Source organism: Salmonella sp. SAL04213, from assembly GCF_046550535.1.
GTDB lineage: Bacteria > Pseudomonadota > Gammaproteobacteria > Enterobacterales > Enterobacteriaceae > Salmonella > Salmonella enterica.
Window position 1 is genome coordinate 1 of the sequence record NZ_JBGDXS010000013.1, and the last position, 56195, is coordinate 56195.

General features: G+C 51.5%; 57 protein-coding genes, 1 tRNA gene and 5 pseudogenes. 30 read left to right on the forward strand and 33 right to left on the reverse strand.

What is annotated here, in order from left to right:
* Positions 1-309: 309 nt before the first annotated feature.
* The 9 genes and pseudogenes from ACLJPQ_RS20575 to ACLJPQ_RS20615 form a co-directional block, all read right to left on the reverse strand.
* Complete coding sequence (locus ACLJPQ_RS20575; RefSeq protein WP_080184792.1) at positions 310-588, reverse strand: bacteriocin immunity protein; 279 nt, start codon at positions 586-588, stop codon at positions 310-312.
* Positions 589-602: 14 nt separating this feature from the next.
* Positions 603-809 (reverse strand): annotated as a pseudogene (locus ACLJPQ_RS20580) (type VI secretion system tube protein Hcp); the annotation flags it as partial.
* Positions 810-830: 21 nt separating this feature from the next.
* A complete protein-coding gene (locus ACLJPQ_RS20585; RefSeq protein ID WP_000768132.1) occupies positions 831-1097 on the reverse strand; it encodes a bacteriocin immunity protein in 267 nt (88 codons plus the stop codon).
* Positions 1094-1410 (reverse strand): annotated as a pseudogene (locus ACLJPQ_RS20590) (PAAR domain-containing protein). The gene ACLJPQ_RS20585 and the pseudogene ACLJPQ_RS20590 overlap by 4 nt, the downstream one beginning before the upstream one ends.
* Positions 1411-1818: 408 nt before the next feature.
* Complete coding sequence (locus tag ACLJPQ_RS20595) at positions 1819-1956, reverse strand: T6SS immunity protein Tdi1 domain-containing protein (RefSeq protein WP_241655635.1); 138 nt, start codon at positions 1954-1956, stop codon at positions 1819-1821.
* Between the two features lie 553 nt (positions 1957-2509).
* Positions 2510-2650: pseudogene (locus ACLJPQ_RS20600) on the reverse strand (type VI secretion system tube protein Hcp); the annotation flags it as partial.
* A gap of 36 nt (positions 2651-2686) precedes the next feature.
* Positions 2687-3345 (reverse strand): annotated as a pseudogene (locus tag ACLJPQ_RS20605) (tyrosine-type recombinase/integrase); the annotation flags it as partial.
* 160 nt (positions 3346-3505) lie between these two features.
* Positions 3506-3581, reverse strand: a tRNA-Phe gene (locus tag ACLJPQ_RS20610).
* Positions 3582-3686: 105 nt separating this feature from the next.
* Complete coding sequence (locus ACLJPQ_RS20615; protein WP_000234466.1) at positions 3687-4394, reverse strand: DUF554 domain-containing protein; 708 nt, start codon at positions 4392-4394, stop codon at positions 3687-3689.
* A gap of 423 nt (positions 4395-4817) precedes the next feature.
* Here ACLJPQ_RS20615 and ACLJPQ_RS20620 point away from each other — a divergent pair, with 423 nt between their 5' ends.
* Positions 4818-6953 (forward strand): ornithine decarboxylase, encoded by a 2136-nt coding sequence (locus ACLJPQ_RS20620; protein WP_080184790.1) that lies wholly within the window; start codon positions 4818-4820, stop codon positions 6951-6953.
* Between the two features lie 61 nt (positions 6954-7014).
* Here the strand turns inward: ACLJPQ_RS20620 and ACLJPQ_RS20625 are convergent, their stop codons facing one another.
* The 4 genes from ACLJPQ_RS20625 to mutY form a co-directional block, all read right to left on the reverse strand.
* Entirely contained in the window at positions 7015-8271 is a 1257-nt protein-coding gene (locus tag ACLJPQ_RS20625) for a nucleoside permease (protein ID WP_001049803.1), read from the reverse strand.
* 216 nt (positions 8272-8487) lie between these two features.
* On the reverse strand, positions 8488-9573 hold the full coding sequence (gene mltC / locus ACLJPQ_RS20630; protein ID WP_000976289.1) for a membrane-bound lytic murein transglycosylase MltC: 1086 nt from the start codon (positions 9571-9573) through the stop codon (positions 8488-8490).
* 112 nt (positions 9574-9685) lie between these two features.
* The gene (locus tag ACLJPQ_RS20635) at positions 9686-9961 is read right to left on the reverse strand and encodes an oxidative damage protection protein (RefSeq protein ID WP_000091706.1); all 276 of its coding nucleotides are present in this window, start codon (positions 9959-9961) and stop codon (positions 9686-9688) included.
* Between the two features lie 27 nt (positions 9962-9988).
* Entirely contained in the window at positions 9989-11041 is a 1053-nt protein-coding gene (gene mutY, locus ACLJPQ_RS20640; protein ID WP_001148957.1) for an A/G-specific adenine glycosylase, read from the reverse strand.
* Positions 11042-11195: 154 nt separating this feature from the next.
* On the opposite strand from mutY, the gene trmB reads away from it, so the two are divergent.
* The 5 genes from trmB (at position 11196) to ACLJPQ_RS20665 (ending at position 15385) form a co-directional block, all read left to right on the forward strand.
* A complete protein-coding gene (gene trmB / locus ACLJPQ_RS20645) occupies positions 11196-11915 on the forward strand; it encodes a tRNA (guanosine(46)-N7)-methyltransferase TrmB (RefSeq protein WP_000786897.1) in 720 nt (239 codons plus the stop codon).
* Positions 11915-12241 carry a YggL family protein gene (locus ACLJPQ_RS20650; protein ID WP_001107574.1) on the forward strand — a complete coding sequence of 109 codons (327 nt, stop codon included), beginning with the start codon at positions 11915-11917 and terminating at the stop codon, positions 12239-12241. The genes trmB and ACLJPQ_RS20650 overlap by 1 nt, the downstream gene beginning before the upstream one ends.
* Positions 12242-12290: 49 nt before the next feature.
* The gene (locus tag ACLJPQ_RS20655) at positions 12291-13010 is read left to right on the forward strand and encodes a DUF2884 domain-containing protein (RefSeq protein WP_000984827.1); all 720 of its coding nucleotides are present in this window, start codon (positions 12291-12293) and stop codon (positions 13008-13010) included.
* A 188-nt stretch (positions 13011-13198) separates the two neighbouring features.
* Entirely contained in the window at positions 13199-14245 is a 1047-nt protein-coding gene (gene ansB / locus ACLJPQ_RS20660; protein WP_000394189.1) for an L-asparaginase 2, read from the forward strand.
* Between the two features lie 132 nt (positions 14246-14377).
* On the forward strand, positions 14378-15385 hold the full coding sequence (locus ACLJPQ_RS20665; protein ID WP_000252200.1) for a DUF1202 domain-containing protein: 1008 nt from the start codon (positions 14378-14380) through the stop codon (positions 15383-15385).
* A 91-nt stretch (positions 15386-15476) separates the two neighbouring features.
* Here the strand turns inward: ACLJPQ_RS20665 and hemW are convergent, their stop codons facing one another.
* From hemW to ACLJPQ_RS20690, 5 genes are read right to left on the reverse strand one after another with little or no spacing between them, the layout of a single operon-like run.
* On the reverse strand, positions 15477-16613 hold the full coding sequence (gene hemW, locus ACLJPQ_RS20670; protein ID WP_023214414.1) for a radical SAM family heme chaperone HemW: 1137 nt from the start codon (positions 16611-16613) through the stop codon (positions 15477-15479).
* Positions 16606-17199, reverse strand: a complete 594-nt coding sequence (locus tag ACLJPQ_RS20675; protein WP_001174769.1) for an XTP/dITP diphosphatase — start codon at positions 17197-17199, stop codon at positions 16606-16608. The genes hemW and ACLJPQ_RS20675 overlap by 8 nt, the downstream gene beginning before the upstream one ends.
* Positions 17200-17206: 7 nt before the next feature.
* Positions 17207-17497 (reverse strand): DUF167 family protein YggU, encoded by a 291-nt coding sequence (gene yggU, locus ACLJPQ_RS20680; protein WP_001277203.1) that lies wholly within the window; start codon positions 17495-17497, stop codon positions 17207-17209.
* Positions 17494-18060 (reverse strand): YggT family protein, encoded by a 567-nt coding sequence (locus ACLJPQ_RS20685; RefSeq protein ID WP_001094848.1) that lies wholly within the window; start codon positions 18058-18060, stop codon positions 17494-17496. Before ACLJPQ_RS20685 ends, yggU begins: the two co-directional genes overlap by 4 nt.
* 18 nt (positions 18061-18078) lie before the next feature.
* Positions 18079-18783 carry a YggS family pyridoxal phosphate-dependent enzyme gene (locus ACLJPQ_RS20690; RefSeq protein ID WP_000997790.1) on the reverse strand — a complete coding sequence of 235 codons (705 nt, stop codon included), beginning with the start codon at positions 18781-18783 and terminating at the stop codon, positions 18079-18081.
* A gap of 17 nt (positions 18784-18800) precedes the next feature.
* Here ACLJPQ_RS20690 and ACLJPQ_RS20695 point away from each other — a divergent pair, with 17 nt between their 5' ends.
* Together ACLJPQ_RS20695 and ACLJPQ_RS20700 are read left to right on the forward strand one after the other, a co-directional pair.
* Positions 18801-19781, forward strand: coding sequence for a type IV pilus twitching motility protein PilT (locus tag ACLJPQ_RS20695; protein WP_001055642.1), 981 nt, complete (start codon positions 18801-18803; stop codon positions 19779-19781).
* Between the two features lie 132 nt (positions 19782-19913).
* A complete protein-coding gene (locus ACLJPQ_RS20700; protein WP_023260784.1) occupies positions 19914-20600 on the forward strand; it encodes an IclR family transcriptional regulator in 687 nt (228 codons plus the stop codon).
* A gap of 46 nt (positions 20601-20646) precedes the next feature.
* Here the strand turns inward: ACLJPQ_RS20700 and ruvX are convergent, their stop codons facing one another.
* The 8 genes from ruvX to metK form a co-directional block, all read right to left on the reverse strand.
* Positions 20647-21063: a Holliday junction resolvase RuvX gene (gene ruvX / locus ACLJPQ_RS20705; RefSeq protein ID WP_001285491.1), complete on the reverse strand. Its 417-nt coding sequence runs from the start codon at positions 21061-21063 to the stop codon at positions 20647-20649.
* Positions 21063-21626 (reverse strand): YqgE/AlgH family protein, encoded by a 564-nt coding sequence (locus ACLJPQ_RS20710; RefSeq protein ID WP_001053171.1) that lies wholly within the window; start codon positions 21624-21626, stop codon positions 21063-21065. Before ACLJPQ_RS20710 ends, ruvX begins: the two co-directional genes overlap by 1 nt.
* Before the next feature lie 215 nt (positions 21627-21841).
* Entirely contained in the window at positions 21842-22789 is a 948-nt protein-coding gene (gene gshB, locus ACLJPQ_RS20715) for a glutathione synthase (protein ID WP_000593243.1), read from the reverse strand.
* 19 nt (positions 22790-22808) lie between these two features.
* Positions 22809-23540, reverse strand: a complete 732-nt coding sequence (gene rsmE, locus ACLJPQ_RS20720) for a 16S rRNA (uracil(1498)-N(3))-methyltransferase (protein WP_001222489.1) — start codon at positions 23538-23540, stop codon at positions 22809-22811.
* Positions 23541-23616: 76 nt separating this feature from the next.
* Positions 23617-24324 carry a deoxyribonuclease I gene (gene endA / locus ACLJPQ_RS20725; protein ID WP_001650639.1) on the reverse strand — a complete coding sequence of 236 codons (708 nt, stop codon included), beginning with the start codon at positions 24322-24324 and terminating at the stop codon, positions 23617-23619.
* Positions 24325-24418: 94 nt separating this feature from the next.
* The gene (locus tag ACLJPQ_RS20730) at positions 24419-24916 is read right to left on the reverse strand and encodes a SprT family zinc-dependent metalloprotease (RefSeq protein ID WP_061423670.1); all 498 of its coding nucleotides are present in this window, start codon (positions 24914-24916) and stop codon (positions 24419-24421) included.
* 78 nt (positions 24917-24994) lie between these two features.
* A complete protein-coding gene (gene galP / locus ACLJPQ_RS20735) occupies positions 24995-26389 on the reverse strand; it encodes a galactose/proton symporter (RefSeq protein WP_001113171.1) in 1395 nt (464 codons plus the stop codon).
* A gap of 492 nt (positions 26390-26881) precedes the next feature.
* Complete coding sequence (metK, locus tag ACLJPQ_RS20740; RefSeq protein ID WP_001062140.1) at positions 26882-28036, reverse strand: methionine adenosyltransferase; 1155 nt, start codon at positions 28034-28036, stop codon at positions 26882-26884.
* A 55-nt stretch (positions 28037-28091) separates the two neighbouring features.
* On the opposite strand from metK, the gene ACLJPQ_RS20745 reads away from it, so the two are divergent.
* The 6 genes from ACLJPQ_RS20745 to ACLJPQ_RS20770 all read left to right on the forward strand — a co-directional run bounded on the left by ACLJPQ_RS20745 (position 28092) and on the right by ACLJPQ_RS20770 (position 32632).
* Positions 28092-28391: a hypothetical protein gene (locus ACLJPQ_RS20745; protein ID WP_001576358.1), complete on the forward strand. Its 300-nt coding sequence runs from the start codon at positions 28092-28094 to the stop codon at positions 28389-28391.
* Between the two features lie 59 nt (positions 28392-28450).
* Complete coding sequence (locus ACLJPQ_RS20750; RefSeq protein ID WP_001751809.1) at positions 28451-28600, forward strand: hypothetical protein; 150 nt, start codon at positions 28451-28453, stop codon at positions 28598-28600.
* Between the two features lie 85 nt (positions 28601-28685).
* Positions 28686-28817 carry an acid stress response protein YqgB gene (gene yqgB, locus ACLJPQ_RS20755; RefSeq protein ID WP_000729109.1) on the forward strand — a complete coding sequence of 44 codons (132 nt, stop codon included), beginning with the start codon at positions 28686-28688 and terminating at the stop codon, positions 28815-28817.
* Positions 28818-28825: 8 nt separating this feature from the next.
* Positions 28826-30802 (forward strand): biosynthetic arginine decarboxylase, encoded by a 1977-nt coding sequence (gene speA / locus ACLJPQ_RS20760; protein ID WP_001278580.1) that lies wholly within the window; start codon positions 28826-28828, stop codon positions 30800-30802.
* Positions 30803-30946: 144 nt separating this feature from the next.
* Entirely contained in the window at positions 30947-31678 is a 732-nt protein-coding gene (locus tag ACLJPQ_RS20765) for a hypothetical protein (protein ID WP_000032795.1), read from the forward strand.
* A 153-nt stretch (positions 31679-31831) separates the two neighbouring features.
* Positions 31832-32632 carry a FadR/GntR family transcriptional regulator gene (locus tag ACLJPQ_RS20770; protein ID WP_001576357.1) on the forward strand — a complete coding sequence of 267 codons (801 nt, stop codon included), beginning with the start codon at positions 31832-31834 and terminating at the stop codon, positions 32630-32632.
* 314 nt (positions 32633-32946) lie between these two features.
* Here ACLJPQ_RS20770 and ACLJPQ_RS20775 read toward each other — a convergent pair.
* Positions 32947-33237: pseudogene (locus tag ACLJPQ_RS20775) on the reverse strand (hypothetical protein).
* A gap of 628 nt (positions 33238-33865) precedes the next feature.
* Here ACLJPQ_RS20775 and ACLJPQ_RS20780 point away from each other — a divergent pair.
* The 6 genes from ACLJPQ_RS20780 (at position 33866) to speB (ending at position 40186) form a co-directional block, all read left to right on the forward strand.
* A complete protein-coding gene (locus tag ACLJPQ_RS20780) occupies positions 33866-35338 on the forward strand; it encodes a mannitol dehydrogenase family protein (RefSeq protein WP_061423669.1) in 1473 nt (490 codons plus the stop codon).
* 2 nt (positions 35339-35340) lie between these two features.
* Positions 35341-36357 carry a zinc-binding alcohol dehydrogenase family protein gene (locus ACLJPQ_RS20785; protein ID WP_000853913.1) on the forward strand — a complete coding sequence of 339 codons (1017 nt, stop codon included), beginning with the start codon at positions 35341-35343 and terminating at the stop codon, positions 36355-36357.
* 13 nt (positions 36358-36370) lie between these two features.
* The gene (locus tag ACLJPQ_RS20790; RefSeq protein ID WP_080184788.1) at positions 36371-37378 is read left to right on the forward strand and encodes an Ldh family oxidoreductase; all 1008 of its coding nucleotides are present in this window, start codon (positions 36371-36373) and stop codon (positions 37376-37378) included.
* 38 nt (positions 37379-37416) lie between these two features.
* Positions 37417-37911, forward strand: a complete 495-nt coding sequence (locus tag ACLJPQ_RS20795) for a YhcH/YjgK/YiaL family protein (RefSeq protein WP_000965537.1) — start codon at positions 37417-37419, stop codon at positions 37909-37911.
* Positions 37912-38134: 223 nt separating this feature from the next.
* Positions 38135-39061 (forward strand): alpha/beta fold hydrolase, encoded by a 927-nt coding sequence (locus ACLJPQ_RS20800; RefSeq protein ID WP_080184786.1) that lies wholly within the window; start codon positions 38135-38137, stop codon positions 39059-39061.
* Between the two features lie 204 nt (positions 39062-39265).
* Entirely contained in the window at positions 39266-40186 is a 921-nt protein-coding gene (gene speB / locus ACLJPQ_RS20805; protein WP_000105550.1) for an agmatinase, read from the forward strand.
* A gap of 100 nt (positions 40187-40286) precedes the next feature.
* On the opposite strand, the gene ACLJPQ_RS20810 is transcribed toward speB, so the two are convergent.
* The gene (locus tag ACLJPQ_RS20810) at positions 40287-41045 is read right to left on the reverse strand and encodes a M48 family metallopeptidase (protein WP_000701830.1); all 759 of its coding nucleotides are present in this window, start codon (positions 41043-41045) and stop codon (positions 40287-40289) included.
* A 275-nt stretch (positions 41046-41320) separates the two neighbouring features.
* Between ACLJPQ_RS20810 and tkt the strand changes: the two genes are divergently transcribed.
* From tkt to ACLJPQ_RS20845, 7 genes are all read left to right on the forward strand, one after another.
* Positions 41321-43312 carry a transketolase gene (gene tkt / locus ACLJPQ_RS20815; protein ID WP_000098652.1) on the forward strand — a complete coding sequence of 664 codons (1992 nt, stop codon included), beginning with the start codon at positions 41321-41323 and terminating at the stop codon, positions 43310-43312.
* A 314-nt stretch (positions 43313-43626) separates the two neighbouring features.
* Positions 43627-44070 (forward strand): PTS mannitol transporter subunit IIA, encoded by a 444-nt coding sequence (cmtB, locus tag ACLJPQ_RS20820; protein WP_001518319.1) that lies wholly within the window; start codon positions 43627-43629, stop codon positions 44068-44070.
* A gap of 27 nt (positions 44071-44097) precedes the next feature.
* Positions 44098-45477 (forward strand): PTS mannitol transporter subunit IICB, encoded by a 1380-nt coding sequence (locus ACLJPQ_RS20825; protein ID WP_000400410.1) that lies wholly within the window; start codon positions 44098-44100, stop codon positions 45475-45477.
* Positions 45478-45500: 23 nt separating this feature from the next.
* Positions 45501-46775, forward strand: coding sequence for a zinc-binding dehydrogenase (locus tag ACLJPQ_RS20830; RefSeq protein ID WP_000853174.1), 1275 nt, complete (start codon positions 45501-45503; stop codon positions 46773-46775).
* Positions 46772-47743, forward strand: a complete 972-nt coding sequence (gene glpX / locus ACLJPQ_RS20835) for a class II fructose-bisphosphatase (protein ID WP_001519647.1) — start codon at positions 46772-46774, stop codon at positions 47741-47743. Before ACLJPQ_RS20830 ends, glpX begins: the two co-directional genes overlap by 4 nt.
* Before the next feature lie 213 nt (positions 47744-47956).
* On the forward strand, positions 47957-48466 hold the full coding sequence (locus ACLJPQ_RS20840; RefSeq protein WP_000209974.1) for an MltR family transcriptional regulator: 510 nt from the start codon (positions 47957-47959) through the stop codon (positions 48464-48466).
* Positions 48463-49179, forward strand: coding sequence for a nucleoside/nucleotide kinase family protein (locus ACLJPQ_RS20845; protein ID WP_000684837.1), 717 nt, complete (start codon positions 48463-48465; stop codon positions 49177-49179). Before ACLJPQ_RS20840 ends, ACLJPQ_RS20845 begins: the two co-directional genes overlap by 4 nt.
* Here the strand turns inward: ACLJPQ_RS20845 and ACLJPQ_RS20850 are convergent.
* From ACLJPQ_RS20850 to ACLJPQ_RS20870, 5 genes are read right to left on the reverse strand one after another with little or no spacing between them, the layout of a single operon-like run.
* Positions 49148-49837, reverse strand: coding sequence for an energy-coupling factor ABC transporter ATP-binding protein (locus ACLJPQ_RS20850; protein ID WP_000956926.1), 690 nt, complete (start codon positions 49835-49837; stop codon positions 49148-49150). The genes ACLJPQ_RS20845 and ACLJPQ_RS20850 overlap by 32 nt on opposite strands.
* Entirely contained in the window at positions 49831-50508 is a 678-nt protein-coding gene (locus tag ACLJPQ_RS20855) for an ABC transporter ATP-binding protein (protein WP_161976239.1), read from the reverse strand. The genes ACLJPQ_RS20850 and ACLJPQ_RS20855 overlap by 7 nt, the downstream gene beginning before the upstream one ends.
* Entirely contained in the window at positions 50496-51203 is a 708-nt protein-coding gene (locus tag ACLJPQ_RS20860) for an energy-coupling factor transporter transmembrane component T (RefSeq protein ID WP_023195154.1), read from the reverse strand. Before ACLJPQ_RS20860 ends, ACLJPQ_RS20855 begins: the two co-directional genes overlap by 13 nt.
* Complete coding sequence (locus ACLJPQ_RS20865; protein ID WP_000124001.1) at positions 51204-51782, reverse strand: ECF transporter S component; 579 nt, start codon at positions 51780-51782, stop codon at positions 51204-51206.
* 25 nt (positions 51783-51807) lie between these two features.
* Positions 51808-52233: a PPC domain-containing DNA-binding protein gene (locus ACLJPQ_RS20870; RefSeq protein WP_080184784.1), complete on the reverse strand. Its 426-nt coding sequence runs from the start codon at positions 52231-52233 to the stop codon at positions 51808-51810.
* Positions 52234-52606: 373 nt separating this feature from the next.
* On the opposite strand from ACLJPQ_RS20870, the gene epd reads away from it, so the two are divergent.
* The 3 genes from epd to fbaA all read left to right on the forward strand — a co-directional run bounded on the left by epd (position 52607) and on the right by fbaA (position 56019).
* The gene (gene epd, locus ACLJPQ_RS20875; RefSeq protein WP_000218338.1) at positions 52607-53653 is read left to right on the forward strand and encodes an erythrose-4-phosphate dehydrogenase; all 1047 of its coding nucleotides are present in this window, start codon (positions 52607-52609) and stop codon (positions 53651-53653) included.
* A 21-nt stretch (positions 53654-53674) separates the two neighbouring features.
* The gene (gene pgk / locus ACLJPQ_RS20880; protein ID WP_000111274.1) at positions 53675-54838 is read left to right on the forward strand and encodes a phosphoglycerate kinase; all 1164 of its coding nucleotides are present in this window, start codon (positions 53675-53677) and stop codon (positions 54836-54838) included.
* Positions 54839-54939: 101 nt separating this feature from the next.
* Positions 54940-56019: a class II fructose-bisphosphate aldolase gene (gene fbaA, locus ACLJPQ_RS20885; protein ID WP_000034386.1), complete on the forward strand. Its 1080-nt coding sequence runs from the start codon at positions 54940-54942 to the stop codon at positions 56017-56019.
* Positions 56020-56195: the final 176 nt, after the last annotated feature.

Genomic DNA, 56195 nt, shown 5'->3' on the forward strand with positions numbered 1-56195 from the left:
GCTGATAGAAACAGAAGCCACTGGAGCACCTCAAAAACACCATCATACACTAAATCAGTAAGTTGGCAGCATCACCCTTAGTGAGTAGGCCGTAGGATCTTTCCCTACAGCCTCTCACAAACCGTACGTAAAGCTCTCACTTCATACGATTCGCGTCAGATAAATATATCCTCTGGCACTACGGTTCAGTGTAAAAACACTCAGAATTATGCCTTTGATGGTCGCTCCATTAACTGACATATTTTTGCCTTTTAACGGTCACTGCATTACCATCCCGGTTCCGGTTGACAGATTCCTCACCACTGATCGCTACTTATTTTCCTTAAAACAGGGGAGTCTCTGAGACTTCCGCCAGCGTTTTAGCTCTTCAATAACTCCTTCAGGACTATCTTCTCGTTCCTCTGATGGATAAAATATCAAATCACCGCTATCAGGGTGTTGAGTAATTTTATTAAAATGGCGTAGAAGATTATCAATAAACTTCGATAATTCATCTCCAGTCAACTCTTCAGGAGGCTCAAAAAAATTATTTAAAAACTCGATAAACTCATCTTCTGTATAATCTTCAAGGTTATTTTTTAGTTCCATTTTCACCTCAAACCTTACTTATGCAATCGTATATGATTTTTAGGAGTGTTTATCATAAGGTTATCAACATCAAACACCATTCCTCCATACCGGATCTTTCCAACGTGGTGAATTTCATAAGTCCACCTACCTCCGACTTGTTGCCTTATCAAGGAGTACGGCGCTCGACCTCTTTTTATCAAAGTTTGATTCGATTTACTAAACTGCGCCAGTAACTCTGGGCATTCCCCTACACCTGATTTTCATTTACTTTTCTTAAAACAAGGCAATCCTTGAGATGCTCTCCATTCTTTAATTATGTTCAGAATACCCTCAGGTGTTCCATCACTTTCCGTTTCAGGATAATAGATAAGATCTGTTCCATCTGGGTATTCAGTGATCTTCTCAAAATACTCAAGCAATGGATCTAATGTTTCATCTGTATCCGACTCGTTTTCAGAAAATATCACTCTCAAGAAATCAATGAACTCACTTTCCGTATAATCACTAATATTTTCTTTTAATTTCATAGATCGCCTGTGTATGTCAATATGGTGTTCACACGGAGATTGTCTACATTGTAAACATCGCCTCTATTTGCAACTTCATCTATATGATGAAGCTCGAACCTCCGTTTTCCGACTCTGTCAACTTTTCTAACCTTTGATGCCTTACCTGATTTCACTCGAGTCATATAACCACCCCGCCACAGTCCACCGCATCACTCATTCTGGCAACGGGCAGGCCGTCAATAAATACCGTGGGGGAACTCGCTATACTCACGGTCTCGTAATAATCGTCGTACTGGGTGCCTTTATCGTTGAGTCGGGCGGCTGTGGGCATTTTTCTCCATAGCTTCATTACTAAATAATAAGTTGTGAGATTATCCTGGAAAATAAGAATAATTATTTATTAGAAGTTAATAAGTGATAGGAACATTGAACTTACTGCAACTCCAATATAACTAATTAATTCTTTTAATAAAAATCTAAGGTCTGAATCTTTTTTATGCGAATTCAGGATATTAATTAATTTATTTTCTCTTCGATTTGATGGCGTAATTCCATCTGGGAATGTATGTATTAGTTTTCTCAACGCACTGCTGATTTTTTTAAAATTTGTTATTAAATAAAGCTTTTCTTTCTTTTTTTATGAATTTGGATATAACATGAGTATTCTGTTTGTGTACTAATTTTTTTTAGTGACCATGACACGGATTCATTATCAAAGATAATCTTACCATCAGAAAATTCAATTTTTTGAATAAAGAAAAATTTTTATTTCCCCGCCCAAAATGTATGCAGGTTCCAAACCAAACATTTCATTATCAGCTAATGCGCCTAATTTTTTAACCATGCGATCAAAAAGATAATTATTGTTATCATCCACTAAATCAAATCCTTCCGGACTTGAAGATACAAGAAAAGATGCAATTTCGCTGTCAAGAATATTTTTTGTTTTATTGATAAACCTATTTTCATTAAAAATGATCTTATTAAGTAAAGGTAAGATGGTAATATTTCCTCCTGTGAACCATGGCCTGATTTAATGCTATCATTGGATGCATCATCTGGTGTTTTTAGTCTTTCATTCTTATTCCAGCTTGCACCTGTTGAACTGTTGATACCTCTGGAGGGTGAAGCTGACGACAGTGGTTGCCGTCGGCGTTAATCCGTCCACATCCAGCGTAAAACGCAGGCCATTTTGTGACATAACCTTATTCTGGATTTATTGGCGAAAAAGGAACCACGGTCCGCCCGTGGCAGTGGCAATGGGGGGAGGACAGCCGCTTCAGGCACGCTACCGCCAAAGTTTCCGGCATCCACCATCTCCCATATATGAAACGTAACAGACGTAACTCATTGCTGGCACGGGCTTTTTGTCTCCGTTCCCGGACAAAAACAGCATCCCACCATTAAGGCGGAATGCTGTGGATTTACTCTTATGCTTCCAGCGGCGCACGCCAGTCATCAGCACCTGAAGTGCCTGTTGAAACGTGTTCCCACTCAATTTTGTGGTAAGCCAGAGAAACTCTAACCAGATGTGTGAACTCACGTTTGGTGTTGTCCTGGCAGTGCGGCATACCGGAAAGTGTCGATAGCCGGTATCCGGCCTTGTTGTAGGTGTCGATATAGCCCAGCAATTCAGGCAGGCGTTTCAGGGGAAGGGCGGGGTGATGCTGGGTTATAACAGGAGTTACAACACCATCCAGATCGAATGCCGGATTATATTTAATCGTTCCCTGCTGTACGGCGTGGCGCATAATTTTGGTCAGATGCTGGCGTATACGTCCGGCAACAACATGCACACCTTTATCATCAATGCCTCTGACCAGTCGCGTGAGATGTAGGATTTAAGTCGCCGAAATATCCATTGCGCCGATATCAGGGAAAACGTAGTGTTGGAGGCAGACAGGAATTTTATTGGCGTGACCTTCTGACCAGAGTTTCAGGCAGCCTGTATGCCACAATCTAGAGATGTACTGGAACATTAGTCATTCATTGATAACCTTTTTTCGTCCCGGCGCTGCTGAGAAGGGGTAAAGCCGGATTTTAGTACGCGCCGGGTGGCATCGCGTTTTTCGCGGACAAGGGCGAATGAGGTTTCGGGATAAGGACCGAATGATACCCCGGACTCTTTTCCCTCAAAACGATATTTGAAATACCAGATACGAAAACCGTTGGGTTTTACCAGAAGATACAGGCTGAGTGTATCAGCGAGTTTGTAGGGTTTATCAGAAGGCTTTGCACTACGGGCTTGTTTGTCGGTTAATGCCATTTGGGGTGTCACACCTTTATCGAACCGGACTGAGCACCGAGTTGACCACCAAAAGCCCCTGATTTGGGCGGATAAATAGAAATTCGCTGGGAAGAGTTTTTCCACTAACTCATTGAATTAAAAAATAAGGGGATTTATCAGGAAGCATAAAAAGGAAAGGTGGTGCCCGGACTCGGAATCGAACCAAGGACACGGGGATTTTCAATCCCCTGCTCTACCGACTGAGCTATCCGGGCAACGAGGCGCATTAAACCGTAATCGCCTCGCTTCGTCAACGAAATTTCTTCAAATCAACGTAGACTGCACAATCTATCACCACTTTGTTGTTATTGCACGCAGAATCAGGCAAAAAACATCGCCCATGCGGCGGAGATCGGCATCGCCAGCAACAGCGCCGGGAGCATATTCACTACCGGAAACATTTTGATTCCACATACACGCAAGCCGGTCGCCACCAGCAGCAGTCCGCCCACGGCGCTAAAGTCGCCCATCATTGCCGGCGTGGTCAGTGGAAGAATGAGGGTGGCGCAGGCGGCAAGCGTTAACTGGATAATCAACATCGGTGCGCAAATCGCCGAAACGGCGATGCCAAGCGAACAGGCGAAAATAATGGCAGTGAAAAAATCCAGAAAAGATTTAGCGATCAAAATGTTTGGATCGCCGGTCATCCCTTCATGCATCGCGCCGAAAATACCGGTGCCGCTGGCGCAAAAAAGTACAATGATAGCGACGTAACTTTGAATAAATGAGTCGTGTGTCGGCTTCTTACCCGATGCCATAAATAATTGTTGGATTTTCGCGACTGCGCCATTAATGCCTTTTTCCAGCAAACAAAACTCGCCGATAAGCGCGCCGACCAGCGTCGCCAGCACCATCACCGGAAGATTAGCGCATTTCATCACCAGCAGAATGCCAATTCCCAGAGAGCATAGACCAAAAATAGACGTCATTGAGACGCGAATCCGTTCTGGCAGACGCTGACTTAACAGCGCGCCAATAACGCCGCCGAATAAAATTGCGCCAGCGTTAATAAAAGGTCCAATTACCACAATGACTCCTGTTATTTGTCTTTCAAATTGCCTTATTATCACGCGATTAAGCTGTTAATAGCTTGATTATCTGTGACGTATAGAGCGCTGATTTTACCTTGCGCCGTCTGGTGAAAGGTGCCATGATTGCGCGAAATTTCTCCTGCCAGCATGGGGCTCGCCGGGATGAACATAGCGCCTTTATATTGTCTTCACTGTCGCCTGACTGCGCGAGGTTTGCCCCTTTCTTTCTTTTTTTTGTCATCCCCGCTATGCGGTGAGGGCAGCGCACGCTCACTGCAGGACAACAGTAAAATCAGAAACAGTCTGTTTTTACTGATGTCTGGCGGTCGGAGCTGGTATCCAGTTTGACCCGGCATCTCGTTGGGCAAGGCATCGGCCTTGTCCGGGGTTACTCTACTCCCGAAACGGGTATTTGCGCTTATGAAATCAATGAATATTGCCGCCAGCGGTGAACTCATCCCCCGTCTCTCCACCCACCGAAACGTAGTGGCGCTGGACAGTACCGACTTTACCGATGTGGCCGCAGTCGTCATTACCACTGCCGACAGCCGTAGCGGTATTCTGGCGTTGCTTAAACGCACCGGTTTTCACCTGCCGGTGTTTATGCTTGCGGATGAACCCGTCAGCGCGCCTGTCGGCGTTACGGCGGTAATAGGCGGGAACGAGCAGGAATGGCTGGAGCTGGAAAACGCTGCCTGTCGCTACGAAGCAGAACTTCTGCCGCCCTTTTATGGCACCCTGACCCAGTATGTCGACATGGGGAATAGTACCTTTGCTTGCCCGGGGCACCAGCATGGCGAGTTTTTTAGAAAACATCCCGCAGGCCGCCATTTTTATGACTTTTTTGGTGAAAACCTGTTTCGTGCGGATATGTGTAACGCCGATGTGAAACTTGGCGATCTGCTAATACATGAAGGTTCTGCCAAACACGCGCAGAAATTTGCGGCAAAAGTATTTAATGCGGATAAAACCTACTTTGTGCTGAATGGAACTTCGGCGGCGAATAAAGTGGTCACCAACGCCCTGCTGACGCGCGGCGATCTGGTGCTGTTTGATCGTAATAATCACAAATCCAACCACCACGGCGCCCTGATTCAGGCCGGGGCAACGCCGGTCTATCTTGAAGCGGCGCGTAACCCGTTTGGTTTTATCGGTGGTATTGATGCGCACTGTTTTGATGAAACGTACCTGCGCGACCAGATTCGTGACGTGATGCCGGAAAGCGCCGATGCGTCGCGTCCGTTCCGCCTGGCGATCATTCAGCTGGGTACCTATGACGGCACTATTTACAACGCCCGTCAGGTGGTGGATAAAATCGGGCATCTCTGCGATTACATTCTGTTTGACTCCGCGTGGGTAGGCTATGAGCAGTTTATCAATATGATGGCGGATACCTCGCCGTTGCGGCTGGAGCTTAATGAAAACGACCCAGGGATCTTTGTGACCCAATCGGTACATAAGCAACAGGCGGGGTTCTCACAAACCTCGCAGATCCACAAAAAAGATAACCATATTCGCGGCCAGGCGCGTTTTTGCCCGCACAAACGCCTGAACAACGCCTTCATGTTGCATGCTTCAACCAGTCCGTTCTACCCGCTGTTTGCGGCGTTGGATATCAATGCCAAAATCCACGAAGGGGAGAGCGGTCGCCGCTTGTGGGCGGAGTGCGTTGCGCTGGGCATTGACGCGCGTAAAGCCATTCTCGCCCGTTGCAAACTGCTTCAGCCCTTTATCCCACTGGTGGTTGACGACAAGCCGTGGCAGGCATATCCGACGGAGACCATTGCCAGCAATCGTCGTTTCTTCAGTTTTGAGCCCGGGGCGAAATGGCATGGCTTTGAGGGTTATGCGGATGACCAGTATTTTGTCGACCCCTGTAAACTGTTACTGACCACGCCAGGTATTGATGCCGATAGTGGGCGGTACACCGAATTCGGCATCCCGGCGACCATTCTCGCCCACTATCTGCGTGAGAACGGTATTGTGCCTGAGAAGTGCGATCTCAACTCGATTCTGTTCTTGCTGACACCCGCCGAGAGCGAAGAGAAACTGGCGCGGCTGGTCGCGATGCTGGCGCAATTTGAACGGCACATTGAAGACGATACGCCGCTTGCGGATGTATTGCCGACGGTTTTTCAGAAATACCCGGTGCGCTACCGCGATTACACCCTGCGTGAGCTATGTCAGGAGATGCACAACCTGTACGTTAGCTTTGACGTTAAGGATCTGCAAAAAGCGATGTTTCGCAAAGAAAGCCTGCCGCATGTGGCGATGAACCCACAGGACGCCAACAGCGCCTTTATTCGCGGCGATGTAGAGCTGGTGCGTATCAGCGAGGCGGGCGGGCGTATCGCTGCCGAGGGGGCATTGCCATACCCGCCGGGCGTACTGTGCGTGGTGCCGGGGGAGATTTGGGGCGGCGCGGCGCAGCGTTATTTTTTGGCGCTGGAAGAGGGCATCAATCTGTTGCCCGGTTTTTCGCCGGAATTGCAGGGAGTGTATAGCGAGACCGATGCCGATGGAATTCAACGCTTGTACGGATATGTTTTAAAGTAACGTTGCCTGCAGGCCGGATAAGGCATTTACGCCTTATCCGGCCTGCGAAACAGGGCAAGAATTAATGTGCAACGGGTTGCGAACCTGCCGGAACGCGAACGTGTTTGTATTTGAACAAGGCTACGAACGCGAAGGCCAGCACCAGCGAGTAGCCTGCGAAGATGAGCCACACGGTCTGCCAGTCGGTAATGCCGTTTTGAGTGTAATACTCCACCACTTTACCGCTCACAATGCCGCCCAGGATACAGCCGAAGCCATTGGTCATCATCAGGAACATCCCCTGCGCGCTGGCGCGGATTTCCGGGCGTACTTCTTTTTCGACAAACACCGAGCCAGAAATGTTGAAGAAGTCGAAGGCGCAGCCGTACACAATCATCGACAATACCAGCAGAACGGTACCGAACGGCGTCGGGTCGCCATAAGCGAACAGGCCGAAACGCAGCATCCACGCCACAATACTGATAAGCATAACGTTCTTAATACCATAACGGCTCAGGAAGAACGGAATGGTCAGGATGAATAACGTTTCAGAAATCTGCGAAATCGACATCATCACCGAGGCGTGCTGCACGATAAAGCTACTGGCGAATAGCGGATCTTTATCAAAGCTATGCAGGAAGGTGTTGCCAAACATGTTGGTGATCTGCAGTTCCGCGCCCAGCATCATGGAGAAGATGAAGAAAATCGCCATCCGCTTATTTTTAAACAGCGCAAAAGCGTCAAGGCCCAGCATTGATGTCCAGCTCTGGTTTTTCTGTTGGTTCGCCACCGGAATGTGCGGCAGGGTAAAGGTAAACAGTACCAGCAGAACGGAAAGCGTCGCGCCGATATAAAGCTGCATATGGCTCAGCTCGAAACCGGAGAAACTCACGCCCCACATCGCCAGAATAAAGCCAATGGTGCCCCAGATACGGATAGGCGGAAAGTCAGTCACAATATCCATGCCGGCAGACTGCAGGCGGTAATACGATATAGTATTGATCAAGCCCAACGTCGGCATATAGGCCAACGAGTTAAGCAGGATCACAAAGAACATCGCCCCAGGCGTAGTGACTTCCGCGGCCATGAATAGCGTGATGGCGCCGACGACATGACACAGGGCATAGACCCATTTCGCGCTCAGCCATTTGTCAGCCACAATGCCTAACAAGGTCGGCATAAAGACGGCGGCAATCCCCAGTGAACTATAAACTGCGCCAATAGATGCGCCGTCAAATTTTAAGGTGACGAACATATACGAGCCCAGGGTAGTGAGCCAGCTTCCCCACAGACAGAACTGCAGAAAAGAGAGTATTTTAAGCTGCAGCTTAAGATTCATGTTAATTTCCTCACACCTGAGAGCGGATGAATGTTTTAAAAGGCACATTTGCCGTTGTGATTTGGTGTGATTCTATCAATGAGAGGCGGGCTTTTTTTGTTACCTGTGACAAATATTTGCAAACAATTTCTGATTGCAAAGAAAAAGAGTGACGGAGTTAACACTTTTGCCTTTCCCGCCTCTGTCATTTGCCAGCCAGAGGCGGGATGCGATGGTTTATCGGCGGCGATACGATCGCTGGGCGGAATTCACCTTATACAGATAGCGGCGCGACTCGGCAGATGGATGTCGGGTGGTTAATATCTGGTACACATCCCCCGGCGACATGCGGTTAATCATATTCGCGGCCTGAATCTTATCGTTCGAGAATACGCGTAATACGCTGCCTGCGCCGCCATTATAGGCAGTAATGACCGCATAGCGCCGCGACGTCGGATTCTCAATACCGCTCAGATAGACATTATTCAACATCGCCAGATACGCTGTGCCGGTATCGATATTGCTGGCGGGGTCGAACAGGAAGTTACGGCTTGGCGTGCCGGACTTACCCTGAGAACGGAAAACATCTTTCCCGGCGCTGTGTTGCACCACCTGCATCAGGCCCAGCGCATCCGCGTGGCTGACCGCATACGGGTTGAACGAGGACTCCGTTTGCATAATCGCCAGAATCAGCGACTCGTCAACGCCGTATTTACGGGAGGCCTGGCGTACCATGCCAATGTATTTATGCGCGCGTTTATCAAGGTGGTTCGGCACCAGATTAATGGTGACGCTGTAAATAATACGCAGGCCGTTACTGCGGCTTTTGAGCCGCGTTTTCAGCAAGTAATCCGCGAATGTCGTGGCGCGGCCTTCCCAGCGAATAGGCTGGCCGGTATTGTCGAGGACCTGACCATACAGAAAGGGTTCTTTAGAAATTTTTATGTCATCGACATCGGAGTAAAGATCGACGGAGGTTGGGTCGTCACCCATGAGCAACGTTTTAATAATGGCCCGGCGCAGATGTGCGGTAGGTTCCGTCCCGGCGATGGTTTCAACGGTAATGGTCCCATCATCAAAGTTGATGTGGCTACGGGTCTGGAACTGATCGGTATATTTGACGTAGTCTTTCGGCCCGGCGATCAGGACTTCCTTATATCCCCACAGATTTTCAATATTGTTGGCAAATTGCCCCATCAAAATATCAAAGCCGTTGGTATCCTTGACCCAGGCTTCATTATACGTCTCGCCTTTTTTGGTCGAACTGGAGCAGGAGATGAGCAACGGCGCAATAACAGCAAGCGCGAGTAATTTTTTCATCATTCCGGGAGTGCATGTTGTGTTGTCGTTATGCCATGTTGCCGGGCAGCGGCGCTAAGGGCTTATCCGGCATAACTCACAGGCCGAATAAGCGCAGCTTCATTCAGCAACGGGCCTATTTTTTATCTTCTGGCGTATAACCTTCGATATGAACGTCTTTGCCTTCGAACAGGAAGCTCACCATCTCCTGTTCCAGCAGCTTACGGTGCTCGGCGTTCATCATGTTGAGCTTTTTCTCGTTAATCAACATGGTCTGCTTATGCTGCCACTGCGCCCACGCGTCCTTAGAGATCTCGTTATAGATACGTTTTCCCAGTTCGCCAGGGTAGAGCTGAAAATCTTGCCCTTCAGCGTCGCGTTGCAGGTAAGTACAAAAAATCGTTCTGCTCATAAGTCATCCTCTTCATCGACCGGGGCGTTAAACTGGCGCTCCGGTACGTAACTGCTGTAACAAGCGCTCCACGGGGGCCGCCAGTCCGACTGACGGCGGTTGCGCTAAGTTATACCAGAGCGCGCTGCCTTCATCCATGCAGGCGTCCAGTGACGACACGGGAAGCCACATAGGCACAATATCCAGGTGGAAATGGCTAAATGTGTGGCGAAACGCGTTAAGCTGGGTCAAATTATCAGCGTTAACATGCCGTTGCGCCAGCCATTCACGTAATTCAGCTTCGCTGGCGAACTGCGGAAAGCAGTAGAGTCCGCCCCATAAACCGCTGGGAGGGCGCTGCGCCAGGAAAATCTCCTGATTATGCTGTAACAATAAAAAGTAACCCGTCCGCTCCGGCAACGTCTGTTTCGGTTTCTTGCCCGGATAGCGTGACCAGCTTTCATGCGCAGCGGCGATACAACCGTTTTGCAGCGGACACAGGGTGCACTTTGGCTTTGAACGCGTACAAACCATCGCGCCCAGATCCATCATCGCCTGATTAAAACGCTCCACGCCGCGTGCGGGCGTCACTTGCTCGCTCAACGTCCACAGCGTATTCTCCACCTCTTTTTTTCCAGGCCAGCCGCTAACAGCATAACAGCGAGCCAGCACACGTTTAACGTTTCCATCAAGAATCGGATAATGTTTACCTAACGCGAGGGAGAGAATCGCGCCGGCGGTTGAACGCCCGACGCCGGGTAGCGCGGCGATTTCGGCAAAAGTTTGCGGGAATTCTCCACCGTGAAGCGTCGCCACCTGTTGCGCCGCTTTATGCAAATTACGCGCGCGGGCGTAATAGCCGAGCCCGGTCCATAAATGGAGCACTTCATCCAGCGGCGCATTCGCTAAATCCGTCACCGTGGGAAAGCGCGCCATAAATCGCTCAAAGTAAGGAATCACCGTTGTCACCTGCGTTTGTTGCAACATGACTTCCGAGAGCCATACTTTGTAAGGCGTCTTGTTAATTTGCCAGGGCAGCGTTTTCCGCCCGTATTTGTCGTACCAGTCCAGAACCTGGGCTGAAAATTGAGACGCTTGCATGGAAACTCATTCATTATTGCCGGGGGCAAGATTGCAGCACAGAGGCCGCAGGGTGTAAACCGGAACTTTCCGCAGTGCGCTTCATGCTTGCATCCGGCAACTAACTTTGGATAATGCCCGTTTTCAGAACTCAAACACAGCAGACTACACTTTTATGAAAAACGACGTCATTTCACCGGAATTTGATGAAAACGGTCGCCCGCTGCGCCGTATTCGTAGTTTTGTTCGTCGCCAGGGGCGACTGACAAAGGGGCAAGAACACGCGCTGGAAAACTACTGGCCGGTGATGGGCGTCGAGTTCAGCGAAGCGCCGGTAGATTTCGCCACGTTGTTTAGTCGCGAAGCGCCAGTGACGCTGGAGATTGGTTTTGGCATGGGGGCGTCTCTCGTGGCGATGGCGAAAGCGCGCCCGGAGCAGAATTTCCTCGGCATTGAAGTGCATTCACCCGGTGTCGGCGCGTGTCTGGCGTCCGCTCATGAAGAGGGCGTTGAAAACCTGCGTGTCATGTGCCACGACGCGGTAGAAGTGTTGCATAAAATGATTCCTGACAATTCTTTATCGATGGTTCAGCTCTTTTTCCCTGACCCGTGGCATAAAGCGCGTCATAATAAACGCCGTATCGTTCAGGTGCCGTTTGCTGAACTGGTATTGAGCAAGCTGAAATTGGGCGGCGTTTTCCATATGGCGACCGACTGGGAAGCGTATGCGGAACACATGCTTGAAGTCATGTCTTCTATCGACGGGTACAAAAATCTGTCAGAGAGCAATGATTATGTACCGCGCCCGGAATCGCGCCCGGTAACGAAATTTGAACAACGTGGCCATCGTCTTGGTCATGGCGTATGGGACTTAATGTTCGAGAGGGTGAAATAATGGCAAAGAACCGTAGTCGTCGTCTGCGTAAAAAAATGCACATTGACGAATTCCAGGAATTAGGATTTTCGGTGGCATGGCGTTTTCCGGAAGGTACATCTGAAGAGCAGGTCGATAAGACTGTCGATGACTTTATTAATGACGTTATTGAGCCTAATAAACTGGCGTTTGACGGCAGCGGCTACCTGGCCTGGGAAGGGCTGATTTGTATGCAGGAAATCGGTAAATGTACCGAAGAACATCAGGCGATTGTGCGTAAATGGCTGGAAGCGCGCAACCTTGAAGAAGTCCGAACCAGCGAACTTTTCGACGTTTGGTGGGACTAATAAGTACAGGGTCGGCAAATGCCGGCCCGCTTTGTCTTGAGGGAAAGTTATGATGCGCAAAACGCTGCTGGCGGCAGTGCTAACGTTTACGGCGATGGCCGCTCATGCAGATTACAAATGCAGCGTCACGCCGCGTGACGATGTGATCCTGAGTCCACAAACGGTGCAGGTGAAAGGTGAAAATGGCAACCTGGTGATCACGCCGGACGGCAATGTGATGTACAACGGTAAGCAGTACACCCTTAGCGCCGCGCAGCGCGAGCAAGCGAAAGATTACCAGGCGGAACTGCGAAGCGCGCTGCCGTGGATTGATGAGGGCGCCCGATCGCGCGTCGAAAAAGGCCGCGTGGCGCTGGATAAAATCATCGCTAAAGAGGTGGGCGAAAGCAGCAACATGCGTAGCCGTCTGACGAAGCTTGATGCGCAATTAAAAGCGCAAATGAACCGTATTATCGAACATCGTACGGACGGCCTGACGTTCCACTATAAGGCTATCGACCAGGTGCGTGCCGACGGTCAGCAGTTGGTGAATCAGGCGATGGGCGGTATTTTGCAGGACAGCATTAACGAAATGGGCGCCAAAGCGGTGCTTAAAGGCGGCGGCAATCCTTTACAGGGTGTGATGGGCAGTCTCGGTGGTTTGCAAACCGCTATCCAGAACGAATGGAAAAACCAGGAGAAAGATTTCCAGCAGTTTGGCAAAGATGTCTGTAGCCGCGTAGTGACCTTAGAAGATAGCCGCAAAGCGTTGGTTGGCAGCCTGAAGTAATCTTTCCTTTTTAAACAATGGCGCAGATCGTATCTGCGCCTTTTTATTCTGTTTTTTCCTGCATTTTGTTATCCATCTCTAAAAAATACTCTCTGTCGGATATATATCGCTGGTTAATCGTATGGCGTCACATTATTCGTCTGCAATATAGAGATAATGCGACCAGTTGACATAACTGGAGATATAACATGGAGTTTTTCAGGAAAACGGCATTAGCTGCTCTGGTAATGGGTTTCAGCGGCGCAGCGTTCGCTTTACCGAATATCACCATCTTAGCGACCGGCGGAACGATCGCTGGCGGCGGTGATTCAGCAACAAAATCAAATTATACGGCAGGTAAAGTTGGCGTCGAAAATCTGGTGGATGCCGTTCCTCAATTGAAGGACATTGCGGTAGTGAAAGGCGAGCAGGTCGTTAACATTGGCTCGCAGGATATGAACGATGAAGTCTGGCTCACGCTGGCGAAAAAAATCAATACCGAGTGCGACAGCACCGACGGTTTCGTGATCACCCACGGTACTGATACGATGGAAGAAACCGCTTATTTCCTCGATCTGACCGTGAAATGCAATAAACCGGTGGTACTGGTCGGCGCGATGCGTCCTTCCACGTCAATGAGCGCAGATGGCCCGTTCAACCTCTATAATGCGGTAGTAACAGCGGCTGATAAACAGTCTGCCAATCGCGGCGTGCTGGTGGTAATGAATGATACCGTTATGGACGGACGCGACGTCACTAAGACCAATACGACTGACGTGGCGACGTTTAAAGCGGTTAACTACGGCCCGCTGGGTTATATCCACAACGGTAAAATTGACTACCAGCGTACACCAGAGCGTAAACATACCACCTCCACCCCGTTCGACGTGTCGAAGCTGACCGCGTTGCCGAAAGTCGGTATCGTTTATAACTATGCGAATGCGTCCGATCTGCCGGCAAAAGCGCTGGTAGACGCGGGTTATGACGGGATCGTGAGCGCAGGCGTGGGTAACGGCAACCTGTATAAAACGGTCTTTGATACCCTGGCGACCGCCGCGCACAACGGTACGGTAGTGGTGCGTTCTTCACGTGTGCCGACTGGCGCAACCACGCAGGATGCGGAAGTTGACGATGCAAAATACGGCTTTGTCGCTTCCGGCACGCTGAACCCGCAAAAAGCGCGTGTCTTACTGCAACTGGCGTTAACCCAGACTAAAGATCCAAAACAGATCCAGACGATGTTCAATCAGTATTAAAGATAATGCCCCGGTCGGAAGGCCGGGGCTATCTTTGGAAGACCTCTCGCACAACCAACACTATTATCTTGCTAATTATCATCCTGGTTATGATAATCGTGGGCGTCATGTCTCTGGACGGGAGGTCCACAAGTGGTTCGACAATGGATTGCTGGCGCAGCGCTGTTTGCCCTGATTTCAGGCTATAGTTGGGCAGAGGTTGCTCAACCCTCCGATAACATCTTAAAAGAACAGTTTAGTAAGCAGTACCACGGCATACTTAAACTGGATTCCATTACCTTAAAAAATCTTGATTCGACGGGCAATCAGGCCACCTGGTCTGCCGAAGGGGATATTTCTTCCCGTGAAGATATGTATACCGGCGTTGGTATGGCGGCGGATTATTATTTTGTTGAAAAAACCTGGACCAAAGATCGTCCCGTTAAATTTTCTGCCATGTTAACCAGCAAAGGGACGCCAGCCTCTGGCTGGACGGTGAGCTATTACTCATTACAAATGGCAGCCAGCGATCAGGGCCGGGCTATTGACGACATTAAAACGAATGATAAATACCTGATCGTCAACAGTGATGACTTTAACTATCGGTTTGGCAACATTGAAGCCTCCTGGCGTGCGCAGAAAGCGTCGATCCCCGGTCTTGAAGAACAACTCTCTGCCCTGGATAAGAAAATAGCGGTAGCTAAAAAAGAAGCGGACGCATATTGGGGAAAAGGCGCTGATGGGAAACCGTTGACCCGCGCCGAGGCGTTTAAAAAGACGTTAAAAGAGCGCGATGATTATGTAAAAGCCAACGATAGCAGCGTATATGCCGAGAAATACGAAAAAGAGGTCTATCAACCGGCATTAGACGCGTGCCGTAAGCAGAGTGAGCCGTGCAATGAAGCGGCTATTCAGCAGAAAAGAGATTTAGACATACACGAGCAACGGCGGCAGGTATTTTTGAAATCGGAAGAGCTGCGTCGAAAAGCGCAGAATGACTGGATAACGTTAGAGAAAGGGCAATATCCGCTGAATATAGCGGTACAGAAACTTCAGATGCAACAGAGTGATATCCGTGTGAAAATTATGGATATTAATGACGGTTACGAGCGCTGGAAAAAAGATACGGACGATTTGCGTCGTAAAGGGGTTATTAAATAATGCGCTTGCCGGCGGCGCATTAACCGCCACAGGTCGGTAAGCGTCGCGCCATCAGGTATTTTACCCGCTGGCGCTACAGGCTTATTCCTTGTTATTCCGCGAGAAACAACTCAAGAAGAGAGTTTAAAAACAGTTTACCGTGACGGGTAATCTGCCAGTATTGCTCGCATTCGGTCAGGTAGCCCTGGGCAATAGCCTCGTCGATTGGCTGACGAATAACCGCTTCCGTAAGCCCGGTATAGGCGACAAATTCGGCGCGAGGCGCGCGCTCCAGCAACCGAAAACGATTCATAAAGAACTCAAAGGGTTTATCGTCATCACTCACGTCACGCTGGCTTTCCAGGTAACGTCCCTGCATATAACCGCGTGGGTGACGGGTTTTGGTGGTGCGCAGGATCCTGCCGCCCGGGAAGGTGACTTTACCGTGGGCACCGCAGCCAATACCCAGATAGTCGCCAAAGCGCCAGTAGTTCAGATTATGCTGGCACTGATAACCGGGTTTGGCATAGGCCGACGTTTCGTATTGCTGATAGCCCGCGGCGGTTAATAACTGGTGGCCCTGCTCAAAGATATCCCACAGAGCGTCATCGTCCGGTAAAACCGGCGGACGCGAACCGAACAGAGTGTTGGGTTCAATCGTCAATTGATACCATGAGAGATGCGGCGGATTAAGCGCAATTGCCTGTCGCAAATCGTTCAGCGCCTCTTCCAGCGTTTGGTCCGGCAATCCATGCATCAAGTCGAGGTTAAAGCTGCGTAGCCCAAGCCCATTTGCCAGTCTTGCTGCCCGCATCGCCTCTTGTGGACCGTGAATACGGCCAAGACGTTTCAGCTTAGGCTCACTAAAGCTCTGCACGCCAATGGAGATCCGGTTTACGCCGGCGCGCTGATAGTCGATGAAGCGGTCGGCTTCGACCGTGCCGGGGTTCGCTTCCATAGTAATTTCCGCATCCGCCGCCAGATTCAGGCGCGCACGCACGCCGTCCAGCAGCGTTTGCATCGCTGGCCCGGAAAGCAGGCTTGGCGTACCGCCGCCAATAAAGATGGTCTTTACTTCACGCCCTTGCGCCCAGGCGACGTCGGCATCCAGATCGCTTAACAGATGCTGGACGTAGTCGTCATGCGGCACCTCGCCCTTCAACGCATGGGAATTGAAGTCGCAATATGGACATTTTTGTACACACCAGGGAATATGAATATAAAGACTGAGCGGCGGTAGTTTAGCCATTGCGTAACGCATCCAGCAGCAGCTTGAGCGCTTGTCCTCGGTGGGAAATCGCGCTTTTTTCTTCACGGGTCAGTTCTGCGGCGGTTTTGCCTTCAGACGGTACGAAGAAAATAGGATCATAGCCAAATCCGCCATTTCCGGCCGCCTGGCGAGTAATGACGCCTGGCCAGCTACCGTGACAGACTATCGGTGTGGGATCTTCGGCATGACGCAAATAAACCAGTACACAATGGAATCGCGCCTGGCGTTTGTCGTCCGGAACATCCCGTAGAGTATGCAGCAGTTTTTCCAGGTTTTGCTGATCTGTCGCGTTTTCGCCAGAATAGCGCGCGGAATAGATACCCGGCGCGCCGCCTAAAACGTCAACGGCCAGACCGGAATCATCGGCAATGGCGGGCAGACCGGTCATTTTAGCGGCATGGCGCGCTTTGAGAATCGCGTTTTCAATAAACGTCAGGCCGGTTTCTTCCGCGGAGTCAACGCCCAGTTCCGTTTGCGCTACCACATCAAGCCCAAAATCGCTTAACAGCGACGCGAGCTCGCGCACTTTACCGGCGTTGCCGGTTGCGAGAACAACTTTTTGCATGGAATACCTACTCAGTTAACGCCGCAATTTCCGGCGGGATCTGTTGCGGGTGAATAATTTTTACCTGTTTGTGACGGCCCAGCTCGCCTTTTTCGATGACGATCTGACTTTTCGCCACGCGAAACTGTTTACCGAGAAACTTGATCAGATGGCTGTTTGCCTGACCGTCAACCGGCGGGGCGGTAATGGCGACTTTCACCTCGTCGCCATGTAAGCCCACAATACTGTCGCGGCTGGCTTTCGGCTGAATATAAAGCCGTAACACCAGACCGTCTTCGCAGCGAGTCACAGCACTCATAGCGCCATCCACAGCCCCGGCAGCAACATGTTGCCTGTCGCTTGTAAGACTTCAGCGATCCCCATATTAACGACATACAGTAGCAGCACCAGAACCATCGGCGAGAAGTCGATGCCGCCCATCGCAGGCAGTATACGGCGAATCGGGCTGAGCAGCGGCTCGGCAAGCTGAATCAATACATATTCAATCGGGCTACGACCCTGGCTCACCCAGCTCATGATAGCCATGACCAGCAGCACCCAGAAGATCAGCAGGCCGATTGTTTTAAGCAAGATAAGCACCGCGGCAATCCAGATAATCGCCTGAAACGTAATTACCTTAAACAGCACTATCGCCTTAATAACGCTAAGAATAAACGCCACCAGCAGGGAAGCGCTGTCAATCGGCCCCATTGGCGGGATAATACGACGCAGCGGTCCGATGATGGGCTGCGTAATTTTCACCACGAACTGGGAAAAAGGGTTGTAAAAGTCACAGCGGGCCCACTGCATCCACACGCGCAATAATAGCACCATGGTATACAGCTCAATTACCGTTGAGAGCAGGAAGGTCAACGTATTCATGGCGTTCCTCAGTTTTCCTTAATTTTTTGTGTAATCACGAGCACCAAAGATAGCGGTGCCGATGCGCACCATTGTGCTACCTGCCGCAATCGCGGCTTCCATATCGTCGCTCATACCCAGAGATAAGGTATCAACGTCAGGGTAGCGCGCTTTCAGCCCGGCAAATGCTACAGCCATTTGACGTGCGACTTCAAACTGCCTTACATAATCTGACTCTGGCGCCGGGATCGCCATCAGTCCGCGAAGCCGCAGACGCGGCAGTGTAGCCACCGCAGCGGCCAGCTCATCCAGTTCCGCCAGCGGAATGCCTGATTTGCTGTTTTCATCGCTGATATTAATTTGGATCAGAACATTTAGCGCCGGCAGATTATCCGGACGCTGTTCGCTCAGACGCGAGGCGATACGCAGGCGATCGATGGTATGACACCAGTCAAAATGCTCGGCCACCAGCCGACTTTTGTTGGACTGTAAAGGGCCAATAAAGTGCCAGTGCAGGCCTTCCACTTTCGCTTCCTGAAAGTGGCGGATTTTTTCCACCCCCTCTTGTACATAATTTTCACCAAATGCCCGTTGTCCGGCGGCAATGGCTTCTGCGATGTCGCTCGCAGGTTTGGTTTTACTCACTGCAAGCAACGTAACTTCTTCTGAAGAGCGGCCGCAACGCGTCGCCGCAGCGGAGATTTTGTCCCGGATGTGTGCCAGGTTATGCGCGATATCGTTCATTTTCCGAGGATGTTTATATGAATATGGAAGAAATTGTGACGCTTAGTGTAAAGCATAACGTCTCGGATCTACACCTGTGTAACGCCTGGCCTGCGCGATGGCGCAAACAAGGACGCATGGAGAACGCGCCTTTTACCGCGCCTGATGTCGACAGGCTTCTGCTTGATTGGCTTAATGATGCGCAACAATATCAGTGGCGAACGCACGGCCAGCTTGATTTCGCCGTCTCGCTGTCTGGCACGCGGCGCCTGCGCGCCAGTGCGTTCACACATCAACAGGGAACGTCGCTGGCGCTACGGCTATTGCCCGAGCGTTGTCCTGATCTGGCGGAAATCCAGACGCCGCCGATAGTACCCGCACTGCTTGCCAGCGAGAACGGACTGATTCTGGTCACTGGCGCTACTGGCTGCGGGAAATCCACCACGTTGGCGGCGATGGTGGGACATCTTAATCAACATGCCGATAAACATATCCTGACGCTGGAAGATCCTATTGAGTACCGTTACACCAGCAAGCGTTGCCTGATACAGCAGCGGGAAATCGGCCAGCATTGCGCCACTTTTGCCGCCGGGCTGCGCGCGGCGTTACGTGAAGATCCCGATGTCATTTTACTGGGAGAGCTGCGTGACAGCGAGACCATTCGCCTGGCGCTGACGGCGGCGGAAACGGGGCATCTGGTACTGGCAACCCTGCATACTCGCGGTGCGGCGCAGGCGGTGGAAAGATTAGTGGATAGTTTTCCGGCGCAGGAAAAAGAACCGGTACGCAGTCAACTGGCGGGTAGTCTGCGCGCTGTGCTATCGCAAAAACTGGAGGTCGACAGGCAGGATGGGCGCGTGGCGTTGTTTGAATTACTGATTAATACGCCAGCCACAGGGAATTTGATCCGTGAAGGCAAACTCCATCAGTTGGCCCACGTGATACAAACCGGGCAGCAGCAGGGGATGATGACATTCGCCCAGAGCGCGCAATGGCGTCAGGCGCAGGGACGACTGTAGCGAAGATGGCGGCGTAGAGGGGGGAGGAAAGTGTTGACTGGCGCGGTGGATTGAACGGCATGCAGGCTTGTATCCTGGCGAACCGGCGTTAAAATCGCAGCTTTGTTAAAACCACAGCGAAGCCATTTAACGATGTCATCACAACCGAATCAAAGCCTGATAGATGGCATTCGCTGTCTGCAATATCTGGTCTCCAGCGACCGTGCTATCGGATGTCGCGAGCTTGCCCGGCTGATGGATATTAATACCACGCGCGTTAATCGCCTGTTAATGACGATGGCCTCTATTGGACTCACGATGCAGGATGAGCACCGACGCTATTTACCCGGGCCAGGCATTCATGCTTTGGCGGTGCAGGCGATTCGTGGTTCAGCGCTGTTCTCCCATGCGTTGCCTATCCTTGAACGCCATGCGCCCAAAGACATCGTGGTGGCATTAGGCGTGCTATGGGAAGACCAGATTATCTATATTTATCACTCTACGCCGGGTTCGCAGGGAAGTCAGGCGCTGGCGGGGTTTCGCATGTGCCCGGCCTGGCAGTCGGTAACAGGAGTGGCGTTACTGGCGGCAGAAAGCGATGAGGCGCTAATGCAGCGTTTTACTCCGGAGCAGTGGCGTAATCTGGCGCCGCATGTGGCGCAGCAGCGCCAGCGGGGATACGTGCTGTGGCATCACGCTGATGGTGAAGTTTCTATGGCGCAACCGCTAGACAAGCACGCCGCAGCGCTGGCCTTTGCGGGAATGTGGCGGATTGATGAGGCGGAGGCGGCTGCGCGTTTACAGGCGTTGAAGGCATTAAACCAGCTTATTGCCCAGTAAGCCTGGCAACCGTGACCGCGTTATCCGCCTGCTGACAAAAACGGCTTTAATACCCCTGTTCAAAATAGCTTTCGAGGATAATCACGGCGGAGGCCGAGTCCACTTTGCCTTTGTTCAGCGCGCGATACCCACCTCGTTCAAACAGACCGGAGCGTGCTTCAACGGTGCTGAGCCGTTCATCGTGCAGCGTGACAGTTACCCCGAAACGCCCATGAATACGGTTGGCGAATTTACGTGCGCGCGCCGTCAGCGGTTGTTCAGTGCCATCCATATTGAGCGGTAGCCCGACAATAATTTCGTCCGGCTGCCACTCTTTCAGCAAACGTTCAATGAGCGTCCAGTCGGGCGTGCCGTCCTGTGCTTTGATTGCCGGAAGCGGACGGGCGGTGCCGGTAATGCGTTGTCCTATTGCAACGCCGATGCTTTTTGTGCCGAAGTCAAAGGCCAGTAAGGTGTCGCTCATCAGGCGTGCCCCGCAACGCCAGGCATGGTCAGAATATCAATGCCAATAAGTTTTGCCGCTTCGCGCCAGCGCTCGGCAATGGGCGTTTTGAACAAAATATTGAGATCGGCGGGCGCGGTAAGCCAGGCGTTATCAAGCAACTCTTGTTCAAGCTGGCCTTTATCCCAGGAGGCGTAGCCCAGCGCGACCAGTACATCGGAAGGCTGTTGTTGGGTACCTAACGTTTCCAGCACATCGCGGGAGGTGGTAATCACGGTATTGTCTGAGATACGAATGCTGGAGGCGAAACGTGACGGCGGAGTATGGAGAATAAATCCGCGATCTTCCGCCAGCGGGCCGCCGAGCATCACGGCTTTATCAAGACGAATTGCCGAATCGCGCGGTTCCGGCGTAATTTTTAGTTTTTCCAGAATCCCTTCAATTTGCAGATTTTCCAAAGGCTTATTAACAATAATCCCCATAGCGCCGTCCTGGTTGTGCTCGCAAATATACACCACGGAACGGCGGAAAATCGGGTCCTGGAGCGCAGGCATGGCAATAAGAAAGTGATGCTGTAAATTCATTGTCAGAGGTTCTGTTTCCTGGTTCAAAAAAACGACAGCGTTCAGTATGTGGGGAAAGCGGACGGTTGTCACTCATATAAGCCGTCTTTTGCCAAAGGACGGCGGCCTTATCGGGCAATAGACTGCCGGATGGCGATGCTGATGCGCCGCCTTATCCGACCGGGGCGGCGTGATTGCTCAGGCCCGGTAAGCGCACGCCACCGGGCAATAAACCTTTACTTCGCCAGACGCGCTTCGATGGCGTCCATCAACATCCCGGTGATAGAGATCGGGTATTCCGCTTCAATTTCACGCACGCAGGTTGGGCTGGTCACGTTAATTTCCGTTAAGCGGTCGCCGATAATATCCAGACCGACGAAAATAAGCCCTTTGGCTTTAAGCGTTGGCCCAACGCGGCGGGCGATTTCCCAGTCGCTTTCGCTCAACGGACGGGGTTCGCCGCGACCACCAGCCGCCAGGTTGCCGCGGGTTTCGCCGCCCTGCGGAATACGCGCCAGGCAGTAAGGCACCGGCTCGCCGTCGACGACCAGGACGCGCTTATCGCCATCTTTGATAGCGGGCAAATAGTTCTGTGCCATGCAGTAGCGGTTGCCCAGCTCGGTCAGCGTTTCGGCAATAACGCCTATGTTAGGATCGCCTTCCTTAACGCGGAAAATGGACGCGCCGCCCATACCGTCCAGCGGTTTCATAATGATATCGCCGTGTTTTTCCCAAAACGCTTTGAGCTGCGCTTTATTGCGCGTTACTAGCGTTTCCGGCGTCAGGTCGGCAAACCAGGCGGTATACAGTTTTTCATTACAGTCGCGCAGGCTTTGCGGTTTGTTGACGATCAGCGTCCCTTCCTCTTCAGCGCGTTCCAGAATATAGGTCGCATAAATAAACTCGGTATCAAACGGCGGATCTTTACGCATCAGGATAACGTCGAGGTCGGCAAGTTTAATCTCCTGCTCGCTGCCGAACTCGTACCATTTATCGTAATTTTGCTCCACGTTCAACGTTCGCGTGCGGGCGCGGGCTTCGCCGTTAATCAGATAAAGGTCGGCCATCTCCATATAATGAAGTTCATAACCACGACGTTGGGCTTCCAGCAGCATAGCGAAACTGGTGTCTTTCTTGATGTTGATGTGTGCGATGGGGTCCATCACGATGCCGAGCTTGATCATTATTTTCTCCGTTAACGCTTCATCCTAAGTCGCCAAAACGCACCTGTAGCGCGGTAATGGCGGTGAGCGCGGTTGTCTCAGTACGCAGAACGCGAGGTCCTAACAGAATATCAGTAAACTGATAGCGCGCGGTCATCGCGATTTCGTCCGCCGACAGCCCGCCTTCCGGGCCGATCAGCAGTCGGACGCGTTCAACCGGCAGCGGCAGAGTGTTGATGCTGGCATGGGCGCGCGGATGAAGATTGAGCTTCAGCCCGGAATCTTGCTCGGCGCACCAGGCTTCCAGCGCCATCGGCGGGCGAATTTCCGGCACCCGGTTACGCCCGCATTGTTCGCAGGCGGCGATGGCGATCTTTTGCCACTGCTGGCGCTTTTTGTTCAGACGTTCACTATCCAGTTTAACGCCGCAGCGCTCAGAGAACAGTGGCGTAATGAGGCTTACACCTAGTTCGATCGATTTCTGGATAGTAAATTCCATTTTTTCACCGCGCGACATCACCTGGCCCAGATGGATATGCAGCGGCGATTCACGATCGTCGATTTCGCCTTTCATCACTTGCACTTCAACACTTTTCTTACTGGCGCTAATGATTTCAGCATCGAATACCTGATTGCTGCCGTCAAACAGCTGTAACGCTTGTCCCGGTCCCATGCGCAGTACACGACCAATATGGTTGGCCGCATCTTCGCATAACGAAATCTGCGTACCGGACGTCAACAATTCAGGGTGATAAATGCGGGGAATACGCATAATAAAAAAATCCGCGTCATGGCCCCGGCGTTTGGCTATCCAGGGCATGGGTTAACAAGAATCCCGCTAGTGTAGGTTAGCTCTTTCGCGCCTGGCAAGCGCGTTGCACATAGGGATTATGATTACCCTGGACCTTCGCGATACGCGCATCGCGCTCGCACTCCCAGGCGGTAACGGGGTACTGCTTATCCCAGACGTTAAAAAGCTGCGTTTGTTGGCGGGAAAGTTTCAGTTGGTATTGGTCGCGCATATAAAAATAAGTGCGGGCGATTGCGCCACGGGCGCGGGCGGGCGGCTCGGCGAGCTTCGCTTTAAAATCCACTTTCATGGCGCATTGCCCGTACTGACCTTCGCCGCCGTTCCACTGGCTATACATAAAATTGCCGCGATCGCCATTCACTTCGCCAATCGCGGGTTGCAGGTTATGCATATCGCTTTCCATTTTGCGGTAGACAGGGTCTTTAGCGCAGTTTTTTCGCCCGCCGTCCTGCCAGCACTGGCGCTGATGACCGAATTGCCAGGCGGGGACAACGTGCTCCCACTCAATGCGTCTGGCGCGATTCTCGTTTTTACGCACCTTATAGCCGCAGGACTCCAGGTCTACGACGCCTTTTTTACCCTGCCAGCGGATTTGGCACCCGCAGTAAAAGCTGCCGGGCGCGTCGGCATTGACTTTGACGCTCGCCGCTTTGGCCTGAGAAAAATTGTTAATGCCGTCGGCCAATGCATGGCCTGAAAACGCTGCGGCCAGCAACGCAGCGGCAAAAGAAAAATTACGGTACATTGCACACTCCATAGCAAAACGAGCCCGCAACGTAACGAAAGTTGTGTCTGTATGCAATCAGTCCGCTCAGGAAAGTTCCCGGACGTTTCGGGAACTACCCGGCGACCAGTGGTTCGCCGCAGTGAACGCAACGATAAACCGCTTCGCCGCGTACTACCCGATTATGACGGCGGACGGTGAGTTGATGTTGCTGGCATTGGCAATGGTAGGGAAAGGTGTTGCGCCGTACGGATTGCAGCGCAAATTGATGAGTACGTCTGGCCGGAACGCCCAGCACGCTTTCCATCATCCACTTCCATTCCTTGCCATGCGGAGCCTTGCGTCCGAAGTGCTTCCACACCAACAGATGCGCCAGTTCATGCGGCACGACCTCTGCAATAAAGGTGTCGATGTTTTCCAGCAGTAACACCGGGTTGAGGCGGATTTCGTAGCTCTCCAGCCAGGCGGTGCCCGCCGAGGTGCCGCGTTGCGTATACACCAGTTTCGGCTCCGGATAATGTCTATTGAGCTTGAGGTTCGCCTGGGCGAGATTTTCCCGCAGACGGCGCATCACGGCCTGCTGGATAGCGATAGGGAGACGAGGGGTTTTCATAGCGGCAGAGAATAGTGCGACGGAAGAGGGACTGCAAGAAAAACGCTTCCTCCTGTGGCAGGAGGAAGCGTGGAGGGATTAGTCGTGGGCGCCGATTTCGCGCAGTTTACGACCTTTCATCAGGTTACGTTCAATGTGTTCCAGCGAAACGTGTTTGGTTTCCGGCACCAGCCACAGGGTCAGCAGGATAAACAGTACGTTCAGGCCAGCGTAGACCCAGAAGGTGTTGGCGTTACCCAGATTGTTCAGCATGGTCAGGAACGTTGCGCCGACGATCATATTGGCGATCCAGTTGGTCGCGGTGGAGCAGGTGATGCCGAAATCGCGGCCTTTCAGCGGCTGGATTTCGGAGCACAGTACCCAAATCAGCGGACCAGCGCTCATCGCAAATCCAATGATGAACATCAGCAGCATAGCGATAGCGAAGTATTGCGCAGACGGCGAATGGATGCCGATGTGCATCATCGTACCCAGAATCCCCATACCAATCGCCATGACCAGGAAGCCCAGCGTCAGGGTCGGCTTGCGGCCCCAGCGGTCAACCAGGCCGATAGCGATGAAGGTTGCCAGCACGTTAGTCAGACCAACAATAACGGTGCCCCACATCTGCTCCGTGGTATTCGTGTACCCCGCCAGTTCGAAGATTTTCGGCGCGTAATACATGATGACGTTCATCCCGGTAAATTGCTGCATGACCTGCAACAAAATGCCAAGAAACACGGCGCGGCGGAAGTTGCTGTTCTCTTTGAACAGCGCCCAACCGCTCTGTTTAACCTGCAAACTTTCGCGAATTTCATCGAGCTCACGTTTTGCTTCCGCACTGGTGTCACGCAGGCGCAACAGGACGCGTTCAGCATCATGGAAACGGCGTTTCGCCGCAAACCAGCGCGGGCTGTCCGGCAGGAAGAAGACGCCGATCAGCAGCAGAATGGCCGGGATGATGATCACGCCGAGCATCCAGCGCCATGCGCCGCTGTAGCTGAACGCGGTATCGGACAGATAAGCGCCCAGAATCCCGATGGTGATCATGAGTTGGTACATTGAGATCATACTGCCGCGAATTTTTTCCGGCGCGATCTCGGACAGGTACAACGGTGCAGTGTAGGAAGCGACGCCGACGGCCAGACCCAGCAGCACGCGAGAAATAATCAGGACTTCAACGTTAGGCGCCGCAGCGGAGAACAGCGAACCGGCGACGAACAGGATAGCGCCGATCATCAGGCTTTTTTTACGGCCCAGCTTAAAGGAGAGCCAGCCGCTGCCGACAGCGCCGACGGCCGCGCCAAACATCATGGAGCTGACCACCCATTCCTGAGTGTGTGCGGTAATCTGAAACTCGTCGGTAATGAAGGGTAAAGCACCGGCGATAACGCCGATATCCAGGCCAAAAAGTAATCCTGCCAGGGCTGCAAGAAAGCAGACAAAAAATGTCATGGCCTTGTTGGAACGCCCTTGTTTTTTATTGTCAGGCATTATGCCCTCCGGTTGGGTTAGCAATTTTATCGATGTTAAGAGTAGGTGAGTACGCCGTAAAAAGATGTGAGGCTAATCACAATGGTGTAATCGTTTACACTACTATTTATCTCGGTGATTATTTAATTATCTGAAAAATAATAGTTTTAATAATCTTATAACCATATCAATCGCCTGGTATTCAGACAAAGTTGAAAAATTATGTAATATTTTCATCGCAGAATTAGCATACCGATAGTGAGGCGGTCAGTTCTTAATGAAAATGAATGTAACCGCTTTCATGATGACTGAAACTGAATGATAAAAAGTGTAGTCGAAGAAACGAAAGGGGAGAGTGGATTGTGCTGCGCATCACAAAAAGGTCAGTATAAATTCACGCTGGAATATCTGATAACGTTGCGTGTATCAGCAATGATAAAGGCCAGCAGGGCGCTGGCCTTGATAAGTACGGTATGGTTTACCTGACTGAAAAACAGCGTCAGGCGCGGGCGATTATTTCAGACCGGCAGCATCGCGCAGCAGTTGCGCTTTGTCGGTTTTTTCCCATGGGAAGTTTTCGCGACCGAAGTGGCCGTAAGCCGCAGTTTCTTTGTAGATCGGGTGCAGCAGATCCAGCATCTGAATCAAGCCGTACGGGCGCAGGTCGAAGAATTCGCGCACCAGCAGAATCAACTGTTCAGCAGGCACTTTTTCAGTACCGAACGTTTCCACCATGATGGACGTCGGCTCCGCTACGCCGATAGCGTAGGAGACCTGGATTTCACAGCGATCCGCCAGACCTGCCGCCACGATGTTTTTCGCGACATAACGCGCAGCGTAAGCTGCAGAACGGTCAACTTTAGACGGATCTTTACCGGAGAAGGCGCCGCCGCCGTGACGCGCCATACCGCCGTAGGTATCAACAATGATCTTACGACCGGTCAGACCACAATCGCCCATCGGGCCGCCGATAACAAAACGACCGGTTGGGTTGATAAAAAACTTAGTGGACGTATTTAACCATTCAGACGGCAGAATGGGTTTGATGATCTCTTCCATCACCGCTTCTTGCAGCGATTTTTGGTCGATATCTTCTGCGTGCTGCGTAGAGAGAACCACGGCGTCGATACCGACGATTTTGCCGTCGTCATACTGGAAAGTGACCTGGCTTTTTGCATCCGGACGCAACCATGGCAGGGTGCCATTTTTACGCACTTCAGCCTGACGCTGTACCAGACGGTGCGCGTAGGTGATTGGCGCAGGCATCAGTACGTCGGTTTCATTTGTCGCGTAGCCAAACATCAGGCCCTGGTCGCCCGCGCCTTGTTCCAGCGGGTCTGCGCGGTCAACGCCCTGGTTGATATCCGGAGACTGTTTGCCAATTGCGCTCAGTACCGCGCAAGAGTTGGCGTCAAAGCCCATGTCGGAATGCACATAGCCAATTTCGCGCACCGTATTACGGGTAATCTCTTCGATATCGACCCAGGCGCTGGTGGTGATCTCACCGCCAACTAAAACCATGCCGGTTTTAACGTAGGTTTCACAGGCGACGCGTGCTTTCGGATCCTGTTGCAGGATAGCGTCCAACACGGCATCAGAGATTTGGTCTGCGATTTTGTCAGGATGCCCTTCTGATACGGACTCAGACGTAAAAAGGTGTTTTGCCATATTTAATTTCACCTAAGGAGAATTTAGTTAGCTCAAACTGTTGTGCGGAATAGTCATGACAGAAGATTCTACCATGAGTCTGAAGGTCGCTGACACTGGCAGTCTGAGTGTTAATCAGTATGGATGGATTAACATCTGGACGGCTATTTTAGGTCACTTCTTCGCCCAATTTCCAGCTTTTTTTGAAGGCCGTCGCAATGTCGGTCAAAATCAGGCGATAAACGTTTCTGATAATGCTGACATTATGCGCATTTATGCTTTGCTTTTTTTCTGCGTTCTGGGTATAAAACGCGACGCGCGGCTCATACAAAAGCACACGACGTTTTCTTCGTGTCGCCACTTCCAGCCGGGTTAAAACGTTGCTTTGGCTTGTGGGTTCGTCTTACGAGGCGGCCGTGGAGGTGATACGAGATAATGAACCGTTGTATTCTGCTGAATCTGTCGCATCGTTCTGGTGCGCGCATGTCCCCCGCAATCTGCATCTCTGCTTTGCATACCTGCCGATGTTATACCCATCTCGGCGCTTCTCAGGATTCCAGAGCCGGCAATGGCGCTGAAGACTGAACAAGGGCGCTCTTGTTAACGCAAGAGTTTTCTCGTGGTTTCGCCGAACCGTTATCTGTGAGTTCGGTTACGTGTTTACAATGATATGAAAAAGAAACCGGTCGCGCAGGCGGAGCATCAGCGCTATCTGCTGGAAAATCCGCTTGTCTATGGGTTGTTATCGCGTCTTCGGATTGCGATAGTAGTCAACTGTTTTACACTTGCTAATAAAAATTGAGGTTCGCTATGTCTGACGACATGTCTATGGGTTCGCCTTCGTCAGCAGGCGAACAGGGTGTACTACGCTCCATGCAGGAGGTTGCAATGAGCTCCCAGGAAGCCAGCAAGATGCTGCGCACTTACAATATTGCCTGGTGGGGCAATAACTACTACGACGTCAACGAGCTGGGCCATATTAGCGTATGCCCCGATCCCGACGTACCGGAAGCGCGTGTCGATCTTGCCAAACTGGTGAAAGCGCGCGAAGCGCAAGGCCAGCGTCTGCCGGCGCTGTTCTGCTTCCCGCAGATCCTGCAACACCGTTTGCGTTCAATTAACGCGGCGTTTAAGCGTGCGCGTGAATCTTACGGTTATAACGGCGACTACTTCCTCGTTTATCCGATTAAGGTCAATCAGCATCGCCGCGTGATCGAGTCCCTTATCCATTCCGGTGAACCGTTGGGGCTGGAAGCGGGGTCAAAAGCGGAATTGATGGCGGTGCTGGCGCATGCCGGCATGACCCGTAGCGTGATCGTCTGTAATGGTTATAAAGACCGTGAATACATTCGGCTGGCGTTGATTGGCGAGAAGATGGGCCATAAGGTTTATCTGGTCATTGAAAAGATGTCTGAAATCGCGATTGTGCTGGAAGAGGCCGAGCGCCTGAATGTGGTTCCTCGCCTGGGCGTGCGTGCGCGTCTGGCCTCTCAGGGGTCCGGTAAGTGGCAATCCTCCGGCGGCGAAAAATCAAAATTCGGCCTGGCGGCGACCCAGGTGCTGCAACTGGTGGAGACCCTGCGTGACGCCGGGCGTCTGGACAGTCTGCAACTGTTGCACTTCCACCTGGGATCGCAGATGGCGAACATTCGCGATATCGCGACCGGCGTGCGCGAGTCCGCGCGTTTCTATGTTGAGCTGCATAAGCTGGGCGTTAATATCCAGTGCTTCGACGTGGGCGGCGGTCTGGGCGTGGATTATGAAGGTACCCGTTCGCAGTCCGACTGTTCGGTGAACTATGGCCTGAACGAATATGCCAATAACATCATCTGGGCGATTGGCGATGCCTGCGAAGAGCATGGTTTACCGCATCCGACGGTGATTACCGAGTCTGGGCGCGCCGTCACTGCGCACCATACGGTACTGGTCTCTAACATTATCGGCGTGGAGCGTAACGAATACACGGATCCGACTGCCCCTGCTGAAGATGCGCCGCGCGCGCTGCAAAATCTGTGGGAAACCTGGCAGGAGATGCATAAGCCTGGCACCCGCCGCTCGCTGCGTGAATGGCTGCATGATAGCCAAATGGATCTGCACGATATTCATATCGGCTACTCTTCCGGCGCGTTTAGTTTGCAGGAGCGCGCCTGGGCGGAGCAACTTTATCTCAGCATGTGCCATGAAGTGCAGAAGCAACTGGACCCGCAAAACCGTGCGCATCGTCCGATTATCGACGAACTGCAAGAGCGGATGGCGGACAAAATGTACGTCAACTTCTCGCTGTTCCAGTCAATGCCGGACGCGTGGGGAATCGATCAGCTCTTCCCGGTACTGCCGCTGGAAGGGTTAGATCAGGTACCGGAACGTCGTGCCGTGCTGCTGGATATAACCTGTGATTCCGATGGCGCTATTGACCACTATATCGATGGCGACGGTATCGCCACGACGATGCCGATGCCGGAATACGATCCAGAGAATCCGCCGATGCTCGGCTTCTTTATGGTCGGCGCCTATCAGGAGATCCTCGGTAACATGCACAACCTGTTTGGCGATACTGAAGCGGTTGACGTGTTTGTCTTCCCGGATGGTAGCGTCGAGGTTGAGCTGTCGGACGAAGGCGATACCGTTGCGGATATGCTGCAATATGTGCAACTGGATCCGAAAACGCTGTTAACGCATTTCCGCGACCAGGTAAAACAGACGGATCTGGACGATGCGTTGCAGCAGCAGTTCCTTGAGGAATTTGAAGCGGGACTGTACGGTTATACTTATCTTGAAGATGAGTAATTAAGAGTATTCCACTTGTGGGTCGATTTAATTATTTAAATCGACCCTTTTATATTTTATAAATTCTTAATTATCAGCGCGTCGCTTCTCTATGTAATCTTATGGGCCTACAATCCCCCCTAATAATTAAAAAGGGGTGTGAGTATGAGCAAATTTAAATTTAATGCCGTCATTGTTGGCTTGTTTTTGCTGTTAGGCGGCTGTTCCAGCGGAATGCAATCTAATAATGGCTCTTCATCCGACGTCGGCACCGCCTGGGGCGGCGACGTGCATTCATCGGTACAAAGCGTTTCGGTAGAACGTGCCGATCGAGAACCTGCCGAAATGGTGGTAATAAATTACTCCACTCAATATCCGTCAGGTTACGATAAAGTTTATAGTATACGTATCAGCGATCTTGAATATGCTGTGCGCGACGCTAATTTTAATTCGATTCCAATTACTCGTCGCTACAACGCATCAATGGGACAATGGCAATATAGTATTCCTGCAAGATCAGGGATGAACTATCAGTTATATATCCGTAATTACAGTCATGATACCAATTACGAAATCGTCGCAACGGTTGATGGCCTGGACGTGTTGAACGGAAAAGCAGGCTCGCTGAATCATCATGGCTATATTGTTAACGCCGGCGATTCACTGGCGATTAAAGGGTTTCGCAAAGATAAACACACTGAGGCGGCATTCCAGTTCGCCGACATAGCTGACGCTTATGCGGCCCACTCCGCGCAGGGCGATGTACGCAACATCGGCGTCATCGGCTTTGCCGCCTTTGCATTGCAGGGTAAAGCAACAAATACGCTACCGCCTTGTTCCTCGCAGGCTTTCCCGGCGGACAACAACGGGTATGCGCCGCCGCCCTGCCGCAAATAAACCCGGCATCAAACGTCAAATATGCGTTATGGGAATCAGCGCCTTTCCTGCCGAGTCTGGTGGGGAAGGACTGTGTGACGCGCATAGCCGTAGGTTGCGGGAAAGAAACGACCACTCTCTGGCAGGGAAATTGTTTACCATAAACATTAGGATTTGTTTACACTACCCTCAAGTGGAGCAATTGCTGTCTACATAGGTATGTGCATGGAACAAATTTTAACCAAGCGGCGCTATTTTGATATAGGGCTGCAAATAGAAGAACTACTCTATTCAGGGGTATTTAAAGCTGGCGAGCGACTTCCGGCGGAGAGAGAACTCAGCGAGCGTTTTCAAACCAGCCGCACGACGATTCGTGAGGCGATTATTATGCTTGAGCTGAAGGGAGTGGTAGAGGTTAAGCAAGGCGCAGGCACTTACTTTATTGATAGTCTGGAGAAAATCAATCAAAAAGCGCTCTTGCCTTACTCAGACATTGGCCCCTTTGAATTGCTACAGGCCCGGCAGGTCATCGAAAGCAACATCACCGGTTTTGCCGCTACGCAAATAAGATTTAATGAACTTAAGCAGCTTAAACGTATTATTGAGCAGCAGGAAAAGCAGATTGGCGGCGACAGCGACAAATTTGAAGAACTGGATCGCCAGTTCCACAATATCATCGCGGAATCCACGCAAAATCGTGTATTAATGAAACAATCTGCCGAGCTGTGGCGGGCTGTCAGGACCGAAAATCCGCGCTGGAAGCAGTTAAACTATAAGTATTTACATAAGAAAGAGTTAAGAATGAAATGGGTGGAAGATCACCGTAGTATCTTCCTTGCATTGCAAAAACGCGATGCTGAGCAGGCCAGACAGGCCTCGTGGACCCATCTTGAAAACAGTAAAAATGAGCTGGTAAAAATCTTCCAACAGGATGATTCGCTGGAAGATTTTGATGATTTTTTCTTCGCCACCTGACGGCTATTTTCAGGCGGATGACATTTTTGTCAGCGATTAACCGGGCCTGCCGCCAAAAACAAACCCGGAGAGAGGGAATCAGGCTTCGTAAACGCTCAGCTTATCCCAGTCAAACTCTACGCCAATGCCGTAGGTGTCCGGTGCCACGGCGCGATAATTGTCGACCACCAGCGGATGTTTGGTATATTGATCGATCGGGAAACTGTGAACCTCCAGTCAGCCAGTCTCGAATGCGGAAACCAGTCTGACGTGTAATTCCTGCATACCGAGCGAGCATACCAAACGACCGCCATTCGTCGACAGACGCGCCGCCTTCAACCAACCATTTTCCACAGCGGCAGTTTTTCACGTTTGCCTTTCAAATCCCAAAGGGCGATATCCACCGCAGACATCGCAAACGACGCGATGCCTCCGCAACCCATATAGTGAATATGCTATTCCATAAAGTCATAGATATCGTCAATCGCAGTGCCCTCTTTCCCTGACAGTACCGGGGCAAGATCGTGATCGATCATCGCTTTAATAGCATACCCTCCCTTTCCGCCGGTATAGGAATATCCGGTGCCAGTTGAACCGTCTTCCAGCGTAATCGTCGTGGTTACCAGTTCGAAATGGCTATTATGCCATGTTTCGCGTCAACTAAGACCTCGGCCAGAGGGGCTTTGAAAGCTTTGTTTCAACGTACCTAATCTGCGTCTTCATCAATTTTTTCCTGTGTTCAATCAATGGATTAATTTGCCAATTACGTCTAAAGGCGGCTTACTCCTCATCGCTTTAGCAGCGACCCGGATGATCAAAACCGTAACTGATGTTCTTAGGTTAACGTTGATGCTGATAATAAATTGAGTTCATTAATTCACTAGACAAATTATCAGGTTTGGTTTGCTGTGTTTCGGGTAATTATTGAACCAATCATGCGTGACATATACGCTCGCAGCGGGCGCGTTATTCAATAAGATATTGTTTTTCATGGGGTTTAATGATTGCGGGTTGTATGGGTGGTATGCCAATTCGTGGCCGATTTTTCTAATCAAAACCACGCTTTTGTGAATCGTAAAATTTATCCTGACAAGCGCGTTTTATAACTAATTGATAAATAAATTATTTTTATTCATTGTCTATTAGTCAGCATACCAGGGTAAAGAATCTGGTTCCGTGAGTGTGATCGTATTCACGGATTTTGGTATGGTGTTTAAGCAGAATTGGTAAACAAAACAGGAGTGGGAAAAATTCATGGACACCATAGCTCGCCAGTTAGACGCCGCAAGGCACCAATTCAAAACAACTTATCCACGTCAGGGGATGGAAGCCAACATCGTACATATTGGATTTGGCGCCTTTCACCGTGGTCATCAGGCTGTTTATAACGATCTCACGAATGAGATAACCGGCAACCGCTGGGGGATTTTTGAACTGAATCTGTTCGGCGATGCGGAGCTGGTGGATGCGCTAAATGCGCAACAGGGGCTGTTTTCAGTGGTGGAAACGTCAGCCAGCGCCATCAATAGTCGCCTGGTTCGTACCGTCACCGGCGCGTTGCATACGCCGAAGTCAGGTATTCAGGCGGCGATCGAGAAGCTGACTGAGCCGCAGGTAAAAATTGTTTCGTTGACGATAACGGAAAAAGGTTACTGCACCGATCCGCGGTCCAGAACGCTCGATCTCAGCCATCCGCTCATCAAACACGATCTTGCCGATCCTGAACATCCCCGGTCAGCACTCGGACTGATCGTCGAAGCGCTACGGATACGCCGCCAGCAAGGGCTTCCCCCGTTTAGTGTACTGTCGTGCGATAACATTCCGGAAAATGGTCATTTGACCAAAACGGCGATCGTTACGTTTGCCGATAATCTTGATCCGCAACTGGCGGCCTGGATAGCGAAGCATGTCACCTTTCCTGGCACCATGGTCGATCGCATCGTGCCGGCAATGACGCCAGAGCAATTTGACATGATTAAAGACCAGATCGGTTTTGCCGATCCCTGCGGCATCGTATGCGAGGATTTCCGTCAGTGGGTTATCGAAGATAATTTTGTTGCCGGTCGTCCTGACTGGGATAAAGCAGGGGCGATGTTCGTCTCGGACGTGCTTCCCTATGAAGAAATGAAACTTCGTATGCTGAATGGCAGCCATTCGTTTCTCGCCTATAACGGCAGCCTGGCTGGATATGAGTTTATCTATCAGTGCATGGAAGACGACGCTTTTAAAACCGCCGTACATCATTTAATGACGGAAGAGCAGGCAAAATCGCTGCGCCCGAATTTGGCGGTAGATGTACATCAATATGCGCAGTTGCTCATTGAGCGATTCAGCAACCCGAACATTAAACATAAGACCGGACAGATTGCGATGGACGGTTCTCAGAAGCTGCCTCAGCGGGCCGTCGATCCTTATCTGACGCTTCAGGCGCGCGGCGTTAAGGGCAGGGCGTTAGCGACGCTGATTGCGGGCTGGCTCCATTACGTCATTAATACCCTCTCTCAGGGGCAGAGTGTGGCCGACCCGCTCAATGATACCTTCAATGCGGCTATTAAAAATAAAAACACGCGATGGGAACAAGCGCTGTCTTTGCTGCAGATAAATAGCATCTTTGGAACGCTGGCCGGCGACAACGCAGACTTTTTAAACGACATTCAGCAGGCCTTTAACCATATTGAGTTACATGGCGTCACGGCCACCATTCACCGTTTATCTTCAAAGGGTTAAGTATGAAAACGCTTATCTGTAATAATCCGGGAAATATCGAATACATTGAAAGAGATATTCCTCATTTAAAAGACGATGAAGTACTGTTAAAAATTAAAGCGGTTGGTATTTGCGGCACCGATATCCATGCGTTTGCCGGTCGCCAGCCCTTTTTTGCCTATCCGCGCGTGCTGGGTCATGAAATTTGCGGCGTGGCTGAAATGTTAGGTAAATCGTGCAGCACGGCGAAGGTCGGCCAACGCTATAGCGTTATTCCCTGTATTCCTTGCGGCGCTTGCGCAGCCTGCCGGGAAGGAAAAACCAACTGCTGTGAGAACGTCTCGCTGTATGGTGTTCACCAGGACGGCGGCTTTAGCGAATATCTGGCCGTTCGTGAACAAAATCTGGTTGAACTGTCGGATAACCTCACCGACAGCGCGGGCGCGCTGGTTGAGTGTTTCGCCATCAGCGCCCATGCAGTACGCCGCGCTGACGTGAAGCCGCAGCAAAACATTGTGGTGGTCGGCGCCGGGCCGATTGGGCTGGCCGCCGCCGCGATAGCAAAAGCCAAAGGCGCTCGCGTCGCGGTAGCTGATATTGACGCCGAACGCCGTCGTCTGGTCGCCGAAAAGGTAGGCGTTGCAACGCTCGATCCGTCGTCAGACGACTATATTGATGCGCTGAAAGCCTGTTTCTCCGGTGAATTAGCCGGCACTGTGCTTGATGCCACCGGCAATAAATCCTCCATGAGCCGCGCTGTCGATCTGATTCGTCACGGCGGAAAAATCGTCTTCATCGGGCTGTATATCGGCGAGCTCGTCATTGACGATCCGACCTTCCATAAAAAAGAGACCACGCTATTGAGCAGCCGTAACGCGACGCGGGAAGACTTCGAATGTGTCATTGAGCTAATGGCTCAGGGCGCTATTAGCGAAACAATGATGAAAAACCAGGAATTCGATTTCTATACGTTCGGCAACCAGTACCAGAAGAACGTGGTAGAAAACAAAAAATTGGTTAAAGGCGTTATCAAATTTTAATAGCGGGATAGTTATGTCAACAATATTAGTCAAAGAAAATGAATTGAAAGCGCTGGCGTTTAATAAACTCACCCAGGCGGGTCTTGACGCGCAAACGGCGCAGCAGGTAGCCGACGTTTTGGTTCATGCCGATATTACCGGCGTTCACTCCCACGGCGTTATTCGCGTAGAGCACTATTGTACCCGCCTGAACGCAGGCGGGCTCAATCCAAAAGCAACATTCAGCATCGAACAGATTTCGCCTTCTGTCGCTATTCTGGACTCTGATGATGGAATGGGACACTGCGCGCTGATAAAGGCGACAGACCACGCTATTAGTCTGGCAAGAGAGACGGGGCTGGGCTTCGTCAGCGTCAAAAATACGTCCCACTGCGGCGCGCTCTCGTGGTTTATTGAGCAGGCGACAAGCCAGGGAATGGTGGCTATCGCCATGACGCAAACGGATACCTGCGTTGCGCCGTATGGCGGCGCGGAGCGCTTTCTGGGGACTAACCCAATCGCCTTCGGCTTCCCCGTTAAAGACAGCCATCCGATGATCGTCGATATGGCGACCAGCGCTATTGCGTTTGGTAAAATTCTGCACGCCAAAGAAACCGGGAAACCAATAGGTCATGGCCTGGCGCTGGATAAAGAGGGACATATCACTATCGATCCGCATAAAATTGAAAATCTGCTGCCCTTTGGCGGACACAAAGGTTCTGGTATTGCCCTGGCGATTGATGCACTCACGGGCGTCCTGATGGGGGCAAACTTTAGCAACCATATTGTTCGGATGTATGGCGACTATGACAAGATGCGCAAGTTAGCGAGTCTGGTTATCGTTATTGATCCGCAGATGTTGGGCAATCCGCTGTTTTCCTCAATAATGAGCACAATGGTCAATGAGCTAAGGGCTGTAAAACCGATGCCCGGTGTTGATAAAGTGCTGGCGCCAAACGATCCGCAAATCGCCTATAAAGAAAAATGTTTAAAAGAAGGTATTCCTGTGGCTGAGGGTATTTACCAGTACCTGATTGGCTGATAATTATAATCACGACCATTATTTAGGATAACTATAGTATGCTATATGGAAATATAGAGCAGCTTACTTTATTACCTTACGTTAACCACATTATTAAAAAACTTATCATCGAAGCGGTGAAGATAGCTGAAGACCAGCCTGCTGGTAGATATGAACTTTCTTTCCCGGAGTCATTTCTTATGATAAGCGAAGGAGAAACACACTCTTCGTTAAACCGCAAAGCTGAACTTCATAAAAAATATATCGATGTTCAGATTTTACTAAGCGGTTATGAGGAGATTGGCTATTCCAACAAAATTGATACCAGGATAAAGGAGCTTGAGCATCTTCCTGATGACATCATCTTTCCTGAATGTGTCGCTAATGAGCAGTTCGTTACATTAAATCCTGGCGATTTCGCGCTTTTTTATCCCAACCAGATCCACCGTCCGCTTTGTACGCGTGGTAAACCTGCGCCGGTTAAAAAAGCGATTGTGAAAATTCCGGCCACGGCATTTAGCGAGTCAAGCTTGCCCTGTCAGACGAAGGAATAAAGAAAGCGCCAAATGCAATTCAGGAAGAGACCTTCAAGTCATCCTGAATTGCAGCCAGAATGAATAAGGTGGCACTTTTCTGACTTCAGAGCCTTTTCGCGTTGAGGCTAATCGCGGAAAGGCTTTTTACGTTCTGTAAAAAGATGATGCGGGGTCTCCACGGTAAATAAGTGAAAATGATACAAATCGATTTTGATATTATTTTTTGTTCAACCTGAATAATATGGTCTTTTACACGAAAAGTGATTGGCGAGGTGTTATGAATCATATTTTTAAATTAGCATTTATTTTTATTATCAATATTATGTTTTTAATAAATGCTTCAGCAACAACGATGGACAAAGATAAATTTGTGGAAGCGAATGGTATCAAAATTCATTACGTTGAAGAGGGCGAGGGGCCTCCGCTGCTGTTGATTCACGGTGGTGGTCTGACGGCGAAAAGCTGGCAGGGATTAGCGAAAGAGGCATCTCGATATTTTCGCGTCATCATGCCGGACAGTCGTGGACATGGATTGACCAATAACCCGCAAGGAACGTTTAGCTATGATCTGATGGCGGAAGATATGGCGGCTTTTGTTAAAGCGCTGAAGCTGGAAAAACCGCTGGTAATGGGTTACAGCGATGGCGGCATGGTCGTTCTGAAGTTAACCAGCCGATACCCGGATCTAGCGCGCGCTGCTATCGTCGGCGGCGCAACGCATCGCTTTGCTACGGCCCATTACATGCAGGGGATGGAAATTTTTTATGGTAAAGGAATGCCTCAGGGGCAATTGACGGATCGCGATCTGGATAAAATGGCTTCGGATGCGCCCGGGATGGTTAAATTTTATCAGAACATGCATCATCCAGAGCAAAAAGACTACTGGCGCACGTTCCTCAAAGGTGTCTGGCCAATGTGGACAACGCCCACATCGCTGGCGGAAGAAGAGGTGAAAAAAATCCACATTCCTGTGCTATTACTGGACGGCGACCGGGATGAATTTTTCACCGTTGAAGAAGTTACCGAGCTGTACCGGCTGCTGCCTCAGGCGGAGATGACCCTCATTCCCGGTAGTGGTCACGCCATTTTCCTGACGCCAGGAAAAACACCGCTGTTTTACGCATTAGTGCTTGAGTTTTTACAGCGGCAAATCCCTAAGGCCTCTTAACTGGCCGCGATGGACGTATGAGCCTACTGATTTGCGCTGGATATATATTTTTTTCGGGCGTTGTCTACTGTACCTGGCTAAACTGACTTCAATAATGCGGTCTGTCAGAGTAAACTTTGAGCCGTAAACAAATTCAAACCCTTCCTCGTCGGGCCTAACGACGCGGGAGGGTTTTTTTATATTGACTAAGAAGAGGTTTTTGCCATGAGCACCTTAGGTCATCAGTACGATAACTCACTGGTTTCTAATGCGTTTGGTTTTTTACGTCTGCCAATGAACTTCCAGCCGTATGACAGCGATGCCGACTGGGTGATCACTGGCGTACCGTTTGATATGGCAACGTCCGGTCGCGCTGGCGGCCGTCATGGCCCGGCGGCGATCCGTCAGGTGTCGACCAACCTCGCCTGGGAACATCACCGTTTCCCGTGGAATTTTGACATGCGCGAGCGCCTGAACGTCGTGGACTGCGGCGATTTGGTGTATGCGTTTGGCGATGCCCGTGAAATGAGCGAAAAATTACAGGCGCACGCTGAAAAACTGCTGTCTGCAGGCAAGCGTATGCTCTCTTTCGGCGGCGACCACTTCGTCACGCTGCCGCTGCTGCGCGCCCACGCGAAACATTTTGGCAAAATGGCGCTGGTACATTTTGACGCGCATACCGATACCTACGCTAACGGCTGCGAATTCGATCACGGCACGATGTTCTACACCGCGCCGAAAGAAGGCCTGATCGATCCGCATCATTCGGTACAGATCGGTATTCGTACTGAGTTTGACAAAGACAATGGCTTTACCGTGCTGGATGCCTGCCAGGTCAACGATCGCGGCGTGGATGATATTCTCGCTCAGGTGAAACAGATCGTCGGCGATATGCCGGTCTATCTGACCTTTGATATCGACTGTCTGGACCCGGCGTTTGCGCCTGGTACCGGTACGCCGGTGATCGGCGGCCTGACCTCCGATCGCGCCATTAAACTGGTACGCGGTCTGAAAGATCTGAACATTGTCGGTATGGATGTAGTGGAAGTCGCGCCGGCTTACGATCAGTCGGAGATCACCGCTCTGGCGGCCGCGACGCTGGCATTAGAAATGCTCTATATCCAGGCGGCGAAGAAGGGCGAGTAAGTTGTTTTGCCGGATGGCACTGCGCTTATCCGGCCTACGCTTACCGGGCCTGTGTAGGCCGGATAAGGCGTTCACGCCGTCATCCGGCACTGTTCGGGGGTTATTTGATCCCGTCTGCGCTCATACGATCGCGCACATGCTGTGCGCGTGCGGCGGACGCCGGGTGATCGTCGAACATCGAGCTTTGACGACCCGCTTCCAGTTTTGCCAGTTTCTCAAAGCTGGTGGCGAGTCCTGCCGGACTGATACCGCGTTTGCGCAACAGATCGTAAGAATAATCATCCGCTTCGGACTCCTGACGCTGGGAGAACTGCGAGTTCACCAGTTTTTCGCCAAGATCGCCAAGCTGTGATTGCGACAGGCTGCCGACAACGCCCCCTGCCGATGCCGCCGCGACGCGCACTGCGTTAGTGCCCAGCGCGACCTGCATCCCTTTCTTTACATGACCCAGCGCGACATGGCCCATTTCATGACCGATCACGGCTTCAACTTCGTTGTCGGTCATCATATCCATTAGTCCGCTGTAGACGCGGATACAACCGTTCGCCATGGCAAACGCGTTGACGTCTTTCGTCTCGTAAACCTTATAGTTCACCGGCTGGCCGTTAATGTTATCCCCCAGCGCGGCGGCAATTTTTGCCAGTCGTTTAGTGTATTCGCTGCTCGCCGGCGCGATTTTCGCTTTGCTGTCGAGCTCTTGACAGGATTGATCGCTCAGCGCTTTTACCTGCGCATCGCTTAACGTATAGGCCTGAAAAGCTTCAGCGCCCGAAGAAAGCAGTCCATTAGAGTCCATATTCTGGCAACCGGTCAGCACCGTCGCCATGCCCAAAGCAAGCAGTAAAGCGCGAATTTTCATTTTTCTCTTCCATACGAATTAATATTATTTTGAAATGCGCCCGTTGCAGATGAATTAGCGCCTGGGTTAAGTATAAAGAAAAGCGTGGCAGGCAAGTTAGCTAATTGCGCAACATGCGAGCACGATCCGGAGATTTCTGAAGCGGTAAAAGGATGTTCCATGTACATGACGCGCGGCTTGGGGTAAATTGTTGGCAAATTTTCCGGCGTAGCCCAAAACGCGCTGTCGTCAAGTCGTTACGGGCATGGCCTTTCAACATCCGATCTGGAGTCAAAATGTCCTCACGTAAAGAGCTTGCCAATGCTATTCGTGCGCTGAGCATGGACGCAGTACAGAAAGCCAAATCCGGTCACCCGGGTGCCCCGATGGGTATGGCTGACATTGCCGAAGTCCTGTGGCGTGATTTCCTGAACCACAACCCGACCAACCCGTCCTGGGCCGACCGCGACCGCTTCGTGCTGTCCAATGGCCACGGCTCAATGCTGATTTACAGCCTGCTGCACCTCACCGGCTATGACCTGCCGATGTCCGAACTGCAGAATTTCCGTCAGCTACATTCAAAAACCCCTGGTCACCCGGAAGTGGGCTACACCGCTGGCGTTGAAACCACTACTGGCCCGCTGGGTCAGGGTATTGCCAACGCCGTCGGGATGGCGATTGCCGAGAAAACTCTGGCGGCGCAGTTTAACCGTCCTGGCCACGACATCGTTGACCACTTCACCTACGTCTTTATGGGCGACGGCTGCATGATGGAAGGCATTTCTCACGAAGTGTGCTCTCTGGCTGGTACTCTGAAACTGGGCAAACTGATCGCGTTCTATGATGACAACGGTATCTCTATCGATGGTCACGTTGAAGGCTGGTTCACCGATGACACCGCGAAACGTTTTGAAGCTTACGGCTGGCATGTTATCCGTGGCATTGACGGTCACGATGCCGACGCCATTAAACGCGCCACGGAAGAAGCTCGCGCCGTGACTGACAAACCGTCCCTGCTGATGTGCAAAACCATCATCGGTTTCGGTTCGCCGAACAAACAGGGTACCCACGATTCCCACGGCGCGCCGCTGGGCGACGCGGAAATCGCGCTGACCCGCGAACAGTTGGGCTGGAAATACGCGCCGTTCGAAATCCCGTCTGAAATCTACGCCCAGTGGGATGCGAAAGAAGCCGGCCAGGCGAAAGAATCCGCATGGAACGAGAAATTCGCGGCTTATGAGAAAGCCTTCCCGCAGGAAGCTGCTGAATTCACCCGTCGTATGAAAGGCGACATGCCGGCTGACTTCGATGCGAAAGCGAATGAGTTCATCGCTAAACTGCAGGCGAATCCATCCAAAATCGCCAGCCGTAAAGCGTCCCAGAATGCCATCGAAGCCTTCGGTCCGCTGTTGCCGGAATTCCTCGGCGGCTCCGCTGACCTGGCACCTTCTAACCTGACCCTGTGGTCCGGTTCGAAAGCGATTAACGAAGATGCCGCAGGTAACTACATTCATTACGGTGTGCGCGAATTCGGTATGACCGCTATCGCCAACGGTATCGCCCTGCACGGCGGTTTCCTGCCGTACACCTCCACCTTCCTGATGTTCGTCGAATATGCCCGTAACGCAGTGCGTATGGCAGCGTTGATGAAACAGCGTCAGGTGATGGTCTATACCCACGACTCCATCGGTCTGGGCGAAGATGGCCCGACGCACCAGCCGGTCGAGCAGGTGGCAAGCCTGCGCGTAACGCCGAACATGTCCACATGGCGTCCGTGCGACCAGGTGGAATCCGCGGTGGCGTGGAAATATGGCGTAGAGCGTCAGGATGGCCCAACCGCGCTGATCCTCTCCCGTCAGAACCTGGCGCAGCAGGAACGTACTGAAGAGCAACTGGCGAATATCGCCCGCGGTGGTTACGTACTGAAAGATTGTGCGGGCCAGCCGCAGATTATCTTCATTGCGACCGGTTCAGAGGTTGAGCTGGCGGTTGCCGCTTACGAAAAACTGACTGCCGAAGGCGTGAAGGCGCGCGTGGTTTCCATGCCGTCTACCGACGCATTCGACAAGCAGGATGCGGCTTACCGTGAATCCGTGCTGCCGAAGGACGTCTCTGCGCGTGTAGCGATTGAAGCGGGTATCGCTGACTACTGGTTCAAATACGTCGGCCTGAACGGCGCTATTGTCGGGATGACCACCTTCGGTGAATCCGCCCCGGCAGAGCTGTTGTTTGAAGAGTTTGGCTTCACGGTGGACAACGTGATCGCCAAAGCGAAAGCACTGCTGTAATCCTTAATACGGCATAAAACGGGTCGCTTCGGCGACCCGTTTTTATTTTTAGATACATTTATTTTTAGCTAACAAGGTTTTATTTGTGACTTTTATCACAATTTTGATATTTTGTTATTTATTGAATTTGCAATGAGAATCACAAAATGAAACTTGCTTTTTATTTTTATATCTATAACAGGTTGTTTTATAGATAAATTATAATCATGTCATTTTAAGCGCTCGCTTTTTCGCCTGGATTGATTTCATTTTGCCGCCCGCGTATTTTATTTTTAACGACAGGTTGTACCCTAAAAATAAAATAAGGATAGTTTATGCGGTTAATAGATTATTTTCCTGAAGCATCTATTACAATAAGACCATTGGCACAAAATTGGCAGGAAGCTGTTGATTTTTCCATGTCATCCCTTTTGGCTAATCGTTATATAAATGAAAATTATATTCAGGCTATCAAAGATTCAACAATCAGTAATGGTCCTTACTATATTCTGGCACCTGGTGTCGCGATGCCTCATGCTCGCCCCGAATGCGGCGCGTTAAAAACCGGGATGTCATTAACATTGCTCAGGCAGGATGTGCAGTTTACCGACGAGGATGACGGCATAAAATTATTAATCGGCCTGTCAGCAGCAGATTCAGATTCACATATTGGCGCTATCCAGGCGTTAAGCGAACTATTATGTGAAGAGGATGTTTTAGCGGCGTTATTAGCTGCGAAATCAGAAAAAGAGCTGGCGGATATTATAGCTCGCGCATAATTATTCTCTCCTTTACAGGATATTAATATGGAACACAAGTCTGCTCGTGCAAAGGTCCAGGCTTTTGGGGGCTTTTTGACCGCGATGGTCATTCCCAATATCGGCGCTTTTATTGCCTGGGGTTTTATCACTGCATTATTTATTCCAACCGGATGGATGCCAAATGAGCATTTCGCCAAAATTGTCGGCCCGATGATTACTTATTTACTGCCGGTGATGATTGGTTCTACCGGTGGACATCTGGTCGGTGGAAAGCGTGGCGCCGTGATGGGGGGAATTGGCACCATTGGCGTTATCATCGGCGCTGATATCCCCATGTTTCTTGGCTCAATGATTATGGGGCCTCTCGGCGGTCTGGTCATTAAATATATTGATCGGTTGCTGGAAAAGCGGATTCCCGCCGGTTTTGAGATGGTGATTAATAACTTCTCGCTGGGTATCGCCGGGATGATTTTGTGCCTGCTGGGTTTTGAAGTGATTGGTCCGGCGGTACTTATTGCCAATAACTTTGTGAAGGAGTGTATTGAATCATTGGTACATGCGGGCTATCTGCCGCTGCTGTCTTTAATCAATGAACCGGCAAAAATCCTCTTTTTGAACAATGCCATCGATCAGGGCGTTTATTATCCGTTGGGAATGCAACAGGCGTCGGAAACCGGAAAGTCTATTTTCTTTATGGTGGCCTCTAACCCGGGGCCTGGCTTAGGTTTGCTGCTTGCCTTTACGCTATTCGGCAAAGGAATGGCAAAGAAATCTGCGCCTGGCGCCATGATTATCCATTTCCTCGGTGGGATTCATGAGCTCTATTTCCCCTATGTGTTGATGAAGCCATTAACACTCATCGCCATGATTGCCGGCGGGATGAGCGGAACATGGGTGTTTAACCTGCTGGATGGCGGCTTGGTTGCAGGGCCAAGTCCGGGTTCAATTTTCGCTTACCTGGCGCTGACGCCGAAAGGTTCTTTCCTTGCTACGATTGCTGGCGTAACGGCGGGAACGGCAGTGACCTTTATTATCACCGCTTTCATTTTGAAAATGGAAAAAAGTAGCGAAGCCGACAGCGAAGATATTTTTAGCGATTCCGCTAAAGCGGTGAAAGCCATGAAGCAAGAAGGCAAATTTTCATATCGCGACGTGAAACGCATCGCCTTTGTCTGCGATGCGGGGATGGGCTCCAGCGCAATGGGCGCCACAACGTTCCGCCGACGTCTGGAAAAGGCGGGCCTGACTATCGACGTTAAACATTATGCTATCGAAAATGTACCGGATGATGCCGATATTATCGTTACCCACGCCAGCCTTGAAGGACGGGTTAAGCGAGTCAGCGATAAACCCTTAATACTTATTAAAAACTATATTGGCGATCCGTGCCTTGATGATTTATTTAACCATTTGACATCGAATTAATATTTCAGGTTTCTGGAGTAAATATGAAAACGAAAGTAGCTGCTATATATGGCAAGCGGGATGTCCGTATCCGTGAGTTTGAATTACCCGACATTACGGAGAATGAACTGCTCGTAAGCGTAATTTCCGACAGCGTATGTCTCTCTACCTGGAAAGCCGCTTTATTAGGTAGTGAACATAAACGAGTGCCAGATGACCTGGAAAATCATCCAGTCATTACGGGTCATGAATGTGCCGGAATTATCGTCGAAGTAGGAAAAAATCTGACTGATAAATATAAAAAAGGACAGCGTTTTGTTTTACAACCGGCGATGGGCCTGCCGAGCGGTTATTCTGCTGGCTACAGTTACGAATATTTTGGCGGTAACGCCACGTACATGATAATCCCGGAAGTAGCGATTAATCTGGGCTGTGTTTTACCGTATCATGGCTCATATTTTGCCGCGGCATCGCTGGCGGAACCGATGTGCTGCATTATTGGCGCTTATAACGCCAATTACCATACAACACCTTATGTTTATGAACATCGGATGGGAGTCAAACCCGGCGGTAATATCGCGCTCCTGGCCTGTGCCGGACCGATGGGCATTGGCGCGATTGATTATGCCATTAACGGCGGGATCCAGCCGGCGCGAGTTGTGGTGGTAGATATCGATGAAGCCCGCCTGGCGCAGGCGAAAAAACTGCTGCCGGTCAAACAGGCCGCCGAGAAAGGCATTGAGCTTATCTATGTGAATACCGCGGGCATGGTTGATCCTGCTGCGCAACTTCGGACATTAACCGATGGCGCAGGATTTGATGATGTCTTTGTTTATGCCGCCGTTCCGTCCGTCGTTGAAATGGCTGACGATCTTCTCGCCGAAGACGGTTGCCTGAATTTCTTTGCCGGGCCGACAGATAGCCAGTTCAAGGTGCCGTTTAATTTTTACAATGTGCATTACAACAGTACCCATGTCGTAGGGACATCCGGCGGCTCCACGGATGATATGAAAGAGGCTATTACGTTAAGCGCAACAGGACAGCTCCAACCTTCATTCATGGTGACGCATATTGGTGGGCTGGATGCAGTACCGGACACCGTACTCAACCTGCCGGATATTCCCGGCGGTAAGAAGCTTATCTATAACGGCGTCACCATGCCGCTGACGGCGATTACTGATTTCGCCGAAAAAGGAAAAACGGATCCGTTGTTCAGGGAGCTGGCGCGTCTGGTTGAAGAGACGCACGGCATCTGGAACGAAAAAGCGGAAAGATACCTGCTGGCGCAATTTGGCGTGGATATCGGGGAGGCGGCATGATGTCTCTGGCATGGCCGCTATTTCGCATTACGGAGCAGGCAGCACTGGCTGCCTGGCCGCAAACCGGATGCGGCGATAAGAATAGAATTGATGGGCTGGCTGTTACCGCGATGCGACAGGCATTGAATGATATCGCTATCCGTGGGCGGATCGTCATCGGCGAGGGGGAAATCGATCATGCGCCCATGCTGTGGATTGGCGAGGAGGTGGGTAACGGCGAGGGGCCGGAGGTGGATATCGCCGTCGATCCTATAGAAGGCACCCGAATGGTCGCCATGGGACAAAGTAATGCGCTGGCCGTCATGGCGTTTGCGCCCCGGGGCAGCTTGTTACATGCGCCCGATATGTATATGAAAAAGCTGGTTGTAAATCGGCAGGCGAAAGGCGTGATCAATCTGGCGTTATCGTTAACCGATAACCTGCGAAATGTCGCCAGGGCGCTAAATAAGCCGCTGGAGGATCTGCGTATGGTCACGTTAGATAAACCGCGGCTGAAACCGGCCATTACACAGGCGACGCAACTTGGGGTTAAGGTATTCGCTCTCCCCGATGGTGATGTGGCGGCCAGCGTCCTGACCTGTTTGCAGGATAACCCTTATGATCTGATGTATACCATTGGCGGCGCGCCTGAAGGCGTAATTTCCGCCTGTGCGGTAAAAGCGCTGGGCGGTGATATGCAGGCGGAACTGCTCGACTTTTGTGAAGCGAAAGGGGACAACGCTGACAACCGCCTGGTGGCGCAACAGGAGCGTCAACGCTGCGAAGAAATGGGCGTTGCGGTTAACCGCGTCTACTCCCTTGACGAGCTGGCTGCCGGTAATGACATTCTCTTTAGCGCGACGGGCGTTACGGGCGGCGATCTGGTTAACGGGATCCAACGGGTTGCGAACGGTGTGCGCACGCAAACTTTACTGATCGGTAGCGCAGATCGAACGTGTAATATTATAGACTCTCTGCATTCATGGTGACTTATCCCCGTCATTCTTCACGTTGCAAGTACGTTGGCGACGCGCGTTCACACCAGTCACTTACTCATGTAAGCTCCTGGTGGTTCTCTCTCTTGCCGCTTGTCTGCAACTCGAATTATTTAGGGTATATACTCTGGGCTTTTCAGGATAAAGGACGGTGGCAAGTCCACGCCCACCTGTAGCTTGAAAGACGATGAGTATATCGGGACACAAATGACGACGCTGACAGAAGACGATGTGCTTGAGCAACTGGATGCTCAAAATAATTTACTTTCGTTTATGACGACGGCACATAACATTTTGCTCCAGGGCATTAAGCGCTTTCTGCCGTCGCTGTTTGTCGATAATGATGAAGAAATTGTGGAATATGCAGTGAAGCCGTTACTCGCTCAAAGCGGGCCGCTTGACGATATCGACGTTGCATTACGTCTGATTTATGCGCTGGGAAAAATGGATAAATGGCTCTACGCTGACATCACCCATTTTTCTCAGTTTTATCAGTACCTGCATGAACAGGACGCGATTCCCGGTTTTGCCGACGACATTACCTGGGACTTCATCAGTAACGTTAACTGTATTACCCGTAATGCGCCCTTATATGGCGCGCTGGAGTCGATGAAGTTTGCCGACTTCGCCGCGTGGTCTGAAGTGCGTTTTACCGGTATGGTCAAAACGGCGATGGCGCTGGCGGTAACGACAATTTTAAAGGAATTAACGCCGTGAAAATCGCATTAACGGTTAATGGGCTGCACGTTGAAGCACATTATCATGATGATGAAATAGAGAAGGTTCACAAGCCCTTACTGCAACAACTGGCTAAAATACATGCCGCTAAACCTGAGCGCCGTACCATCGTTTTTCTTAGCGCGCCGCCCGGCACAGGCAAATCCACGCTGACCACCTTCTGGGAATATCTCTCTCGTCAGGATGCTGGCCTGCCGGAAATTCAAACGCTTCCCATGGATGGCTTTCATTACTATAACCGCTGGCTGGAGGCGCATCATTTACGTGCCTGTAAAGGCGCGCCGGAAACCTTTGACGTTGATAAGCTGGCGGAAAATCTGCGTCTGGTGCGGGCTGGCGAAGCGACCTGGCCGCAGTACGACCGACAGCGGCACGACCCGGTGGAACACGCTGTTATGGTCACGGCGCCGATCGTGATTGTGGAAGGAAACTGGCTCCTGCGGGATGACGACAGATGGCGCGCGTTAGCGGAGTTTTGCGATTTCTCATTATTTATTCGCGCCCCGGCGGAAACCTTACGCGCCCGGTTGATTGGACGTAAACTGGCGGGAGGATTATCACAGGCGGAGGCGGAAACCTTTTATGAACGCACCGACGGCCCAAATGTGCGCCGGGTGCTGGAAAGTAGCCTGCCAGCCGATCTCATGCTGGAAATGACCTCTACGGGCGAATATCGGATGGCGTGTCCTTAATGATGTTACGCGGCGTTATCGCGCCATTATGCAGCCGTACCACCCGTGAAAAATGACGCCGGGTAAACGCAGCGTCATGGCTAATCGCCACGACGCTGGTTCCCCGTGCCCGGCATGTCGCCAGCCAGTGTTCAAATACGGTTAGCCAGTGGGCGTCAAAATCCCGGCTGGGTTCATCCAGTAATAACACCGGCGGCGCCATCGCCTCCAGACTGGCGACCGCCACCATCCGGCGCTGTGCGGCGTGCAGATCAAGCGGGTGTGCCTCGGCGACGTCCGTTAGCTGGCATAACCGCAGCGCGGCCTGCGTGCGCCGTGAAATTTCCTCTGCCGATAAGCGTTGTAGTTTCAGCCCAAAAGCGACCTCTTGCGCGACATTGCTGTGGAAAATCTGGTTTTCCGCTTCCTGAAAGAGTACGCCGATAGCGGCGGCGCGTTGACGATTTTTAAGCTGCGCAATCGGCTCTCCATTAAGCGTTACCGAGCCGGAAGTGGGGGAAAGCAGGCCGGCCATAATCCGTAACAGCGTTGATTTTCCCGCGCCGTTATCGCCGGTCAACGCCAGCCATTCGCCGTCACGAAGTTCAAGCGAGATGGCGTGCAGACAGTCGGCTGCGGCATCCGGCCAACGATAAGCGACCTGATTTAACGTCAACATAATGGGGTTAGCGCTCCGTTGCGCAATTGCCATACCCGCTGGCATCGCGTCAGAAAGGGGAAATGATTACGCTCAAAAAGCACAATGAGAGAATGACGTTCCAGCGCCCACTGTTGTAACCGTTCCAGCAGCGTCCCGGTGGCCGCTGACGTCAGCCGACTGAAGGCTTCATCAAGAACTAATAATCTGGGCTGCATGGCAAGCGCGCTGGCAATCACTACCCGCTGCGTTTCGCCGCCGGAGAGCGTGCCGGGATGGCGATGGCGTAACGACTGGCAGTTTGTCAGGGTCAGCGCCTCGTCAATGCGCCGTAGAATTTCCGCTTCATGGAGGCCGAGATTCTCCGGGCCAAACGCCACCTCTTCCTCTACGCTAAAGGTACAGCCGGAAAGCTGTAAATAAGGCGATTGCTGCACCAACTGGATGGTGGGCGACTGTTCTACCAGCGGGAGCCGCCCGATAGGGACGCCAAGCAGTAAGCCTGTGCCGTTAATATCGCCGGGGAGATAATCCGGATACCAGCCAGCCATCAGTTGCGCCAGCGTACTTTTTCCGCTGCCGTTATCGCCGACTATCGCCACTATTCCGGGTGTTGAATAGTGGAAATCAAAACATGCCGGCGGGCGTGTCGCATCGGACGGAAGATAACGAAACTGCTCTAACGTAACCATATCCATACTCCCGCTTCCGCCACTATTAGCAGTACCATGCCATACCGCGCAACCCGTTGTAACACGCTATCTTTCGGCGCCCACAGCGTGGTTCGGGCGCGATGCAGCCGAAACCCCCGCATATCCAACGCCGCGCCGCGTATTGTCAGATCGTTAAGCGCATTTTGCGTAAGCGGCACGATCAGCGCAGGCATAGCCCGTAGCCGCTGATACCAGCCTTCATCCAGCGGTACGCCGCGCGCGCGCTGGGCTTCATGAACGATCGTCAGTTGTCGTTTGAGCTGTTCGACGACCAGTAGCGGGCCAGCGAACAGGTAAGCGATGCCGGGTGGCAGACGTGAAGCGAACAGGGCGCGAATAAACCGCTGAACCGGCACATACTGCATCCATAGCTGCGACGTCGACACGATCGCCAGCAGACGTAGCCATAGCGTAACGGCATATATCCAGCGCTGCGGATCGCGAGGCTGCCCGCTTATCCATTCCGTTAGCCAACCGCCATGTACCAGCCATAGCCCAAACCCTAAAGACAGCATCAGCCAGGCGACATACTTCGCCCGCCGCCGCGTTGATTTCAGCGCCAGCAGACAGAGGAAGGCCGCCGCGCTATAAATCGGGAGCACGGTCTGCGCAGGGAGCAGCAGCGTGGTGCAGGCCGCCAGCGCCCATAAGGTTAACGAGGTAAACGGATGCATTTAGCGTACGGCTGACATCGCAGGAAAATGCCGTGTCGTACGTAACGGTAGCTGACGCAGCAGCACCCAAACGATGATCGCCGTCAGAATTTTATCGACCAGATTAGCGCCTATGACGGTAATCGCGACCGATTCCACCAGGTTTTGGCCCATTGAATGCATCCAGGCGACGAACAAATCAGCGCCGCTACCGGTAACGCCGCCAAAAAGCGCGGTACGAAGCGGTACGGCGACCAGCGTCACCGCTAACGTAATGACGACCCCGCTGACGATCACCTTGGGTAGGGTACGAAACCAGCCTGCGCGCGCCAGCCACCCGGCGACCAGACCGATAACCATCGCTACCGGGGCAAACGCGGCAGCGATAGGATCGGTAAGCAGCCCCCACAGCAAGTTGGTCAGAAGCCCAGTCAACATGCCGATGAACGGTCCTAACAGTACCGCGCTAATTAAGGTGCCGATCGAGTCGAGAAAAATAGGCAACTTCAACATGCTAATAAGCTGTCCGCCAATCATATTGATGGCAATAGCGATGACAATCAGCACCAGAGACTGGCTGGAAAACGGGCGACGCGCCATAAAGTACCTCTTAAAGAGTCGTCAATTAACGGGAAGAAATATGCAGTTCGTCATAACCGGAAATGGCGCACGGTTGACGGCTGAACGTCAGCGCTGGCAGCTCGCCGATAACCAGCTCCAGCGTGGTACGCACGGTACACCCTGGCATCATATGGCCGCCGAGCATGGCCCCGTAGGGATCCGATACCGCGAGATGCAGATGCTCGCCGGTCAATTCAAGCGTGCCGTTTAGCGAGATAACTTCAAACGTGCCGGTGAGCGATGTGGTCGCTTCTTGCCCGGCATAACGCAGCGCAACGTCGGTCAGACTGCCGGTACACCCTGCAATCCAGGCGGCATGTAAGTGGTTCTGTTGCACAAAGGCGTGTAATTGGGAAAACACTTCCTGGCCGGGAAGCAGACGAAGCGCGTAAAAGCGCGCTGTAGAGGCATTGTGGTGAGATACAGTCATCGTTACAGGACTCCGAGACTCGGACGTGGCGCTGATAATATAGACGCTGGCGACAGCGCTTTCTGATATAAATCAGTATTTGTGACGCGACGATGAAAAGATCTGACGGATGTACTGGTGATTCTTAAATATGGAATAAATTGCAGCGTAAGCGGCCATGAAATGTGATGCAGGTCAGATAACTGTCTTCTTCGACTGGACAAACATTCCTTTTATTCCCCGTTTCGCTTATTCTAGCTGAAGCGTTTCAGTTAATTAAATGTTCGACAATTAACCAATCAGTCGCAGTTTGCGACAGGTGAGGTTTTACTCGACGATGAGCTGCATTACTCTGTCAGCCTCATCTGAATCGGGATAGCCTTGCAGGAGACCTATGACCGTACGCATAGCGATTAATGGCTTTGGTCGCATCGGGCGTAACGTGGTTCGTGCTTTGTATGAATCCGGACGTCGGGCGGAAATTACCGTGGTAGCCATCAACGAGCTGGCGGATGCCGCAGGCATGGCGCATTTGTTGAAATACGATACCAGCCACGGGCGTTTTGCATGGGAGGTTCGCCACGAGCGCGAGCAGCTTTTTGTCGGCGACGATGTCATTCGTATTCTGCATGAACGAACGCTGGCGGATCTGCCGTGGCGCGAACTGGGCGTGGATGTCGTGTTGGATTGTACGGGCGTATATGGCAACCGGGAGCATGGCGAGGCGCATATTGCCGCTGGCGCGAAGAAAGTGCTCTTTTCTCATCCGGGCAGCAACGATCTTGACGCCACCGTCGTTTTTGGCGTGAACCAGAACCAACTGCGTGCGGAACATCGTATTGTCTCAAACGCGTCCTGTACCACGAATTGCATAATTCCCGTCATTAAATTGTTGGATGATGCTTACGGCATTGAGTCTGGTACCGTCACGACGATCCACTCCGCGATGAACGATCAGCAGGTGATCGACGCGTATCACTCCGATCTGCGGCGCACGCGCGCGGCCAGCCAGTCGATTATCCCGGTAGATACAAAACTGGCGGCAGGCATTACGCGTATATTTCCGCAGTTTAACGACCGTTTTGAGGCGATTGCGGTGCGCGTTCCAACCATTAATGTGACGGCGATCGATTTAAGCGTAACGGTGAAAAAACCAGTAAAAGCCAGTGAAGTCAACCAGTTGCTGCAAAAAGCAGCACAAGGTGCATTTCATGGTATAGTTGACTATACGGAATCACCGTTGGTCTCGATAGATTTTAACCACGACCCGCACAGCGCCATTGTTGATGGCACGCAAACCCGGGTCAGTGGCGCCCACCTGATCAAGACGCTGGTCTGGTGCGATAATGAATGGGGCTTTGCTAACCGGATGCTCGACACCACGTTAGCGATGGCCGCAGTTGGTTTCAGGCTCGACGCGTCAGCGTCGACAAAACTTTAAGCATCATTGAGAGGATTCACCATGTCTGTAATTAAGATGACCGATCTGGATCTGGCCGGGAAACGCGTTTTTATCCGTGCGGATCTGAACGTACCTGTTAAAGAAGGGAAAGTGACCAGCGACGCGCGTATCCGCGCCTCTCTGCCGACCATCGAACTGGCTCTGAAACAGGGCGCGAAAGTGATGGTAACTTCCCACCTGGGTCGTCCTACCGAAGGCGAGTACAACGAAGAATTCTCTCTGCTGCCGGTTGTTAACTACCTGAAAGACAAACTGTCTAACCCAGTTCGCCTGGTCAAAGATTACCTGGACGGCGTTGACGTGGCCGAAGGTGAGCTGGTGGTTCTGGAAAACGTTCGCTTTAACAAAGGCGAAAAGAAAGACGACGAAGCGCTGTCTAAAAAATACGCCGCCCTGTGTGACGTATTCGTGATGGACGCCTTTGGTACCGCGCACCGCGCGCAGGCTTCTACCCACGGTATCGGCAAATTTGCTGATGTTGCGTGCGCAGGCCCGCTGCTGGCCGCTGAACTGGATGCGCTGGGTAAAGCGCTGAAAGAACCGGCTCGTCCGATGGTGGCTATCGTTGGTGGTTCTAAAGTATCTACCAAACTGACCGTTCTGGATTCCCTGTCTAAAATCGCTGACCAGCTGATTGTCGGCGGCGGTATCGCCAACACCTTCGTTGCCGCTCAGGGCCACAGTGTCGGTAAATCCCTGTACGAAGCTGACCTGGTTGACGAAGCAAAACGTCTGCTGACCACTTGCGATATTCCGGTTCCGACCGATGTTCGCGTTGCCACCGAGTTCTCCGAAACCGCACCGGCGACTCTGAAATCCGTTAACGACGTGAAAGAAGACGAGCAGATCCTGGATATCGGCGATGCTTCCGCTCAGCAGCTGGCTGAAATCCTCAAGAATGCCAAAACCATTCTGTGGAACGGCCCGGTTGGCGTGTTTGAGTTCCCGAACTTCCGTAAAGGGACTGAAATCGTGGCGAATGCCATCGCTGATAGCGAAGCGTTTTCCATCGCTGGCGGCGGCGACACCCTGGCGGCAATCGACCTGTTCGGCATTGCTGACAAAATTTCCTACATTTCTACTGGCGGCGGCGCATTCCTCGAATTCGTGGAAGGTAAAGTTCTGCCAGCCGTAGCGATGCTCGAAGAGCGCGCTAAGAAGTAATCGTTACGGGCAGGGATTCCTGCCCGTTGATTTATCGCCGATCTGACATTCAGGGCGGCCCGTGTTTTTTCCCAAAGCCCGACGATACAGGACAACGAAACATGTCTAAAATTTTTGATTTCGTAAAACCAGGCGTGATCACTGGTGATGACGTACAGAAAGTGTTCCAGGTAGCAAAAGAAAACAATTTTGCTCTGCCGGCAGTTAACTGCGTGGGCACTGATTCCATCAACGCTGTTCTGGAAACCGCTGCAAAAGTTAAAGCACCGGTCATCGTTCAGTTCTCCAACGGCGGCGCGTCCTTCATCGCGGGTAAAGGCGTGAAAACTGACGTACCTCAGGGCGCGGCAATCCTGGGCGCTATCTCTGGCGCGCATCACGTTCATCAGATGGCTGAACATTATGGCGTTCCGGTTATCCTGCACACTGACCACTGCGCGAAGAAACTGCTGCCGTGGATCGACGGTCTGCTGGACGCGGGTGAAAAACACTTCGCGGCTACCGGTAAACCGCTGTTCTCTTCTCACATGATTGACTTGTCTGAAGAGTCTCTGCACGAAAACATCGAAATCTGCTCCAAATACCTGGCGCGCATGTCCAAAATTGGCATGACTCTGGAAATCGAACTGGGTTGCACCGGTGGCGAAGAAGACGGCGTGGACAACAGCCACATGGACGCTTCTGCCCTGTACACCCAGCCGGAAGACGTTGATTACGCGTACACTGAGCTGAGCAAAATCAGCCCGCGTTTCACCATTGCCGCTTCCTTCGGTAACGTACACGGCGTTTACAAGCCGGGTAACGTGGTTCTGACCCCGACTATTCTGCGTGATTCTCAGGACTATGTTTCTAAGAAACACAACCTGCCGCACAACAGCCTGAACTTCGTTTTCCACGGCGGTTCCGGTTCTACTGCTCAGGAAATCAAAGACTCCGTAAGCTACGGCGTAGTGAAAATGAACATCGATACCGATACCCAATGGGCAACCTGGGAAGGTGTTCTGAACTACTACAAAGAAAACGAAGCGTATCTGCAAGGTCAGCTGGGCAACCCGAAAGGCGAAGATCAGCCGAACAAGAAATACTATGACCCGCGCGTATGGCTGCGTGCTGGCCAGACTTCGATGATCGCTCGTCTGGAAAAAGCATTTAAAGAACTGAACGCGATTGACGTTCTGTAATATAGTCTGCTGATTGAAATGGCTTCCTTCGGGAAGCCATTTTTTTATCGTTATTTCCGGAGAGCGGCGTTAGTTAGCGCTTTCATCCGGCCAACTCACAATGTACCTGCCTTTTTTGGTTTTGGGATGATGCCGAAAAATGGCATATTCCTCTGTTTTTGTTTACCTTTAAAAAG

Bases quoted from the DNA above. Each gene is read 5' to 3' on its own strand.
- ACLJPQ_RS20575 (WP_080184792.1), bottom strand. From the start codon at position 588: ATGGAACTAAAAAATAACCTTGAAGATTATACAGAAGATGAGTTTATC.
- ACLJPQ_RS20585 (WP_000768132.1), bottom strand. From the start codon at position 1,097: ATGAAATTAAAAGAAAATATTAGTGATTATACGGAAAGTGAGTTCATT.
- ACLJPQ_RS20620 (WP_080184790.1), top strand. From the start codon at position 4,818: ATGAAATCAATGAATATTGCCGCCAGCGGTGAACTCATCCCCCGTCTC.
- ACLJPQ_RS20625 (WP_001049803.1), bottom strand. From the start codon at position 8,271: ATGAATCTTAAGCTGCAGCTTAAAATACTCTCTTTTCTGCAGTTCTGT.
- mltC (WP_000976289.1), bottom strand. From the start codon at position 9,573: ATGATGAAAAAATTACTCGCGCTTGCTGTTATTGCGCCGTTGCTCATC.
- ACLJPQ_RS20635 (WP_000091706.1), bottom strand. From the start codon at position 9,961: ATGAGCAGAACGATTTTTTGTACTTACCTGCAACGCGACGCTGAAGGG.
- mutY (WP_001148957.1), bottom strand. From the start codon at position 11,041: ATGCAAGCGTCTCAATTTTCAGCCCAGGTTCTGGACTGGTACGACAAA.
- trmB (WP_000786897.1), top strand. From the start codon at position 11,196: ATGAAAAACGACGTCATTTCACCGGAATTTGATGAAAACGGTCGCCCG.
- ACLJPQ_RS20650 (WP_001107574.1), top strand. From the start codon at position 11,915: ATGGCAAAGAACCGTAGTCGTCGTCTGCGTAAAAAAATGCACATTGAC.
- ACLJPQ_RS20655 (WP_000984827.1), top strand. From the start codon at position 12,291: ATGATGCGCAAAACGCTGCTGGCGGCAGTGCTAACGTTTACGGCGATG.
- ansB (WP_000394189.1), top strand. From the start codon at position 13,199: ATGGAGTTTTTCAGGAAAACGGCATTAGCTGCTCTGGTAATGGGTTTC.
- hemW (WP_023214414.1), bottom strand. From the start codon at position 16,613: ATGGCTAAACTACCGCCGCTCAGTCTTTATATTCATATTCCCTGGTGT.
- ACLJPQ_RS20675 (WP_001174769.1), bottom strand. From the start codon at position 17,199: ATGCAAAAAGTTGTTCTCGCAACCGGCAACGCCGGTAAAGTGCGCGAG.
- yggU (WP_001277203.1), bottom strand. From the start codon at position 17,497: ATGAGTGCTGTGACTCGCTGCGAAGACGGTCTGGTGTTACGGCTTTAT.
- ACLJPQ_RS20685 (WP_001094848.1), bottom strand. From the start codon at position 18,060: ATGAATACGTTGACCTTCCTGCTCTCAACGGTAATTGAGCTGTATACC.
- ACLJPQ_RS20690 (WP_000997790.1), bottom strand. From the start codon at position 18,783: ATGAACGATATCGCGCATAACCTGGCACACATCCGGGACAAAATCTCC.
- ACLJPQ_RS20695 (WP_001055642.1), top strand. From the start codon at position 18,801: ATGAATATGGAAGAAATTGTGACGCTTAGTGTAAAGCATAACGTCTCG.
- ACLJPQ_RS20700 (WP_023260784.1), top strand. From the start codon at position 19,914: ATGTCATCACAACCGAATCAAAGCCTGATAGATGGCATTCGCTGTCTG.
- ruvX (WP_001285491.1), bottom strand. From the start codon at position 21,063: ATGAGCGACACCTTACTGGCCTTTGACTTCGGCACAAAAAGCATCGGC.
- ACLJPQ_RS20710 (WP_001053171.1), bottom strand. From the start codon at position 21,626: ATGAATTTACAGCATCACTTTCTTATTGCCATGCCTGCGCTCCAGGAC.
- gshB (WP_000593243.1), bottom strand. From the start codon at position 22,789: ATGATCAAGCTCGGCATCGTGATGGACCCCATCGCACACATCAACATC.
- rsmE (WP_001222489.1), bottom strand. From the start codon at position 23,540: ATGCGTATTCCCCGCATTTATCACCCTGAATTGTTGACGTCCGGTACG.
- endA (WP_001650639.1), bottom strand. From the start codon at position 24,324: ATGTACCGTAATTTTTCTTTTGCCGCTGCGTTGCTGGCCGCAGCGTTT.
- ACLJPQ_RS20730 (WP_061423670.1), bottom strand. From the start codon at position 24,916: ATGAAAACCCCTCGTCTCCCTATCGCTATCCAGCAGGCCGTGATGCGC.
- galP (WP_001113171.1), bottom strand. From the start codon at position 26,389: ATGCCTGACAATAAAAAACAAGGGCGTTCCAACAAGGCCATGACATTT.
- metK (WP_001062140.1), bottom strand. From the start codon at position 28,036: ATGGCAAAACACCTTTTTACGTCTGAGTCCGTATCAGAAGGGCATCCT.
- ACLJPQ_RS20745 (WP_001576358.1), top strand. From the start codon at position 28,092: ATGACAGAAGATTCTACCATGAGTCTGAAGGTCGCTGACACTGGCAGT.
- ACLJPQ_RS20750 (WP_001751809.1), top strand. From the start codon at position 28,451: ATGAACCGTTGTATTCTGCTGAATCTGTCGCATCGTTCTGGTGCGCGC.
- yqgB (WP_000729109.1), top strand. From the start codon at position 28,686: ATGAAAAAGAAACCGGTCGCGCAGGCGGAGCATCAGCGCTATCTGCTG.
- speA (WP_001278580.1), top strand. From the start codon at position 28,826: ATGTCTGACGACATGTCTATGGGTTCGCCTTCGTCAGCAGGCGAACAG.
- ACLJPQ_RS20765 (WP_000032795.1), top strand. From the start codon at position 30,947: ATGAGCAAATTTAAATTTAATGCCGTCATTGTTGGCTTGTTTTTGCTG.
- ACLJPQ_RS20780 (WP_061423669.1), top strand. From the start codon at position 33,866: ATGGACACCATAGCTCGCCAGTTAGACGCCGCAAGGCACCAATTCAAA.
- ACLJPQ_RS20785 (WP_000853913.1), top strand. From the start codon at position 35,341: ATGAAAACGCTTATCTGTAATAATCCGGGAAATATCGAATACATTGAA.
- ACLJPQ_RS20790 (WP_080184788.1), top strand. From the start codon at position 36,371: ATGTCAACAATATTAGTCAAAGAAAATGAATTGAAAGCGCTGGCGTTT.
- ACLJPQ_RS20795 (WP_000965537.1), top strand. From the start codon at position 37,417: ATGCTATATGGAAATATAGAGCAGCTTACTTTATTACCTTACGTTAAC.
- ACLJPQ_RS20800 (WP_080184786.1), top strand. From the start codon at position 38,135: ATGGTCTTTTACACGAAAAGTGATTGGCGAGGTGTTATGAATCATATT.
- speB (WP_000105550.1), top strand. From the start codon at position 39,266: ATGAGCACCTTAGGTCATCAGTACGATAACTCACTGGTTTCTAATGCG.
- ACLJPQ_RS20810 (WP_000701830.1), bottom strand. From the start codon at position 41,045: ATGAAAATTCGCGCTTTACTGCTTGCTTTGGGCATGGCGACGGTGCTG.
- tkt (WP_000098652.1), top strand. From the start codon at position 41,321: ATGTCCTCACGTAAAGAGCTTGCCAATGCTATTCGTGCGCTGAGCATG.
- cmtB (WP_001518319.1), top strand. From the start codon at position 43,627: ATGCGGTTAATAGATTATTTTCCTGAAGCATCTATTACAATAAGACCA.
- ACLJPQ_RS20825 (WP_000400410.1), top strand. From the start codon at position 44,098: ATGGAACACAAGTCTGCTCGTGCAAAGGTCCAGGCTTTTGGGGGCTTT.
- ACLJPQ_RS20830 (WP_000853174.1), top strand. From the start codon at position 45,501: ATGAAAACGAAAGTAGCTGCTATATATGGCAAGCGGGATGTCCGTATC.
- glpX (WP_001519647.1), top strand. From the start codon at position 46,772: ATGATGTCTCTGGCATGGCCGCTATTTCGCATTACGGAGCAGGCAGCA.
- ACLJPQ_RS20840 (WP_000209974.1), top strand. From the start codon at position 47,957: ATGACGACGCTGACAGAAGACGATGTGCTTGAGCAACTGGATGCTCAA.
- ACLJPQ_RS20850 (WP_000956926.1), bottom strand. From the start codon at position 49,837: ATGTTGACGTTAAATCAGGTCGCTTATCGTTGGCCGGATGCCGCAGCC.
- ACLJPQ_RS20855 (WP_161976239.1), bottom strand. From the start codon at position 50,508: ATGGTTACGTTAGAGCAGTTTCGTTATCTTCCGTCCGATGCGACACGC.
- ACLJPQ_RS20860 (WP_023195154.1), bottom strand. From the start codon at position 51,203: ATGCATCCGTTTACCTCGTTAACCTTATGGGCGCTGGCGGCCTGCACC.
- ACLJPQ_RS20865 (WP_000124001.1), bottom strand. From the start codon at position 51,782: ATGGCGCGTCGCCCGTTTTCCAGCCAGTCTCTGGTGCTGATTGTCATC.
- ACLJPQ_RS20870 (WP_080184784.1), bottom strand. From the start codon at position 52,233: ATGACTGTATCTCACCACAATGCCTCTACAGCGCGCTTTTACGCGCTT.
- epd (WP_000218338.1), top strand. From the start codon at position 52,607: ATGACCGTACGCATAGCGATTAATGGCTTTGGTCGCATCGGGCGTAAC.
- pgk (WP_000111274.1), top strand. From the start codon at position 53,675: ATGTCTGTAATTAAGATGACCGATCTGGATCTGGCCGGGAAACGCGTT.
- fbaA (WP_000034386.1), top strand. From the start codon at position 54,940: ATGTCTAAAATTTTTGATTTCGTAAAACCAGGCGTGATCACTGGTGAT.